The sequence below is a fragment of the Lentzea sp. NPDC058436 genome (assembly GCF_042721515.1).
GTDB lineage: Bacteria > Actinomycetota > Actinomycetes > Mycobacteriales > Pseudonocardiaceae > Lentzea.
In genome coordinates, this window is sequence record NZ_JBHXLF010000002.1 from 1341685 (window position 1) to 1397717 (window position 56033).

General features: G+C 70.6%; 55 protein-coding genes (1 of these 55 running past the window's edge). 24 read left to right on the plus strand and 31 right to left on the minus strand.

Annotated features, from left to right (window positions below):
- Positions 1-144: 144 nt before the first annotated feature.
- The 6 genes from ACFWN2_RS13360 to ACFWN2_RS13385 form a co-directional block, all read right to left on the minus strand.
- Positions 145-591, minus strand: coding sequence for a hypothetical protein (locus tag ACFWN2_RS13360; protein WP_382427308.1), 447 nt, complete (start codon positions 589-591; stop codon positions 145-147).
- Positions 588-1088, minus strand: coding sequence for a hypothetical protein (locus ACFWN2_RS13365; protein WP_382427310.1), 501 nt, complete (start codon positions 1086-1088; stop codon positions 588-590). Before ACFWN2_RS13365 ends, ACFWN2_RS13360 begins: the two co-directional genes overlap by 4 nt.
- Positions 1081-1581: a hypothetical protein gene (locus ACFWN2_RS13370; RefSeq protein ID WP_382427311.1), complete on the minus strand. Its 501-nt coding sequence runs from the start codon at positions 1579-1581 to the stop codon at positions 1081-1083. Before ACFWN2_RS13370 ends, ACFWN2_RS13365 begins: the two co-directional genes overlap by 8 nt.
- Entirely contained in the window at positions 1578-1901 is a 324-nt protein-coding gene (locus ACFWN2_RS13375; RefSeq protein WP_382427313.1) for a WXG100 family type VII secretion target, read from the minus strand. Before ACFWN2_RS13375 ends, ACFWN2_RS13370 begins: the two co-directional genes overlap by 4 nt.
- A gap of 12 nt (positions 1902-1913) precedes the next feature.
- A complete protein-coding gene (locus ACFWN2_RS13380) occupies positions 1914-2747 on the minus strand; it encodes a hypothetical protein (protein ID WP_382427314.1) in 834 nt (277 codons plus the stop codon).
- A gap of 137 nt (positions 2748-2884) precedes the next feature.
- Positions 2885-3805 carry a MerR family transcriptional regulator gene (locus tag ACFWN2_RS13385; protein WP_382427315.1) on the minus strand — a complete coding sequence of 307 codons (921 nt, stop codon included), beginning with the start codon at positions 3803-3805 and terminating at the stop codon, positions 2885-2887.
- An 89-nt stretch (positions 3806-3894) separates the two neighbouring features.
- Here ACFWN2_RS13385 and ACFWN2_RS13390 point away from each other — a divergent pair, with 89 nt between their 5' ends.
- The gene (locus ACFWN2_RS13390; protein WP_382427316.1) at positions 3895-4824 is read left to right on the plus strand and encodes an RNA polymerase sigma factor; all 930 of its coding nucleotides are present in this window, start codon (positions 3895-3897) and stop codon (positions 4822-4824) included.
- A 126-nt stretch (positions 4825-4950) separates the two neighbouring features.
- On the plus strand, positions 4951-5865 hold the full coding sequence (locus ACFWN2_RS13395) for an alpha/beta hydrolase (protein ID WP_382427317.1): 915 nt from the start codon (positions 4951-4953) through the stop codon (positions 5863-5865).
- Positions 5866-5890: 25 nt separating this feature from the next.
- Here ACFWN2_RS13395 and ACFWN2_RS13400 read toward each other — a convergent pair whose 3' ends face one another.
- Complete coding sequence (locus ACFWN2_RS13400; protein WP_382427319.1) at positions 5891-6577, minus strand: TetR/AcrR family transcriptional regulator; 687 nt, start codon at positions 6575-6577, stop codon at positions 5891-5893.
- A gap of 112 nt (positions 6578-6689) precedes the next feature.
- Here ACFWN2_RS13400 and ACFWN2_RS13405 point away from each other — a divergent pair, with 112 nt between their 5' ends.
- The 3 genes from ACFWN2_RS13405 to ACFWN2_RS13415 are packed head-to-tail and all read left to right on the plus strand — an operon-like array spanning position 6690 to position 10425.
- Complete coding sequence (locus tag ACFWN2_RS13405; RefSeq protein ID WP_382427321.1) at positions 6690-7280, plus strand: (2Fe-2S)-binding protein; 591 nt, start codon at positions 6690-6692, stop codon at positions 7278-7280.
- A complete protein-coding gene (locus ACFWN2_RS13410; protein WP_382427323.1) occupies positions 7277-8260 on the plus strand; it encodes an FAD binding domain-containing protein in 984 nt (327 codons plus the stop codon). The genes ACFWN2_RS13405 and ACFWN2_RS13410 overlap by 4 nt, the downstream gene beginning before the upstream one ends.
- Positions 8257-10425, plus strand: a complete 2169-nt coding sequence (locus tag ACFWN2_RS13415) for a xanthine dehydrogenase family protein molybdopterin-binding subunit (RefSeq protein ID WP_382427324.1) — start codon at positions 8257-8259, stop codon at positions 10423-10425. Before ACFWN2_RS13410 ends, ACFWN2_RS13415 begins: the two co-directional genes overlap by 4 nt.
- Before the next feature lie 7 nt (positions 10426-10432).
- Here ACFWN2_RS13415 and ACFWN2_RS13420 read toward each other — a convergent pair whose 3' ends face one another.
- The 4 genes from ACFWN2_RS13420 to ACFWN2_RS13435 form a co-directional block, all read right to left on the minus strand.
- A complete protein-coding gene (locus ACFWN2_RS13420) occupies positions 10433-11569 on the minus strand; it encodes a 4-hydroxybenzoate 3-monooxygenase (RefSeq protein WP_382427326.1) in 1137 nt (378 codons plus the stop codon).
- Positions 11570-11648: 79 nt separating this feature from the next.
- The gene (locus ACFWN2_RS13425) at positions 11649-12404 is read right to left on the minus strand and encodes a helix-turn-helix domain-containing protein (protein WP_382427327.1); all 756 of its coding nucleotides are present in this window, start codon (positions 12402-12404) and stop codon (positions 11649-11651) included.
- A gap of 11 nt (positions 12405-12415) precedes the next feature.
- A complete protein-coding gene (locus tag ACFWN2_RS13430) occupies positions 12416-13111 on the minus strand; it encodes a glutamine amidotransferase (RefSeq protein ID WP_382427329.1) in 696 nt (231 codons plus the stop codon).
- Positions 13108-13875, minus strand: coding sequence for an SDR family NAD(P)-dependent oxidoreductase (locus tag ACFWN2_RS13435; protein WP_382427330.1), 768 nt, complete (start codon positions 13873-13875; stop codon positions 13108-13110). The genes ACFWN2_RS13430 and ACFWN2_RS13435 overlap by 4 nt, the downstream gene beginning before the upstream one ends.
- 110 nt (positions 13876-13985) lie before the next feature.
- Here ACFWN2_RS13435 and ACFWN2_RS13440 point away from each other — a divergent pair, with 110 nt between their 5' ends.
- The gene (locus ACFWN2_RS13440; protein WP_382427332.1) at positions 13986-14522 is read left to right on the plus strand and encodes a helix-turn-helix domain-containing protein; all 537 of its coding nucleotides are present in this window, start codon (positions 13986-13988) and stop codon (positions 14520-14522) included.
- A 1-nt stretch (position 14523) separates the two neighbouring features.
- On the opposite strand, the gene ACFWN2_RS13445 is transcribed toward ACFWN2_RS13440, so the two are convergent.
- Entirely contained in the window at positions 14524-15684 is a 1161-nt protein-coding gene (locus ACFWN2_RS13445; RefSeq protein WP_382427334.1) for an MFS transporter, read from the minus strand.
- 122 nt (positions 15685-15806) lie between these two features.
- On the opposite strand from ACFWN2_RS13445, the gene ACFWN2_RS13450 reads away from it, so the two are divergent.
- The 3 genes from ACFWN2_RS13450 to ACFWN2_RS13460 are packed head-to-tail and all read left to right on the plus strand — an operon-like array spanning position 15807 to position 17076.
- Positions 15807-16112, plus strand: coding sequence for an ArsR/SmtB family transcription factor (locus ACFWN2_RS13450; RefSeq protein WP_382427336.1), 306 nt, complete (start codon positions 15807-15809; stop codon positions 16110-16112).
- Entirely contained in the window at positions 16109-16495 is a 387-nt protein-coding gene (locus ACFWN2_RS13455; RefSeq protein ID WP_382427338.1) for a VOC family protein, read from the plus strand. Before ACFWN2_RS13450 ends, ACFWN2_RS13455 begins: the two co-directional genes overlap by 4 nt.
- 41 nt (positions 16496-16536) lie before the next feature.
- Entirely contained in the window at positions 16537-17076 is a 540-nt protein-coding gene (locus ACFWN2_RS13460) for a hypothetical protein (RefSeq protein ID WP_382427339.1), read from the plus strand.
- Here ACFWN2_RS13460 and ACFWN2_RS13465 read toward each other — a convergent pair.
- On the minus strand, positions 17045-18064 hold the full coding sequence (locus ACFWN2_RS13465; protein WP_382427341.1) for a LacI family DNA-binding transcriptional regulator: 1020 nt from the start codon (positions 18062-18064) through the stop codon (positions 17045-17047). The two genes, ACFWN2_RS13460 and ACFWN2_RS13465, sit on opposite strands and share 32 nt — an antisense overlap.
- A gap of 146 nt (positions 18065-18210) precedes the next feature.
- Between ACFWN2_RS13465 and ACFWN2_RS13470 the strand changes: the two genes are divergently transcribed.
- From ACFWN2_RS13470 to ACFWN2_RS13490, 5 genes are read left to right on the plus strand one after another with little or no spacing between them, the layout of a single operon-like run.
- Positions 18211-19875 carry a glycoside hydrolase family 13 protein gene (locus ACFWN2_RS13470; protein WP_382427343.1) on the plus strand — a complete coding sequence of 555 codons (1665 nt, stop codon included), beginning with the start codon at positions 18211-18213 and terminating at the stop codon, positions 19873-19875.
- A 16-nt stretch (positions 19876-19891) separates the two neighbouring features.
- Positions 19892-21253 (plus strand): ABC transporter substrate-binding protein, encoded by a 1362-nt coding sequence (locus tag ACFWN2_RS13475; RefSeq protein WP_382427344.1) that lies wholly within the window; start codon positions 19892-19894, stop codon positions 21251-21253.
- 3 nt (positions 21254-21256) lie between these two features.
- Positions 21257-22219 (plus strand): carbohydrate ABC transporter permease, encoded by a 963-nt coding sequence (locus ACFWN2_RS13480; protein ID WP_382427346.1) that lies wholly within the window; start codon positions 21257-21259, stop codon positions 22217-22219.
- Complete coding sequence (locus ACFWN2_RS13485; protein WP_382427347.1) at positions 22216-23076, plus strand: carbohydrate ABC transporter permease; 861 nt, start codon at positions 22216-22218, stop codon at positions 23074-23076. The genes ACFWN2_RS13480 and ACFWN2_RS13485 overlap by 4 nt, the downstream gene beginning before the upstream one ends.
- A gap of 35 nt (positions 23077-23111) precedes the next feature.
- On the plus strand, positions 23112-26036 hold the full coding sequence (locus ACFWN2_RS13490) for a CBM35 domain-containing protein (protein ID WP_382427348.1): 2925 nt from the start codon (positions 23112-23114) through the stop codon (positions 26034-26036).
- A 151-nt stretch (positions 26037-26187) separates the two neighbouring features.
- Here ACFWN2_RS13490 and ACFWN2_RS13495 read toward each other — a convergent pair whose 3' ends face one another.
- A complete protein-coding gene (locus tag ACFWN2_RS13495) occupies positions 26188-26859 on the minus strand; it encodes a TetR/AcrR family transcriptional regulator (protein ID WP_382427349.1) in 672 nt (223 codons plus the stop codon).
- 71 nt (positions 26860-26930) lie between these two features.
- Here ACFWN2_RS13495 and ACFWN2_RS13500 point away from each other — a divergent pair, with 71 nt between their 5' ends.
- Positions 26931-27791 carry an SDR family oxidoreductase gene (locus ACFWN2_RS13500; protein ID WP_382427350.1) on the plus strand — a complete coding sequence of 287 codons (861 nt, stop codon included), beginning with the start codon at positions 26931-26933 and terminating at the stop codon, positions 27789-27791.
- Between the two features lie 40 nt (positions 27792-27831).
- Here the strand turns inward: ACFWN2_RS13500 and ACFWN2_RS13505 are convergent, their stop codons facing one another.
- The 4 genes from ACFWN2_RS13505 to ACFWN2_RS13520 all read right to left on the minus strand — a co-directional run bounded on the left by ACFWN2_RS13505 (position 27832) and on the right by ACFWN2_RS13520 (position 33571).
- Positions 27832-28350, minus strand: a complete 519-nt coding sequence (locus ACFWN2_RS13505; protein WP_382427351.1) for a DUF305 domain-containing protein — start codon at positions 28348-28350, stop codon at positions 27832-27834.
- Complete coding sequence (locus ACFWN2_RS13510) at positions 28350-29384, minus strand: DUF1996 domain-containing protein (protein ID WP_382427352.1); 1035 nt, start codon at positions 29382-29384, stop codon at positions 28350-28352. The genes ACFWN2_RS13505 and ACFWN2_RS13510 overlap by 1 nt, the downstream gene beginning before the upstream one ends.
- A 92-nt stretch (positions 29385-29476) precedes the next feature.
- Positions 29477-31678: a heavy metal translocating P-type ATPase gene (locus tag ACFWN2_RS13515; protein ID WP_382427353.1), complete on the minus strand. Its 2202-nt coding sequence runs from the start codon at positions 31676-31678 to the stop codon at positions 29477-29479.
- A 6-nt stretch (positions 31679-31684) separates the two neighbouring features.
- Positions 31685-33571 carry a cytochrome c oxidase assembly protein gene (locus ACFWN2_RS13520; RefSeq protein ID WP_382427355.1) on the minus strand — a complete coding sequence of 629 codons (1887 nt, stop codon included), beginning with the start codon at positions 33569-33571 and terminating at the stop codon, positions 31685-31687.
- A gap of 162 nt (positions 33572-33733) precedes the next feature.
- Between ACFWN2_RS13520 and ACFWN2_RS13525 the strand changes: the two genes are divergently transcribed.
- Genes ACFWN2_RS13525 through ACFWN2_RS13540 form a run of 4 tightly spaced genes read left to right on the plus strand, consistent with a single transcriptional unit; the run spans position 33734 to position 37068 of the window.
- A complete protein-coding gene (locus tag ACFWN2_RS13525) occupies positions 33734-34705 on the plus strand; it encodes an ABC transporter substrate-binding protein (RefSeq protein ID WP_382427356.1) in 972 nt (323 codons plus the stop codon).
- Positions 34702-35706, plus strand: a complete 1005-nt coding sequence (locus tag ACFWN2_RS13530; protein WP_382427358.1) for a FecCD family ABC transporter permease — start codon at positions 34702-34704, stop codon at positions 35704-35706. The genes ACFWN2_RS13525 and ACFWN2_RS13530 overlap by 4 nt, the downstream gene beginning before the upstream one ends.
- Positions 35703-36515 carry an ABC transporter ATP-binding protein gene (locus tag ACFWN2_RS13535; protein WP_382427359.1) on the plus strand — a complete coding sequence of 271 codons (813 nt, stop codon included), beginning with the start codon at positions 35703-35705 and terminating at the stop codon, positions 36513-36515. Before ACFWN2_RS13530 ends, ACFWN2_RS13535 begins: the two co-directional genes overlap by 4 nt.
- On the plus strand, positions 36481-37068 hold the full coding sequence (locus ACFWN2_RS13540) for a DJ-1/PfpI family protein (protein WP_382427361.1): 588 nt from the start codon (positions 36481-36483) through the stop codon (positions 37066-37068). The genes ACFWN2_RS13535 and ACFWN2_RS13540 overlap by 35 nt, the downstream gene beginning before the upstream one ends.
- Here the strand turns inward: ACFWN2_RS13540 and ACFWN2_RS13545 are convergent, their stop codons facing one another.
- Positions 37069-37473, minus strand: a complete 405-nt coding sequence (locus ACFWN2_RS13545; protein WP_382427363.1) for a RidA family protein — start codon at positions 37471-37473, stop codon at positions 37069-37071.
- Between the two features lie 91 nt (positions 37474-37564).
- Here ACFWN2_RS13545 and ACFWN2_RS13550 point away from each other — a divergent pair, with 91 nt between their 5' ends.
- Positions 37565-38059 carry a MarR family winged helix-turn-helix transcriptional regulator gene (locus ACFWN2_RS13550; protein ID WP_382427365.1) on the plus strand — a complete coding sequence of 165 codons (495 nt, stop codon included), beginning with the start codon at positions 37565-37567 and terminating at the stop codon, positions 38057-38059.
- Here ACFWN2_RS13550 and ACFWN2_RS13555 read toward each other — a convergent pair.
- From ACFWN2_RS13555 to dgoD, 10 genes are all read right to left on the minus strand, one after another.
- Positions 38056-39636: a hypothetical protein gene (locus tag ACFWN2_RS13555; RefSeq protein WP_382427366.1), complete on the minus strand. Its 1581-nt coding sequence runs from the start codon at positions 39634-39636 to the stop codon at positions 38056-38058. The two genes, ACFWN2_RS13550 and ACFWN2_RS13555, sit on opposite strands and share 4 nt — an antisense overlap.
- Before the next feature lie 22 nt (positions 39637-39658).
- Positions 39659-40249 carry a bifunctional 4-hydroxy-2-oxoglutarate aldolase/2-dehydro-3-deoxy-phosphogluconate aldolase gene (locus ACFWN2_RS13560; RefSeq protein WP_382427368.1) on the minus strand — a complete coding sequence of 197 codons (591 nt, stop codon included), beginning with the start codon at positions 40247-40249 and terminating at the stop codon, positions 39659-39661.
- Positions 40239-41009, minus strand: a complete 771-nt coding sequence (locus tag ACFWN2_RS13565) for an IclR family transcriptional regulator (RefSeq protein ID WP_382427369.1) — start codon at positions 41007-41009, stop codon at positions 40239-40241. The genes ACFWN2_RS13560 and ACFWN2_RS13565 overlap by 11 nt, the downstream gene beginning before the upstream one ends.
- Before the next feature lies 1 nt (position 41010).
- Positions 41011-42120 (minus strand): Gfo/Idh/MocA family protein, encoded by a 1110-nt coding sequence (locus ACFWN2_RS13570; RefSeq protein ID WP_382427371.1) that lies wholly within the window; start codon positions 42118-42120, stop codon positions 41011-41013.
- Positions 42117-42995 carry an SMP-30/gluconolactonase/LRE family protein gene (locus ACFWN2_RS13575; RefSeq protein WP_382427373.1) on the minus strand — a complete coding sequence of 293 codons (879 nt, stop codon included), beginning with the start codon at positions 42993-42995 and terminating at the stop codon, positions 42117-42119. Before ACFWN2_RS13575 ends, ACFWN2_RS13570 begins: the two co-directional genes overlap by 4 nt.
- A gap of 7 nt (positions 42996-43002) precedes the next feature.
- Positions 43003-45357, minus strand: coding sequence for an RICIN domain-containing protein (locus ACFWN2_RS13580; protein ID WP_382427374.1), 2355 nt, complete (start codon positions 45355-45357; stop codon positions 43003-43005).
- An 11-nt stretch (positions 45358-45368) separates the two neighbouring features.
- Positions 45369-46349: an ABC transporter permease gene (locus tag ACFWN2_RS13585; RefSeq protein ID WP_382427376.1), complete on the minus strand. Its 981-nt coding sequence runs from the start codon at positions 46347-46349 to the stop codon at positions 45369-45371.
- Positions 46346-47842 carry a sugar ABC transporter ATP-binding protein gene (locus tag ACFWN2_RS13590; protein WP_382427377.1) on the minus strand — a complete coding sequence of 499 codons (1497 nt, stop codon included), beginning with the start codon at positions 47840-47842 and terminating at the stop codon, positions 46346-46348. The genes ACFWN2_RS13585 and ACFWN2_RS13590 overlap by 4 nt, the downstream gene beginning before the upstream one ends.
- A complete protein-coding gene (locus tag ACFWN2_RS13595; RefSeq protein WP_382427378.1) occupies positions 47839-48963 on the minus strand; it encodes a substrate-binding domain-containing protein in 1125 nt (374 codons plus the stop codon). The genes ACFWN2_RS13590 and ACFWN2_RS13595 overlap by 4 nt, the downstream gene beginning before the upstream one ends.
- 134 nt (positions 48964-49097) lie before the next feature.
- Positions 49098-50246: a galactonate dehydratase gene (dgoD, locus tag ACFWN2_RS13600; RefSeq protein ID WP_382427380.1), complete on the minus strand. Its 1149-nt coding sequence runs from the start codon at positions 50244-50246 to the stop codon at positions 49098-49100.
- A gap of 51 nt (positions 50247-50297) precedes the next feature.
- On the opposite strand from dgoD, the gene ACFWN2_RS13605 reads away from it, so the two are divergent.
- Genes ACFWN2_RS13605 through ACFWN2_RS13615 form a run of 3 tightly spaced genes read left to right on the plus strand, consistent with a single transcriptional unit; the run spans position 50298 to position 52820 of the window.
- Positions 50298-51011, plus strand: a complete 714-nt coding sequence (locus ACFWN2_RS13605) for a FadR/GntR family transcriptional regulator (protein WP_382427381.1) — start codon at positions 50298-50300, stop codon at positions 51009-51011.
- 2 nt (positions 51012-51013) lie between these two features.
- Positions 51014-51766: a glucose 1-dehydrogenase gene (locus ACFWN2_RS13610; protein ID WP_382427382.1), complete on the plus strand. Its 753-nt coding sequence runs from the start codon at positions 51014-51016 to the stop codon at positions 51764-51766.
- A gap of 1 nt (position 51767) precedes the next feature.
- Positions 51768-52820 (plus strand): alcohol dehydrogenase catalytic domain-containing protein, encoded by a 1053-nt coding sequence (locus ACFWN2_RS13615; RefSeq protein WP_382427383.1) that lies wholly within the window; start codon positions 51768-51770, stop codon positions 52818-52820.
- 4 nt (positions 52821-52824) lie between these two features.
- Here ACFWN2_RS13615 and ACFWN2_RS13620 read toward each other — a convergent pair whose 3' ends face one another.
- Both ACFWN2_RS13620 and ACFWN2_RS13625 read right to left on the minus strand, forming a co-directional pair.
- Positions 52825-54465 (minus strand): CocE/NonD family hydrolase, encoded by a 1641-nt coding sequence (locus tag ACFWN2_RS13620; RefSeq protein WP_382427385.1) that lies wholly within the window; start codon positions 54463-54465, stop codon positions 52825-52827.
- A gap of 130 nt (positions 54466-54595) precedes the next feature.
- Positions 54596-55033 (minus strand): SRPBCC family protein, encoded by a 438-nt coding sequence (locus ACFWN2_RS13625; protein ID WP_382427387.1) that lies wholly within the window; start codon positions 55031-55033, stop codon positions 54596-54598.
- A gap of 251 nt (positions 55034-55284) precedes the next feature.
- On the opposite strand from ACFWN2_RS13625, the gene ACFWN2_RS13630 reads away from it, so the two are divergent.
- On the plus strand, positions 55285-56033 hold the start of the coding sequence (locus tag ACFWN2_RS13630) for a substrate-binding and VWA domain-containing protein (RefSeq protein WP_382427389.1). Its footprint extends 799 nt past the window's final position; the window shows 749 of its 1548 coding nt (coding positions 1-749); the start codon lies at positions 55285-55287; its stop codon lies off the right edge, out of view.

Consider the following 56033-nt stretch of genomic DNA (forward strand, 5'->3'; position numbering starts at 1 on the left):
GTGTTTTTTTTTGTGTTTTTTTTTCTTTTCTCTTCTCCTTGTACTGTGCTGGGGGGGGGGGGGGGGGCCTAACCGACTCTCATCCCCAGTTGGGGGGGGCCCCCCCGGGGGGGGGGGGGGGGCCCGCGTTCGTGAACCCAGTGCCTAGACCGGTTCGAGCAGCGCGGAGATCCGGGCGACCCGGCCGTTCGCGCCGAACTCGAAGTGCAGGTAGCGGTTGTTGACCTCGTAGCGGTCGAAGCTCGGGCCGCTGCGTTCCGGACTGCCCAGGAACGCCGTGACCTCGTCGCGGGTGGCGGTGGCGGAGAGCCCCTGCACCAGCTCGGCGGGACGCGGGTACTCGCCGTAGGTGTCGTCCTCGGGATCCGGCTGGGTCCGCACCATCGCCGAGGCCAGGACGTCGTCCTCGAAGAGCAGCTCCGTGCCGGCCTCCTTGAAGACGAAGTACGTGGACTTCTCGCCGTCGAAGTCGTACTCGCTGACCTCCATGGCGGGGCCGACCAGGACGATCGCGTCGAGGATGCGGCTGTCGCCCTGGCGGTGGCCCAGCACGTCCAGCAGCACGGTGATCTCTCCGGAAACCGTGGTCATATGCCCTTCTTCCGATTCTCGGCTTTGATCTTGTCCAGGGCCGCGTCGACGTCCTTGGCCGAGTAGCCGTGAGCGAGGAGGTTCTTGCGGGTCGTAGCGTAGTCCCTGTTCGCGGCCTTGCTGAGGTCCGCCGCGTCGTCCTCGATCTGCTTCTTCGTGTTCTTGCCGCGGAACGTGTCGCTCTTGGCGTGGACGTCCTTCGGGACCTCGATGGCGTTCGCCTTGTTGTGCAGGGCGTCGGCCTCCTGCTTCGTCAGCTTGCGGCCGAGCCGCTTCTCCTCCGCGCGCTTGAGCGCGGCCGACGACGGGATGTGGTCGTGCTCCAGGTTGTCGCCGACCTTCTCGCGCTTCTTGAGGTTGGCGTACGAGTCGACGTCGAGCGCCTTGACGTCGTTGCCGGCCGGGCGCTTCGCCGTGCGCAGCTTCGTGCCGATGGGGTTGAAGACCCCGGCGTTGGTGATGGTCCTGTTCGCCTTGGGCTTCTTGACCTTAGGCATTGAGCACCTGGCTGATGGCGAGGTTGATCGCCTGGTCGAGGAGGATCGAGGTGATCTCCTTGAAGATGGGGATCTCCAGCAGCGAGAGGCCGAACGTCGGCACCGCCGTGGCGATGGCCTGGGCGATCTGGACGGCCAGCATGGCCAGCTGCACGACGACGGCGATCTTGAGCGCGACCACGACGCCCGCGCAGACGTACAGGCCGGCGCCGATCAGCGACGAGGCGGTGGCACCGTCCTCGAGGTTCTTCTTCGGCGCCTCCTCGTCGGTCCAGAACGCCTTGAAGCCGTCGATGGCCTCGCCCCTGTTCCCGCTCAGCACCTGCTGAGCGTGACCCTCCGCGGCGGCCGCGGCGGGGCCGAGCCGGTCGGCGAAATCGGACCAGAGCCCGCCGAGGTCGAAGAGCTTGCCCTCGTCGCTCTCCGGCCAGTTGAAGCCCAGGGTGTTGAGCAGCCCGGACAGCTCCGGGGGCAGCATCATGCCGGTGGTCATGCCTGTTCTCCCAACAGCTGCTGGAACGTGCCCTGGTTGGCGGTCTCGACGGCCGAGTAGTCGTCGGCCATGCCCTGCAGGTTGTGGCCGATCTCCGCGAGACCGTCGGCGTTGTCCTCGAACGACTCGAACGCGGCCTCGGAGACGATCTGGTAGATCGTGCCCAGCGCCGAGCCGAGCTCGTCCCCGCCGAACGCGCCGGTCAGCGCCTCGACCTGGCTGCGGAACGCGGCGATGTCACTCGTCAGGGAATCGCCGGTCCCCAGGATCTCCTTCGCGGATCCGCCGATCATCTCGGCGGACACTTCCATCCCGGACATCGTTGTCACTCCCTAGTCGACGGTGCGCATGATCGAGGTGAGGTTCGTCGTGTAGGCGCGCAGGTGCTGCATGCTCTGCTCGCGGACCTTTTCGGCCTGTTCGCTGACCGCCTGCAACGCGGCGACGTCCAGCGCCGGCCTGTCCGCCGCGCCGGACAGGCGTTCCCACTCGTCGATCGCGGTGTTGACCGCCTGGATCACCGCCTGCGTGAGCTGCGCGAGCGGGTACTGCAACGCGACGACCGTCAGCGTCAGGGCGTGGACCTGGCCGCCGGAGACCGCGGCGGTGATCTCGTTGTCGTCGTCGCTGCCCTCGCCGACGACCAGCGGCGCCGGGTCCGCCGACAGCGCCGCCTGCGTGGAGGCCACCACTCCCATGGCGTCCTGGAACAGGTGGTCGACGTACTGGGACGTGCTGTCACCGCGGATGCCGGTCTTCGCCATCGACGCCTCCAGCAGGACCTGGATCCGGCGCAGCGCCTCGCCACCCTGCCGGGTGAAGTCCGCGAGCTGCTGACCCAGCGCGGCGAGGTCGGGTCCCGGATCACCGGCGCCGGGCGTGTCGATCAACGACTGCTCCAGCGCGGCGTTGATGGCGTCTCTCATCGGCTGCGCCACGGCACCGGGCGGCTGCGCGACCAGTTCCGGGTGGACGTCGAGCCAGATGACCCGGCGGTCCCGCACCACGACGCTCACGCCCGGTGCCGTGGCGACCGAGTCCTCCAGCTCGTACGGCTCCGGCGCCGGCGGCGTGTACCCCGCTCTGGCCAGCGCGAGCCGATGGTGCTGCTCAGCGAGCCGGGCCTCGTGGTCCTGGCCCCCGTCCAGCGTGTCACCCTCTGTCATGAAGTACCTCCCTGATGCGGAGAGTAGCAACATGATCGCAATGTGATAACTCGAACGGCTGAATGCGCTGCGCCGAATTTCGCCATTTGATACGGAGAGTGGATGTATTCGTGATTGATTAGTTTGAACGGGTAGCTCTAGTTCTCGTTCGCCTCAGCCGTGGCTATCTGCAGAGCAGTGGCCAGCCACCGCAGGTCTTCCGTGGCGTCGGGCGCGCCAGGTCGCCCCTGAACACGGCTCACCAGCCTCCGGTACCGCTCGGCGCCCGCGTCGATCCCCGCTCGCAGCGAGACGAGCACCGCGCTGAGGTCGGCATCCCCGAACATGCCGGAGACCAGCTCCGCGGCGGCGGGGTCGTCCGGGGCGAGGCCGTTCTCCCTGGCCCGCGCGACGGTGTTCACGACCTGCCGGGCCCACCAGATGGTCGCGCCGGGCGGTGCCTTCTGGCCGGGCGTGGGCGTGTTGAGCTCCATGAACGTTCCCAGGCGGGCGCGGAAGCCGGGGTCCTGCACGAGTTCCGCCAGCTCGATCCAGGCGTCCACCTGGTCGGGCGTGGGATCTTCCGGCAGGTCGATGCTGAGGTCGCGCACCCGCTCGCGCAACCCCGGCTCGATGTTGAGGCGGCCGAACACGTCCGCCTTGAAGTCGTCGATGATCTGCGCGCGTTCGGCGGCGGAGAGCCGGGCCAACCGGTTCATCAGTGCTGTCTCCTCAAGGGTCGACTGTCGTTTCGAGACGGTGGACAGGACGGCGCGACTCACCCTGAGGGCGCGGATCTTCGCGTCGATCGCGGCCACGTGCGTGTCGGCGATCTCGGCGACGGTCGCCCCGCGTTCGAGCACCAGGCGCACGTCGTCGAGCCCCAGGCCCAGCTCCCGCAGGGTGCGGGCGAGTTCGACGCGGGCCACGCACGCGGTGTCGTAGAGCCGGTAGCCGCCCGGTGAGCGGCCGGCGGGCGCGATGACGCCCTCGTTCGACCAGAACCGCAGGGTGCGCGCGGAGATGCCCGTGCTGCGTGCGAGCCGGCCGATGGTGAGCAGGTCCGTGCGTTCGTCCATGGAACGATCCTCAACGTTGCAGCCGCTGCAAAGTCAACCGTCGCTGCCGGGTCGACCCCGAAAGTGCGGAGGTAGCCTGACATCGGCCCATGTCGATCATCGGGGGAGTGGACGGGTTGCCTGCCGACGAGGAACTGACCCGTGCCGCCCAGGCCGGGGACGTCGCCGCGCTGGGCGTGCTGCTGGCGCGGCACGAGGCCGGCATGCGGGCGGTGGCGCTGAGCGTCGTCGGGCACGGTCCCGACGCCGAGGACGCCGTGCAGGACGCGATGCTCGTCGCGCTGAGCCGCATCGGGGACCTCAGGGATCCGGCGGCCGTCGGTGCGTGGCTGCGGATGATCGTGCGCAACGGATGCCGGACGAGGTTGCGTTCGGCCGCGGTGTCGCGGCCGGTGGCGGATCCCGAACTCGTCACCGACGAGAGTCCGGAACGGATCGTCGAGAAGCACGCCATGCGGGACTGGTTGTGGCACGCGATCGGTGAGCTCGCTCCCGCGTTGCGCATGACCGTTCTGTTGCGGCACTTCAGCAGTGCGAGCACCTATGAGCAGATCGCGACTCTCTGCGGCGTTCCGGTGGGGACGGTCCGCAGCCGTCTGAACCAGGCCCGCTCCCGGCTCGGCGCGGCGTTGGCGGAGACCGCCGCCACCGCGCACGGCGACGCGGCGGCGCTGGCCGCGGCCAGTCGCCGGGAGGGGTTGGAGACGCTGGAGGCGATGCACCGGGGACAGCTCGGCCGGCTGATGGCCGAGCGGTGGGCGCCCGAGGCCATGTTGTTCGACGGGCGCGAACCGGTGGGCGGGCGGGACTTCCTGGTCCGGGGTGCCGCCTGCGACCTGGAGGCCGGTGTGCGCCAGCGGTTCGTCGACACGGTCGTGGGGCCGGACATCACGATCTGGGAGATGGACATCCTCAACCCCGCCGACGACCCCGAGCACTGCCCGCCCGCCGTGACGTGGGTGATGACGTTGCAGGACCGTCGCGTGAGCCAGTTGCGCCTGTTCCACCCCGTCGCGTGAGCCGGTCGAGCCTGTTCCACCGCTCTGCGGCGAAGTAGTGGCGGCCGTCACATCGATCGGATCGAACTTTCGCCTCGTCTCCGCGCCTTGCCGGTGTCATCAACACCAGTTCGGACGGAGAGCACTGTGAACACCCGAGTACGCGGCCCGCTGGCCGCAGGCACCCACACCGTCGAGATCGGCGGTGTGGTGCAGAGCTACCACGTGCACGGCGCCGGGCCGGTCTGCCTGGCGCACCCCGGTGGTCCGGGCGTGTTCTGGGAGTACCTGCGCATGCCCGCGCTGGAGAGCCGCCTGACGATGGTCTACGTGGAGCCGCTGGGCACGGGCGGGTCCGGCCGTCTCGGCTCGCACCCCAACGGCTACACCCGCGACCGCTACTCCGAGGCTCTCGTCGGGCTCCTCGACCACCTCGGGGTGCGGTCGGCGTTCCTGATCGGGCACTCCCACGGCGGTTTCGTCGCGCAGCACTTCGCGTTGCGGCACCCGGAACGCGTGGCGGGCGTCGTCCTGTACGAGAGCGCGCCGCTGACCGGGCCGGACCACGTCGCCGAGGCGATGGCGCAGGTAGAGGTCTTCGCCGGCAGGAACGCGGACAACCCCGAGTTGCCGGCGGTGCTCGGCGCGCTGCAGGCGACCGGGTCCATCTCCACCGACGAGGAGATGGTCGACGCCCTGCGCGGCCTGCTTCCGGCCTACCTCGCGGACTACTGGGGCAGGCAGGAGGAGTTCGCCCCGCTGCGGGCGGCCATCAGCGGCACGCACCTCTCGGGCCTCGACGAGCACCTCGAACCCGACGTCATCAACGACCGCGAGGTGCTCGGCTCCCTGGCGGTGCCGGCGCTGGTGGTCGTCGGGCGGTACGACGTCGTGTGCGGCGTCCGGTGGGCGGAGGAGTTGCACGAGCTGATCCCGGACTCGCGGCTCGTCGTCCTGGAGCACAGCGGGCACCTCGGCCACGTCGAGGAGCCTGCCGCGTTCGCTGACGCCGTGCTCGACTTCGCCGAACTGAAGCAGGACTTCTCGTCCGATCGTTCCTGACAGGACCGACCCGCCTGACGTGACGTCACGTCAGGCGGGTCAGCAACTCCGTCAGCAGCAGGCGCTCGCCCGGTGACAGGTCCAGGTCGCTCCGGCCGGCCAGGGTCGCCAGCAACGTGCCCGCCTGGGTCGCCAGGACCTTCTCCGCATCGCTGTCGGCGTCCTGCCCGGTGATGATCGCGGCGAAGATGGCGTCGCGGACCCGGTCCGACAGGCCGCGGTGGGCGGGGTTCGCGGGGTCGGACAGGAGTGTCAACGTCGTGCCCACGCACGCGGAGTGGATGAACGGAACGGCTTCGTCCGGCGTCGTGGACAGGCGTCCCTCCTGCGCGAGCCGGACCAGCATCGCGTGGAGCACCTTCAAACCCTGCTGCGCCGACGCGTGGGTGCGGCTGCTGGTGGGGCCGTACATGAGCTGGTACGAGGCTGGGTTCGTCAGGCCGAACTCCACGTGCCGGTCCCAGCCCGCCCGCAGGTCGTCCAGTGCGTCCGCCGACGCCCCGAGACCCTGCTTCGTGGCGAGGTAGCGCTCGAACCCCTGTGCGGCAACGGCTTCGAGCAGGCCCTGCCTGTCCCCGAAGTGGTGGTACACGGTCGGCGCCGTGACCCCGGCGGCCTGGCACACGTCGCGGATCGACACCGCCGCGGCGCCGACCTCGCTCAGCAGCGTCGCCGTGACTTCCAGGATCTGCTCTCGCGTTGACGACGCCATATAACGAGGTTACAGCATCGACCTTGAAGGCGTTACAGACCCGCGCTACGCTATCGGTGTTAGCGGAAGTCATATAACGCTGATACACCCCGGTCGAACCTGAGGAGAAGCGGTGTCCGACTCATCTCCACCCGCGGTCCACACGCGCCGAACCGTGCTGAAGTCCACGGCCGCGGCTGCTGCCGGCAGCGCTCTCGTGTCGTCCAGAGCGCTCGCGGACCCGCCCGTGTCCGAGGCGGGCGAGATCACCCTGATGGTCAACGGGCGGCGGCACACGGTGGTGGTCGAGCCGAGAGTCACGCTGCTGGACGCACTGCGCGAGCGCTTGGACCTGACGGGCACGAAGAAGGGCTGCGATCGCGGGGAGTGCGGCGCGTGCACGGTTCTCATCGATGGTGAACGGATCAAGTCGTGCCTGACGCTGGCGGTCATGCGTCAGAACTGCGCCATCACGACGGTCGAGGGCCTTGCGGACGGCGACCGGCTGCACCCGGTGCAGGAGGCGTTCATCCGCCGTGACGCGTTCCAGTGCGGTGGCTGCACACCGGGGCAGGTCATGTCCGCGGTCGCCTGCATCCAGGAGGGCCACACCGGTTCGGAGGAGGAGATCCGGCAGTGGATGAGCGGCAACATCTGCCGGTGCGCCTGCTACCAGAACATCGTCGCCGCCGTGGCCGACGCGGCGAAGGAGGTGCGGAGGTGAGGTCCTTCAGCTACGTCGTCGCGCGGGATCCGGACGACGCCGTCCGCGAGGCCCGTCAGACGTCCGGGGCGTCCTTCATCGCGGGTGGTACCGACCTGTTGAACCTGATGAAGGACGGTGTGCAGCAGCCCCCGCGCCTGATCGACGTGAACGGGCTCGGGCTGGCCGGAATCACGGAGTCCTCGACCGGTCTGCGCATCGGCGGGCTGGCCAGGATGAGGCACGTCGCGGAACATCCGGCGGTCCGGAACCGGTTCCCGGTGCTCGCCGAGGCGCTGCTGGCGTCCGCGTCACCCCAGGTCCGCAACATGGCCGCGATCGGCGGAAACCTGTTGCAACGCAACAGGTGCGGCTACTTCCGCGACACCGTTGCCGTCTGCAACAAGCGCGTTCCCGGCAGCGGGTGCTCCGCGCTGGAAGGGTGGAACCGCGGCCACGCGGTGCTGGGAGGCAGCGAGAGCTGCATCGCCACGCACCCCTCCGACCTCGCGGTGGCGCTGACCGCGCTCGACGCCACCGTGCACGTGCTCGGGCCCGATGGCGTGCGACGGATTCCGATCGGTGAGTTCTACCGCCGTCCCGGAAGCACGCCCCACGTCGAGACGGCCCTGCGACCCGCCGAACTGATCACCGCCGTCGAGGTGCCCCGGCACCCGGTCGCGGCGAGGTCGCGGTACCTCAAGCTGCGCGACCGCGCCACGTTCGAGTTCGCCGTGGTCTCCGTCGCGGCCGCCGTGGACCTTCGCGGACGCTTCGTGCGGGACATCAGGCTGGCGTTCGGTGGGATCGCGACCACGCCGTGGCGTTCCGCCGAGGCGGAAGCGGAACTGCGGGGCAAGGAGCTGACGGTGGCGAGGATCGAGCAGGCGGGCCGTGCGCTCGTGCGCGACGCGAAACCCAGGCCTGACAACGAGTTCAAGGTCGAGCTGGTGCAGCGGGCGCTCGCCGAGCTGCTGAGTGATCTCGGGGGAGTGCGATGACGAGCCTGGTGGGACGTCCCGTCGCGCGGGTGGACGGCCGCGCGAAGGTCACGGGTGCCGCCCGGTACGCGGCGGACAACCCGGTTCCCGGTGCCCTGCACGGGTTCCTGGTCACCAGCGAGGTGGCCAAGGGTGAGCTCACGGGCATCGACACGGCCGCTGCCCTGGCGCATCCCGGTGTCGTCGCGGTGCTGACGCACCAGGACCTGCCGAGGCTGACCATGCCGGCGTTCCCCTACCTCAAGGGGTTCATCCCCATGCAGGGCACCACGATCCACCACGCCGGCCAGCCGGTGGCGGTCGTGGTCGCGGAGACCGTCGAGCAGGCGCACGAGGCGGCCCGGCTCGTCGCCGTCCGGTACCGCGCCGAACGGCCGCGGGCGGTGCTCGACGACGCGAGCGGTCCGCCCTACCTCCCACCACCCTTTCGCAACCGCCCCAACGAGATCGTGCGCGGCGACGCCCAAGCCGCGCTGGCGCAGGCCGAGGTTCGCGTGGAAGCGCGCTACTCCAGTGCCACCCGCCACCACAACCCGATCGAACCGCATGCGACCACGGCGCTCTGGGACGGCGACAGGTTGACGTTGCACGAGACGGCACAGGGCGTGAACGTCACGCAGGCGACGGTCGCCGCCGCGTTCGGCCTGCCTCCGGCGAACGTGCGCGTAGTGGCCCCGTACCTGGGCGGTGGCTTCGGGGCGAAGGGGCCCGTCTGGCCGCACACCCTCATCAACGCCGCGGCGGCCCGGGTCCTGGGCCGTCCGATCAGGCTGGTGCTCAGCCGGGCCCAGATGTACACGCTGACGGGCCACCGGTCGGAGTTCCGCCAGCACGTCCGGATCGGCGCGACCCGAGCGGGCAAGCTGACGGCGCTCCTCAACACCTCGACGGCGCAGCTGAGCGCCACGGAGGAGTCGATCTTCAACAGCAGCGAGTCGACGAGGTTCCTCTACGACTGCCCGAACGTGCTCGTGCGGCAGGAAGGTGTGCGTCTCGACGTCGCCACCTCCAGCTACATGCGCTCGCCCGAGACGACCGCCCACTTCGGACTGGAGACCGGCCTCGACGAGCTCAGCTGGGAGCTCGGCCTGGACCCGCTGGAACTGCGCAGGCGCAACCACACCGAGGTCAACCAGGAGACCGGTCAGCGGTACGGCAGCAAGCACCTCCTCCAGTGCTACGACATGGCTTCGAAGGAGTTCGGCTGGTCGCGGCGCAAACCGAAGCCGGGCATGACGAGGGACGGGTCCGAGTACGTCGGCTGGGGCATGGCGAGCGAGATGCACACGTTCGGCGCCATGCCGTCCACCGCCTCGGTGACGGTCGGTCTGGACGGCAAGGCCGTGCTGCGGATCGCCACGCAGGACATCGGCACGGGCACCTACACGATCATCAGCCAGATCGTCGCCGACGCCACGGGTCTTCCCCTCGACGACGTCCGGGCGACCATCGGTGACACCGTCCTGCCCGCCGCCGGCCTGTCCGCCGCGTCGGCCACGATCGCGAGCGTCAGCGGTCCCGTCGATCGAGCGGCCAGGGCCGCACGGGACGCGGTGGTCGCACTCGCCGTCGCCGACCGGCGGTCACCGTTGTTCGGGGTGCCGGCCGGCGAGGTCGAGACCAGGCACGGCCTGCTGGTCCACGGCCAGGAGCGCAGGGACAGCTACCGCGCCGTGGTGGGCAGGGCGGGCAAGCCGGTGGAGGGGACCGGCAGCGGCCCGAACCTCCCCGGCTTGTCCTACGGCGTCGTGTTCGCCGAGGTCCGCGTGCACGCGCGACTGGGTTCGGTCCGGGTGACGCGCGTCGTGACCGCCCACGACATCGGCAGGGTCATGAACCGCCGCACCGCACGTGGTCAGGTCCTCGGCGGCGTCACGTGGGGAATCGGCTACGCGTTGATGGAACACACCGTGTACGACCGCAACACCGGCCGGGTGGTCAACCCGAACCTGTCGACCTACCTCGTGCCGGTGTGCGCGGACGCGCCTCCCCGGCTGGAAGCGCTGTTCGTGGACGAACCGGACCCCGGCAGCACGGCGCTGGGCGCGCGTGGTTTCGGCGAAACGCCGATCACCGGTGTGCCGGCCGCCATCGGCAACGCGATCTACCACGCCACCGGACGGCGCGTCCGGGACCTGCCCATCACGCAGGACAAGCTGCTCTGAAACGGGGTCAGGTCGTGGCGGGCTTCAGGAGCGTCTCCAGGTTGACCCTGGCGATCTGCCTGAGGAACTCGCCGCGGTAGGAGGCGTCGCCGGAGTCGTGCATGGTCTCGGTCATCCAGATCGCGGACTGCTGGCGGTTCCAGATGTGGCTCAGGCAGGTGTCCGAGTACTCGTCGAGCAGTCGTGAGTCGCCCGTGTCGACGTGCTGGACGACGGCACGGGCGAGGGTTTCGGCGTCGTGCAGGGCGAGGCTCATGCCCTCGGCGCTCATCGGGGAGATGAGGTGCGCCGCGTCGCCGAGCAGGTAGAGGTCGCCGTGGCGCAGGGGACTGAACACGACGCCGCGCAGGGGGACGATCTGCTTGGTGGTGACGGGACCTGGCGTCACGGAGCGCCCGAACCGTGCAGCGAGCTCGCTCCAGATCCGTTCGTCCGGCCACTGCTCGACGGTGTCGGTGAGCGGGCACTGGAGGTAGACGCGGCTCTTGCCGGGGCCGCGGGTGATCTGGGCGGAGAAGCCGCGGGAGTGCACCGCCATGACGGCCGCGGGGTCGGCGTGGACCTCGGCGAGGACGCTGACCCAGGCGTAGCCGAACTCGTGGGTGTCGCAGGTGAGGACGTCGGCGGGGACGGACTTCCTGCTGACGCCGTGGAACCCGTCCGCTCCGGCGACGAACTCGCAGCTGATCGACCTGACGGCGCCGGACGGGTCGGTGTACGTGACGGTGGGCTTGTCGACGTTGATCGAGACGTCGGAGGCCTCGAAGCGGAGATCACCGCCTTCGCGGAGGAAGATCGCGGTGAGGTTGGTGACGAGGACCTGCTGGGGGCAGAAGATCGCGTCGTCCCCGGTGTCGTCCTCGTCGTGCTTCCAGTACCGGGTCTCGCCGTCGATCAGCATCGGCATGTCGGACGACTCCGCGGAGTACGTGGGGGAGTCGGCGAACGCCTCGTCCAGTCCCCACTGCCGGAACATGCGCACGCCGCTCGCGTCGAGGGAGCCCGCGCGTTGCCGCTGCTCGACGTGCGCGCGGGTGCGCTTCTCCAAGACGACGCAGCTGATTCCGCTGCGCTGCAGGAAGTTGCCGAGCGCGAGACCGGCGACTCCGCCGCCGACGATGACGACGCTGGTGTGTTCGTTCATGGTTTCCACAGTGGACGTTGTGGGCGCACCGCCCCACCGGGATGCCGACAGCGGATAGCGGAAACCCGCCAACTTCGGGCTACAGGCCGGCTTGGTAGCGCCCCGGCGTCTGGCCGGTCACCGCGCTGAACGCGTCGATGAAGCTGGACGGGTTCGACCACCCGCAGGCGATCGCGGTGTCGGTGACCGATACGCCGCCGGTGAGGTGGATGACGGCGTGGTGCACCCGCAGAACGGTGCGCCAGCGGTGGAAGCTCATGCCGAGCTCGGCGTCGAACAGGCGGCTGAGCGTGCGTTCGCTCGCGCCCACCAGCCGGCCCAGCTCGGTCAGCGTCGAGGTGCGACCCGGATCGGCGTGCAGGAGTTCGGTGACGGCGCGCAGCCTGGGGTCGCGCGGTTCCGGCAGGTGCAGGGACAGCGCCGGCGTCTCGACCAGCTCGTCGATCACGACCCCGAGCAGCCGGGCGTGCGCACCCGGCCGGGACTCCGGGCGGTCGATCAGCGCCAGGACCGCCTCCCGCAGCAACGGGCTCACCGCGAACACGCTCGGGTGGGGGACGAGTGGTGCGCACAGAGCCGCCGGAACGGCCACGATGCGCACGTCGGTCCGGCCGTAGAACCGGTGCGAGTGCTCGAATCCGGGCGGCGTCCACGTGACGCGGTTCGCCGGCGCCACCCACGTGCCCCGCTCGGTCGAGGTGGCGAGCGCTCCGGAGGCGGCGTAGACCAGCTGCCCGTCGGTGTGCGAGTGGACGTCGACGTGGAAGCCGTGGTCGAGCCAGCCGCCACCGCTGGGCGCGGCGGACGGCGTGACAGAGTGGCGGGTTTCCGGCATCGACGGGCAGTTTACTGATCGTTGCGTATCGTGTGCAGCCAGCCGCGGATCACCTCCGTCGCGGCGGCGACGAGGGCGGGGCCGAGTTCGGCGGCATCGCGACGGATGTCCGCCGGGTCGATGCCCGCCGCGGAAAGCGCCTCGGCGTGGCCGATCAGCCACCGTTCGACGTCGCTCGGAGGGGTCTCCAGGTGGAACTGGAGGGCGAGGACGTTGTCGCCGTAGGTGAAGGCCTGGTTGTCGCACGCCGCCGTCGAGGCGAGGTGGGTCGCGCCGGCCGGGATGGCGAACCGGTCGTTGTGCCAGTGCAGCACGGAGACCTCCGCGAGTGGCGTGAGCACGGACTCGCGGGTGAGGGTGAGCGGTCCGTAACCGATCTCGGTGGTGCCGGACGGCGCGACGGTGGCGCCGAGCGCGCGGGCGATCAGCTGGGCGCCGAGGCAGATCCCGAGAGTGGGCAGGCCGGCGGCGATCCGTCGCCGGAGGAGGGCGATCTCCTGGTCGACCACGGGATAGCGGTGCCCGTCGTTGGCGCCGATCGGGCCTCCCAGGACGATCAGCAGGTCTGCGGCGTCGTCGAGCTCGTCGACTCCGGCGTCCAGGTAGCGGATGGCGTAGCCCTGCTCGCGCAGCAGCGGTTCGATCAGGCCCAGGTCCTCGAAGGCCAGGTGGCGGATCGCGACGCACGTCTTCTGTGGTGATGTCATCGCAGGTACGAGGCTCCGTTGAGGTCGACGACCGCGCCGGAGGACCAGGCGGCCTCAGGCGAGGCGAGGTAGATGATGGCGGAGGCGATCTCCTCCGGTGTGCCGACCCGGCCGAACGGGCTCTGGTCGCGCACGGCGTCACCCTCGGTGCCGGCGAGCTTCGCGGTCTGGCGTTCGGTGGCGACGAACCCCGGCGCGACCGACGTGACCGAGATCCGGTATGGGGCGAGCGCGACCGCGGCGGACTGCCCGAACGCGTGCAGCGCCGCTTTCGTCGCGCCGTAGGCGGGGTAGTCGGGTTCACCGCGGAACGCGCCGCGCGAGCCGACGTTGACGATGCTGCCCGGCGCGCCCCTGTCGACGAGGTGCTGCGCCACGGCCCAGGTGACGTTCACCGCCCCGAGCAGGTTCACGTCGATCATCGACCTCCACGCGGCGGTCCACCCGTCCCACGAGGCCGTGTCCAGCGGGTGGAGGTTGCCCTGGCCCGGCGCGACGGCGGCGTTGTTGACCAGCACGTCCACCTGCCCCAGCTGGTCCACCGCGTCCGCCACGAGCCCGCGGGCGGCGTCGGGGTCGGCCAGGTCGCCGCCGAACACCGCGTGTCCTGTCCCCGGGAGCCGGGCGAGGGTCTCGTCGGCGTCCTCGCGCCGGCTGCCGTAGTGGACGGCGACCCGATACCCCTTCTCCGCGAAGGCCATGGCTGTGGCGCGGCCTATTCCGCGTGACGCCCCGGTGACGAGCACGCCCCTGCGATCCGACATCGACTTCCTCCTGTGGTCCGTCCGCAGCGTATGACACAAGGTTTCCTATCGGCAACCGCGTGTCTTATCCGGTATGGTCGTCGGCGTCACGCAACGGAGAGCGGGGGCCGATGAGCACGCTGCGCATGCTGCGGCAGGAGCGGGGGTGGAGCCTCGACACGCTGGCCGAGCGGTCGGGGGCCTCGAAGTCGTACCTGTCGAAGGTCGAACGCGGCCAGAGCACGCCGTCGATCGCCGTGGCCATCAGCCTCGCCACCGCGCTGGGCGTGGACGTGGCCGAGATCTTCGGCGAGGCGGCGAGCACCGCCCACATCGAGCTGACCCGCCGCGACGACTACAGCCGGGCTTCCGCGACGCCGGGTGACGGGTCGCCCTACGTCGGCCTGGCCACTCGCATCAGTGGCAAGCACATGCTGCCGTTCGTCATCCACCCGCCCACCGAGCGGGAGAGGTGCGTCTTCAAGGAGCACGCGGGGGACGAGTTCGTCGTGGTGCAGTCCGGCAGGGTCGAGCTCAGCTTTCCCGACCGCGTCGAGCAGCTCGACGCCGGCGACACCGCCTACTTCCGCGGTGGGATCCCGCACCACTTCCGCTCGCTCGACGGACAGCGGGCGCAGGTGCTGGTCGTGATCGCCGCGCCCGGCTGAGCTACTGGACGGCCGTGCGGCGGGCCAGTGCCGACACCGCGGCGAGGGCGGCGGCGGTGGCGCACAGGACGCCGGCCGCTCCCGCGGTGAGGGCGATGGCGCCGACCGCGCTGGGGAGCACGACCTGGCCGAGCCGGTTTCCGGTAAGACGCAGGGACATCGCGCGGCCGCGCAGGCCTGGTGGCGTGGAGGTCGCGAGCCAGGCCATCGTGAGCGGCTGGCCGACGCCGAGACCCAGCCCGAGGGCGACGCACAGGCAGGCCATGGCGGCGGGCGGGAGCGGCAGGGCGAGCGCGGCCATCGACAGCGCGGACAGGATCGTCGTGCCGACCATCAGACGTCGTCGGCCCAGGCGTGCCACCAACGTGCCGAGGAAGAACCGCGACGCCATCGACGCGGCCGCGCGCAGGGTCAGCAGCAAGCCGATGAACCCCGCCGTCAGGCCGCGGTCGGTGCCGAGCGCCGGCAGGTAGACGAGCGTGATGTCGACGGCGGCGAGCACGACGCAGCTGACCAGCAGGGCCTGGGGGAGGCCGGGAAGCCGGACCAGCGTCCGCATGCCGCCCGCCTCGTTCTCGCGCGCCGCGGACGGCCTGGCTGGCATGCGCAGGAGCAGGGCGCTGAGGGTGAGCACGAGGCCGATGGCGACGGAGGCGGCGAACAGCAGGCTCGTGTCGGGGACCGCCTGTCCGCCGCCGGCCAGGATGATCAGTCCCGGCCCGACGGCCTGCCCGAGCGAGGCGGCGAAGGTGTAGTGGCCGAACGCGGTGTCGAACCTGTCCGCCGGGGCGGCGTTGGCGACGGCGGCCTGCTGCCCGACCACGCAGAGCAGGTGTCCGGTGCCGAGGACGACGATCCCGGCGGCGAGCCCGGCCGCCGTCGAGCCGGCGAACAGCAGCACCACGGCGGACGCGGTCATCAGCAGCCCGCCGGCGATCATCACGCGGCGTTCGCCGAACCGGTCCGTCGCCTGTCCCGACGGGACGGCGAGGAGCAGCGGGACGACCGCGAACGACGCGGCCAGCGCGCCCAGCCAGCCGCCGGGGACGTTGAGCTCGATCGCCCGGTAGGTGACGGCCGGGCGGAGCACGAAGGTGACGACCTGGGCCAGGACCGAGTGGACGAGCAGCAGGGCGAGGAGGCGTCTCGGCGTGCTGCTCAAGGGTGTCCTTTCGTTCCGGTCGTCAGGTTCGCAATGCTAAGCGTTATTGCGGTATTTCTCAAGAAGAAAGTACCGTGGCCTGACGGGCAAGTCGTGGCTTGCATGCACGCCACGACTTGCCTATGGTTCGGGGTGTGGAAGAGGACCTGTTCAAGGCGCTGGCGGATCCGAACCGCCGGCGCATCCTCGACGAGCTGACCGAGCGCGACGGGCAGACGCTGTTCGAGATCTGCGCCCGGCTGGTGTCCAAGCACGACCTGAGCCTCACCCGGCAGGCGGTCAGCCAGCACCTGGCCGTGCTGGAGACGGCCGGACTCGTCCGGTCACGCCGCGAGGGTCGCTACAAGTTCCACGACCTGAACACCGAACCGCTTGAGCACATCGTCGTCCGGTGGCTCAGGCCGAAACCCGCGGAGGACTCACCGTGAAGATCCACCTGACCAGCGTCTTCGTCGACGACCAGGACAAGGCGCTCGCCTTCTACACCGACGTCCTCGGTTTCGTGAAGAAGAACGAGGTGCCGCTCGGCGCCGACCGGTGGCTGACCGTGGTGTCGCCCGAGAACCCCGACGGCACCGAGCTGCTGCTCGAACCGGACGGTCACCCCGCGGTGAAGCCGTACAAGTCGGCGCTGGTCGAGGACGGGATCCCGGCCGCCCAGTTCGCCGTCGACGACGTCCGGGCGGAGTTCGACCGGCTCAGCGCGCTCGGCGTGAAGTTCACCCAGGAGCCGCTCACGATGGGACCGGTCACGACCGCCGTGCTGGACGACACCTGCGGCAACCTGATCCAGATCGCCCAGTACGGCTGAGCGCTGCCGGACGCCGCTGACCTCCCGGTCACGCGACCGGCGTGACCTCGGAACTGTTGCTGGACAGGGCGTCGGCGGTCGTGTCGGGCTTCGGGGACGCACTCGTCGACCGGCGGGACGTCGAGGTCCTGTGCGAGGGGCTCGACGGGGTGCCGCTGGCCCTCGAACTGGCCGCGCTGCGGTTGGACGTGCTGTCGCTGCGCGACGCCGCCGAACGGGTCGGTGACCGGTTCGAGCTGCTGGACGACCGGTTGCGCCGCTCGGTCGGCCGGAGCTGGGACCTGTGCTCCGACGCCGAGAGGTCGCTGTGGGCACTGCTGGCGGGGATCGCCGGCGAGTTCGACCTCACTGAGGCCGAACGGGCGTGCGTCCTGCACGGCATCCCTCGCGGTGACGTCGTGGACCTGCTGGCCGGGCTGGTGCACAAGTCGGTCCTCGTCGCGGACACCGGCGGCCTGCGGACCCGCTACCGGATGCTGGGAATGCTGAAGGAGTACGGACGCCTTCGTTCGGCGGAGGTCGCGCCGCGAGTGCCGCACCTGCGCGCCGTCAGCGCGGTGGTGCCGTCGAGTTTCGGGTGACGAGCCGCACGTCCAGCACCAGGGGGTCGGCCGGGCGGTCGCCGCCGTCGATGAGCGCCAGCAGGCGGTCGACGGCGTGGGTCGCCTTGCCGACGATGTCCTGGGCGATGGTGGTCAGCTTCGGCGTGATGTAGGCGCTGATGTCGAGGTCGTCGAAGCCGACCACCGACACCTGGCCGGGGACGTCGACCCCGGCTTCGAGCATGCCCTCGATGATGCCGATCGCCAGGATGTCGGCGGTGGCGAACACGGCGGTCGCGTCCGGGTGGGTGTCGAGCCAGCGCCTTCCCAGCGCGACGCCGTGGTCGTGCGTGGTGTTCAGAGTCTCTATTGGACTGTCTTTAATGGACACTCCTGCTTCTTCGAACGCCTTCTGGAAGCCCAGGAAGCGTTCGTGCACGACACCGACGTCGGTGAACGACGGGCCGGCGAAGACGATCCTGCGGTGCCCCAGGGACAGCAGGTGCTCCGCGGCCAGGCGGGCGCCGGTGAAGTCGTCGGCGCGGACGCCCGTGGTCAGCGGGTTGCCGGAGTAGCTGTCGATCGCCAGCACCGGGGTGGCGCCGGTGACCTGGCGGCGCAGGTCGGCGATCTCCTCGTCCAGGAAGCCCAGCAGCACCGCGCCGTCGAGGCTCCACGAACGCAGCGCCTCGCCGATCTCCGAGGTGTCGGCGACACCGCGCAGCAGCAGGTGGTAGCCGCGTTTGCGGAGCCTGCGCTCTATCTGGCCGATGATCGCGATGTTGTGCGGGCTGATCGCCAGGCTGTCCTCGCTCGCCGCGGGCACCAGCAGCCCGACGAGTCGTGACTGGTTGGCCGCGAGGCTGCGGGCCGACGCGCTGGGCACGTAGCCGCGTTCGTCGATGATCCGGCGCACGCGCTCGATGGTCTCGGTCGAGACCCGCGCGCTCTTGCCGTTGATCACGTTCGACACGGTCATCACGCTGACGCCCGCCGCCTCCGCGATGTCCTTCAAGGTGACCCGCAAGAGCTGCCCCTCCGAATTCCGTCGTTGACACCTTCCGTGCCGGAGGCTAGCTTTCCACACCACGCAGATATAGCGCTACACCTAATCTGATCAGCGATGATCGGCAAGTTGTCGCGCGTCTGGACTCAAAAGAGGGGAGCAACGTCGTGACGACGGACCTGCCACCGCCCTGGTGGCGTGGCGCGGTGATCTACCAGATCTACCCGCGCAGCTTCGCCGACGCGGGCGGCGACGGGACCGGCGACCTCGCCGGCGTGCGCGCCCGGCTGGGCCACCTGCGCGACCTGGGCGTGGACGCCATCTGGTTCACGCCCTGGTACCTCTCGCCGATGGCCGACGGCGGCTACGACGTGGCCGACTACCGCGCCATCGACCCCGCCTTCGGCACACTGGCCGACGCCGAGGCGCTCATCGCCGACGCCGCCGCGCTGGGCATCCGCACGATCGTGGACGTGGTCCCGAACCACGTCTCCAGCGACCACGTGTGGTTCCAGGAGGCGCTGGCCGCCGGCCCGGGATCGCCCGAGCGCGAGCGGTTCTGGTTCCGCGAAGGGCTGGGGGAGAAGGGCGAGGTGCCGCCGACGAACTGGCGGTCGAGCTTCGCGGGCGGCACCTGGACCCGCGTCCCCGACGGCCAGTGGTACCTGCACCTGTTCGCGCCCGAGCAGCCCGACCTGAACTGGAACCACCCCGACGTGCGGCGCGAGCACGAGGACGTCCTGCGGTTCTGGTTCGACCGCGGCGTGGCGGGCATTCGCGTCGACTCGGCGTCCATGCCGGTCAAGGACCCCGCGCTGCCCGAGGTGCCGGAGACCTACGCCGCGGGTGAGCACCCGTTCATCGACCGCGACGAACTGCACGACATCTACCGCGGCTGGCGCGCGGTGGCCGACTCCTACGACGAGCCCCGCGTGCTGGTGGGCGAGGTGTGGCTGGACGACCAGAAGCGGTTCGCCCGCTACCTGCGCCCCGACGAGATGCACTCGGCGTTCAACTTCGACTTCATGGGCCGCCCCTGGGACGCCAAGGAACTCCGCGACTCGATCGCGTCCACTTTGGACGCCCACGCCCCGGTGGGTGCCCCCGCGACGTGGGTGCTGTCCAACCACGACGTGACCCGCCCGGTGACCCGCTACGGCCGTGCCTCGACGTCGTTCTCGTTCCTGGCCAAGCGGTTCGGCGAGCCGACCGACCTGGAGCTGGGGGAACGGCGGGCGCGGGCGGCGGCGTTGCTGACGGCCGCGTTGCCCGGTGCCCTGTACCTGTACCAGGGCGACGAGCTGGGGTTGCCCGAGGTCGAGGACCTGCCGCTGGAGGTGCTGCAGGACCCGATGCACTTCCGGTCCGAGGGCGTCGACCCCGGACGTGACGGGTGCCGCGTGCCGCTGCCGTGGACGCGGGGCGGGCGCTCGTACGGCTTCGGCCCCGAGGACGGGGAACCGACGTGGCTGCCGCAGCCCGCCGGGTGGGGTGAGCTGTCGGTGGAGGCGCAGCAGGAGGACGCGGGGTCGATGCTCGCGCTGTACCGGGCCGCGCTCGGGCTGCGCCGTGCCGAGGCCGGGCTGCGCGGAGAGTCGTTCGAATGGGTCGACCTGGGGCCCGACGCGATCGCGTTCCGCCGGGACGACGTGGTGTGCGTGGTGAACTTCGGGCCGGACCCGCTGTCGCTGCCGCCGCACCAGGAGGTGCTGTTGACCAGTGCCCCGCTCACACCGCCGGCGGAGGCGTCGTTGACCAGCGCCCAGCCTGCCGCCGACCCGCTCGCCGGGACCCGCCTGCCCACCGACGCCGCCGCGTGGCTGCGCGCGTAGTTCCCTTGGAGAGACAATGAAGTCTTACCGTCTGACAGCCGCCGCCCTGGTCCTGCCACTGGCGCTGACCGCGTGCGGCTCCAGCCCCGACGACGAGCTCAACGCCGAGGGCAAGGTCGTCCTCACCGTCGCCATGGACGCGGGCCTGGAGGCCAAGGCGATCGAGGCGTTCAACGCCCGCGTCGCCGACTTCGAGAAGGCCAACCCGGACGTCGACGTCAAGCCGCAGGAGTACACCTGGACGGCAGCGACGTTCACCGCGCAGCTCGCGGGCGGGACGGCGCCGGACGTGCTGACCGTGCCGTTCACCGACGGGCGCGGGCTCATCGAGCGCAAGCAGATCGCCGACATCAGCGGACGGGTCGCCGGGCTGCCGTACGCGTCGTCGTTGAACCCGGTGGTGGCCAAGGCCGGGCAGTCGGCCGACGGCAAGCAGTGGGCCGTGCCGATCGCCGCCTACGGGCAGGCGCTGCACTACAACCGCACGCTGTTCACGCAGGCCGGGCTCGACCCGGACAAGCCGCCGGCCACGTGGGCCGAGATCCGCGGTGCCGCCAAGCAGATCACCGAACGGACCGGGCAGGCCGGGTACGCGCAGATGACCCAGGGCAACACCGGTGGCTGGATCCTGACCACTTTGGACTACGCGTTCGGTGGCCGCACCGAGAAGCTCAACGGCGAGACGGCCGAGGCAACCGTCGACAGTCCGGAGATGACCGAGGTGCTGACCACGTTGCGCGCCATGCGGTGGGACGACAACTCGATGGGCGCGAACTTCCTCTACGACTGGGCGGGCATCAACCAGGACTTCGCCGCCGGACGCATCGGGATGTACGTCTCGGGCGGCGGCAACTACGGCAACCTGGTGACCCAGAACGGACTCAAGCCCGCCGACTACGGCGTCGCCGCGCTGCCTCTGGCGAACAAGCCCGACGCGGGTGTGCTCGGTGGCGGCACGCTCGCCGTCGTCAGCTCGAACACGGGGGAGCGGGGCAAGGACGCCGCCGTGAAGTGGATCGACTTCTACTACATGGGCAAGCTCACGAACCAGGACGCGGCGGTGGCCGACGCGAAGACGCTGGCCGACACCAAGCAGCCCGTCGGGGTGCCCGCGCTGCCGGTCGTGGACCGCGCGACCTACGACAAGCAGCAGGAGTGGGTCAAGCAGTACGTGAACGTGCCGCTGGGGCAGATGAAGCCCTACACGGACAAGATGTTCGACCAGCCGCTGGTCACCGAGCCCACCAAGTCCACCCAGGAGGTCTACAAGATCCTGGACACGACGGTGCAGACGCTGCTCACCGACCGGGGCGCCGACGTCGCCGCGTTGCTCACCAAGGCTGACGCCGACGCGCAGGCCACGATGGGCCGGGGCTGACCGGTGGCCGTCCAGTCCCCTGTCCGCGCGGTGGCGGCCGTCCCGCCGCCACCGCGCGCTCCCCGGCGCCGCCGTTCGCCGGTCACCTGGGTGCGGCGCGGCGGGCTGACCACCCTGCTGTTCCTGGTGCCGCTGCTGGTGGTGTTCGGGGTGTTCTCGTGGGCGCCGATCGTGCAGTCGGTGGTGATGAGCTTCCAGCGCACGAACCTCGTCGGGCCGGTCACGTTCGTCGGTCTTGACAACTTCGCACAGGTGCTCGGCGACCCTCTCTTGTGGACAGCCGTGCGCAACACGCTGTGGTTCGCCGCGCTGGCACTGGTGTTCGGCTACCCGATCCCGCTGGTCGCCGCCGTGCTGATCAGCGAGGTCCGGGAGCGCAAAGGCCTCTTCAGCGCGCTGGCCTACCTGCCCGTGGTCGTGCCGCCGGTGGTGGCGGTGCTGCTGTGGAAGTTCTTCTACGACGCCGGTCCGTCCGGCGTGTTCAACACCGTGCTCGGCTGGGTCGGGCTGGGGCCGTGGCAGTGGTTGCAGGACCCCGGCAGCGCCATGCCCGCGCTGGTGCTGGAGGCGACCTGGGCCGCGGCGGGCGGCACCGTGATCATCTACCTGGCCGCGCTGGCCGGCGTGTCCGCCGAGCAGTACGAGGCCGCCGAGATCGACGGCGCCGGGATCTGGCGCAAGATCTGGCACGTCACGCTGCCGCGGTTGCGCGGGGTGCTGCTGGTGACGTTCATCCTGCAGATCATCGGCACGGCGCAGGTGTTCCTCGAACCGTTCCTGTTCACCGGCGGTGGTCCCGCCAACTCGACGATGACGATCCTGTTGCTGATCTACGACTACGCCTTCGCCAGCAGCCTCGGCGGGGACTACGGAGCCGCGACCGCGCTGAGCATCATGCTCGCCGCCGTCCTGGCCGTGCTCTCGGCCGTCTACCTGCGGGTGACCAAGTCCTGGAGCGCCTCGTGAAACGCGGGCTGATCTCGCCGTCCGAGTGGGGCACGCCGTCGGTCCGCCGGACGGTTCGCCTGGTGCAGGCCCTGTTGCTGGGCGGCCTGCTGCTCACCGGTCTCGGGCCGATGCTGTGGCTCGCGAAGGCCGCGATCACGCCCACCCAGGACACGTTGCGCGCACCGTTGTCGCTCTTCCCGACCGGAGTCGACCTCGCCAACCTGCTCACGGCGTGGACGCGCGTGGAGATCGACAAGTACTTCCTCAACACGGTGGTGATCGCCGCCGGGTCGTGGCTGGTGCAGCTCGTCGTCGCGACCACGGCCGGCTACGCCCTCGCGATCCTGCGTCCCCGCTACGGCAAGCTCATCACCGCCGTCGTGCTGGGCACGCTGTTCGTCCCGTCGATCGTGCTGCTGGTGCCGCTCTACCTGACGGTCGTGCGCAGCGGAATGATCAACACCTTCTGGGCGGTGTGGCTGCCCGCGGGTGCCAGCGCGTTCAACGTCGTTCTGGTGCAACGGTTCTTCGCGAACCTGCCGCGCGAGGTGCTGGAGGCCGCACGGGTCGACGGCGCCGGTCCCGCGCGGGTGTTCTGGTCGGTGGTCCTGCCGCTGTCGCGCCCGATCCTCGGCGTGGTGTCGGTGTTCGCCGTCGTGGCCAGCTGGAAGGACTTCCTCTGGCCGCTGCTGGTGCTGCCCGACCCGGCGGTGCAGCCGCTGTCGGTGCGGTTGCCCGCGTTGCAGCGCTACGTCGAGCTCGACGTGTTCCTCGCCGCGCTCGCCATCTCGTCGGTCATCCCCGTGGCGCTCTTCCTGGTGTTCCAACGGCTGTTCCTGCAGAGCGGTGCGCTCGAAGGAGCCGTCAAAGGCTAGTCCCCTGTCCCGATTCGCCTTGGAGAACAACAACGATGTTGAAGAAACTCCCCGCGGCCGTGAAGGTCGCGGTACTCAGCGCTGCCCTCGTGGCGGGCGGAATCAGCGCGGTTTCCGCCGCCCCGACCGTCTACCAGGCCGAGTCCGCTGCGTTAACGGGCGGCGCTCGCACCGAGACCGAGCACGCCGGGTACACCGGCACCGGTTACGTCGGCGGGTTCACCGACGCCAACCGCGGCAACGCCGCCCTGACCGTCACCACGAGCGGGTCGACGGCCGGTGCGAACAGCCTGGTCCTGCGCTACGCCAACGGAACCGGCAGCACCCGCACCGTCACCCTCGCCGTCAACGGCACCACCCGGCAGCTCTCGCTGCCCGCCACCGCGGGCTGGGCGTCGTGGGGCACGGTGAGCCAGAACGTCACCCTGAACGCGGGCGCCAACACCCTCGCGGTGCGGTACGGCAGCGCGGACAACGGCAACGTCAACATCGACAGCCTGTCGGTGGACCCCGTGACCCCGGCGGCCGGGGTGGTGGAGGCCGAGTCCGGCACGCTCTCCGGTGGCGCGCGGGTCGAGTCCGAGCACGGCGGGCACACCGGCAGCGGGTACGTCGGCGGGTTCGTCGACGCGAACCGGGGCGCGGCGGCGACGTTCGCCGTCTCCAGCACCGCCACCAGGGCGACCCTGACCCTGCGCTACGCCAACGGCACCGGCTCGGCGCGCACGATGACCGCCACGGTCAACGGTGCGGCGCAACAGGTCTCGCTGCCCGCGACGGCGTCGTGGGGCGAGTGGGGCACTGTGAGCGTCCCGGTGACCACCGTCGTCGGCTCCAACTCTGTCGCGGTGTCCTTCGGCGCCAACGACAACGGCAACATCAACCTCGACAACGTCTCCCTCGCGCCGGACAACTCCACCCCGACTCCCGAGGGCACCACGGAGCTGGAGTCCGGCTTCCTCGGCGGCGGCGCCGTCACGGTGACCACGGCGGGCGCGACCGGAAGCGGCGCGGTGTCGCTGCCCGGAGCGAGCGCGCGGGTGATCAGGACGATCAACCAGACCAGTGCCGGCAACGCCACGATCACGTTGCGGTACACGGCATCCGCGAGCGGCACGGTGACCGCGTACGTCAACGGGGTCAAGGGCACGCAGCTGAACCTCACCGGCGGCAGCGGCTGGCGCACCGTCACGCACACCGCCGCGTTGCGGGCCGGTCTGAACATCATCGGCTACCAGGACGCGAACGGTGCCCAGCTCGACAACATCGCCGTGACCGGCTCGGCGGCACTGGCCGCGCGCGGCGCGACCGTCCCGTTCACCACGTACGAGGCCGAGGCCGGCACGACCACCGGCACCAAGCTCGCGGCGGGCCGCAAGTACACCACCGACGTCGCCGAGGCCTCCGGGCGCAGCGCCGTCAAGCTCACCGGCACCGGCCAGAACGTGCAGGTCACGCTGACCGCACCCGCCAACGCCCTGACCGTCCGCGCGAGCATCCCCGACGGCACCACCGCGCCGCTGGCCGTCTACGCGAACGGCACCAAGGCCGGCGACCTCCAGCTCACCTCCAAGTACAGCTGGATGTACGGCGGCTACCCGTTCGCCGAGGGCCCCGGCGGCGCTCGCCCGCACCGCTACTTCGACGACGCGCGGATCCTGCTCCCGCAGACCTACCCGGCGGGCACCGTGATCCGCCTGGCCAAGGACACGTCGGCGAGCGCGTACATCACCGTCGACCTCCTGGACGCCGAGGTCGCCACCGCGACGACCGCGCCCGCCGGTTACGTCGACGTCCGCACCCACGGCGCCAACCCCGGTGACGGAGCCGACGACAGCGCGGGCATCCGCGCGGCCGTCGCCGCCGCGCAGGGCAGCGCGGTCAAGGGCGTGTGGCTGCCCGCGGGCCAGTACAACCTGAACAGCATCGTGAACCTCAGCGGTGTGGACGTGCGCGGCGCCGGCATCTGGCACACCGCCCTGAACGGAGCGAACCGGCGCGGCGGGTTCGCGATCACCGGTGCCGGCACGACGATCGCCGACCTCACCTTCGACGGCGACGTCACCACCCGCGACCCGGACGAGGCACCGAACTCCGACTCGTTCGTCGAGGTGGAGTCCGGCTCGGGCGCGACGGTCTTCAACGTGGCCACCAACCACGCCAAGACCGGCCTGTGGCTCAAGCAGGCGGACGGCTTCTACGCGGCGGGCCTGCGCGTCCGCAACACGATGGCGGACGGCCTGAACATCAACGGCAACAACGGCCCCACCACCAACGTCCGCGTCGAGCAGAGCAGCTTCCGCAACACCGGCGACGACGGCATGGCCATGTGGTCGTGGAACCCGAAGAGCGAGGTGAGCCGCAGCGTCTTCGCGTTCAACACCATCTCGCTGCCGATCCTCGCCAACGGCGCCGCGATCTACGGCGGCACGGACAACCGGATCGAGGACTCGCTGATCAGCGACACGGTGTTCAACGGCGCCGGGGTCATGGTGTCGAGCTGGCACGACGCCAAGCCGTTCGCCGGCACGACCTCCTTGCAGCGAAACACCTTCACCCGCACCGGCACCCGCAACTGGGACTGGGACACTCACACCGGCGCGGTCTGGCTGTTCGCCGAGAAGTCCGACATCAGCGCGCCCCTGGTGGTCAAGGACCTGGAGATCAACGACTCCAGCTACCACGGCATGTTGTTCAGCTGGAACAAGACGATCGGCAACGTCATCGTCGACAACGTGAAGATCAACGGCACGGGTGGTGCGACCGAGGCCTTCACCGACGACAAGGGCGTGGCGGTGTCGAACGCCGGTTCGCACGGCATCCACTTCAACCTGGTGACCGGCACCGGGCGGTTCGACCGGGTGACCGTGACCGGGGTGAAGGGGACCGGCAGCCAGGGCATGGCGAACGACGAGAACCGGTTCACCGTGCAGCGCGGCACCGGCAACTCCGGCTGGTAGGCAGGCACGGCAAGGCGCCCCTGCTTGCGAACCCGCGGGTGGGGGCGCTGTCGTCGCACAGGTGCGGGCGGCGGCGCTGTCGCGTCATGGGCGGTGTCGGCGTCGCGTCACGGGAGCGAGAGGGCGTCATCGGCGCCTGCGAGCGCGCGAACTACCGGGCCAGCCACTCCGACAGCAGCGAACGCTCGGCCTCCGTCAGCTGCCGCAACGCGGGCAGTGCGCGCCGCACCACATCGGTCGCCGTGGACGTCTCACCCGACGGCTCGTCGGTGAGGATCGTCCGCGCGACCGTCTCGAACAGCACGTCGGCGAGGTCCGGATCCCGGTCCTGCGGTGGCGCCGACAGCAGGGTGAGCACCGCACCGGTCCCGGCCGCGTGCACCAGCTCGACCGCCCGGCGTTCGCTGACCCGCAACCGTCCGGCAGCGGCGACGCGGGCCACTCGGGCGCGCAGGATCTCCATGCCGCTGGTGGAAGCCGGTGACCGGGCCGCGCGCGCCGGGTCCAGCAGGAGGCCGACGAGTTCCGGGTTGGCAAGGCCGAACCCGAGGTGCGTGTTCCACCCCGCCCGCAGGTCGGCGACGGGGTCGTCGCCGTGTTCGGTCGCCGCCTTGTCCGCGACGTACACGGCGAAGACGTGCTCGGCGACGGCGTCGAGCAACGCGTCCTTGTCCTCGAAGAACCGGTAGATCGTCGGTGCCTGGGTGCCCGCGGCCTGGGCGACGGCGCGGATCGTGACCGCGACGGCTCCCTGCTCGCGCAACAGCTGGGCTGCGACCTCCACGACGTGTGCGCGTGCTTTGTCCCGGTTGCTCTCGACCACGGAGATCACTCTAGCGCGATGTTGCTAACGTCGATAGTGTCAGCGTTACTACCAACGTTAGCGAGGCAGTGATGATCATCGTCAGTGGTGCGACCGGGCAGCTCGGAGCCCAGGTCGTGGAGCGGTTGCTGGAACGGGTTCCGGCGAGTCGCGTGGGCGTCAGCGTGCGGGACGTCGGCAAGGCCGCGGCGCTGGCCGAGCGCGGTGTGCGGGTGCGGCGGGGCGACTTCGCCGATCCGGACTCGCTCGCCGAGACGTTCGAGGGCGCGGCGCAGGTGCTGCTCGTCTCGACGAACGACACCCGTTCGACGGCGGTCGAACGGCACGTCAACGCGATCGAGGCCGCCCGTGCGGCCGGAGTGGAACGGATCTTCTACACGAGCCACCAGGGCGCGGCGAGCGACTCGCTCTTCCGGCCGATGCCCGACCACGCCGCCACGGAGGAGGCCCTCGCGAAGTCCGGCGTGCCGTTCACGTCGCTGCGCAACGGCTACTACGCCTCGACGATCCCGTTGCTGTTCGGGCGGGCACTGGAAACGGGCGAACTGGTCGCGCCCGCGGACGGTCCGGTGTCGTGGACCGCGCACGCGGATCTCTCCGAGGTGGCAGCGATCCTGCTGGCGGGAGAGGAGAGCTTCGATGGGCCGACTCCGCCTCTCACCGCCCATGAGGCGCTCGATCTCGAAGACGTCGCGGTGCTGCTGAGCGAGATCACCGGCCGCACGTTCCGGCGGGTCGTCGTGGACGACGAGGAGTGGAGCGCGTCGCTGGTCCGCAACGGCGTCCCCGAGGACAGGGCCGATCTGCTGCTGGGCATGTTCCTCGCGTCGCGGCGCGGTGAGTTCACCACCACGGGGGACCAGTTGGAGAAGCTCCTGCGACGCCCCGTGACGCCGCTGCGAGCAGTGCTGGAGAAGGCTGTACAGCAGTGAAAGCGCGGCCGGGGGCAAGATCACCCCCGGCCGCGCTGCTCTACTGCCGGCCGCCTCCCAGCAGGGCCAGCAACTCCGCGCGCGAGCTGTCGATCCGCTCGGCTACCTCCAGCACCGGCTTGCTCGTGCCCGACGTCAGTTCCGCGCGGGCTACGGTGCGCGCCTCCTCGAACTGGTTGCGCAGCAACGACTTCAGCTGCAGGTCGAAGTCGGCGCCCTGCACGTGCTCGACCGCGGCCAGTTCGGCGGCCGTGATCATGCCGGGCATGTCGTGGCCCTCGTGCTGGTTGCTCTCGGCCTTTCCCGCGCGCGCCAGCACCTCCCGGACCTGCGCCAGTTCGGACCGGTAGCGGTCCTCGGCCTTGCGCACCACCGGACCCAGCGCGGAGCCGGGCCTGCCGGCGAGCGCGAGTGCGGCGAGCGCCGACTCGTTCTGGGGGATCACCAGGTCCACGAACGCCAGGTCCGTGGCGGACAGGTCGGTCGGGACAGGGGTGCCGACCGCCGGTGCGCCACAGCCCGTCGCCACGAGGACCACCGCGAGGAGGAGAGCACGCACTACGGACGGCCGTCCGGTCCGCACTTCACGATCCGGTTGATGCAGTCGCGCACGCGCTGCGCCATCTCGGCCTCTGGCCACACGTTGAAGAAGTCGCCGTGCATCGTGAACCCGGGCCCGGACGAGAGCTTGAACCTCGCCGGGTCGCCGCTCGCGGGGTAGCGCAGCACCTGGCGCAGCTTCGGCACCGGCACGGGGTGCGTCGAGGGGCAGTCGCCCGCGACCGGGTAGGACATGTGGCTCTTGTGGTCGGCGGAGTCGAGGTCCTTGCCGTTCCAGCACTGCGGGAAGTCCAGGTAGGACTCGATCATCGTGCCCGCCGGGCAGTTCACGAAGTCCTTGGACGCCCCGACGTGCCCGGCGTGCAGGCACGACCAGCGCGACATCGTGGTGTTGTCCGGCGCGGTGGCCTTGGCGTTGCCCGCGACGATGCGCAGCCCGTACGGCAACGGCTGGATGCGCGCGGTCACGTCGTCGCGCACGCCCTCACCGAGGTAGTAGAACGTCGTGCCAGTCGGCTCGACGGCCTGGCCGTCCACCAGCAGCGTCGGCACCCAGTACGACGAGAGGTCGACCTTCGGGCTGCACGTGCTGCCGGCCTTGCTCAGGCTGGTCACGTCCGAGTGGGCGTTGGTCGAGGTGTTGCCGAAGAAGCTGTGCATGTGCGAGGCGCCGGGCAGGTTCGGCAGCACGATCGGGTCGTCCGGGAGCTTGTGCGTGAACGGGCACTCGGCGACGAACTCCGCGACGCGCACGGCGTTCGGCGGGATGGGCTCCTGCGGCTTCGTCGGCGCGGCGGCGGCCTTCGTCGTCTCGGCCGGCGGCGTGGACGTGGCGGCGGGCGCGGGCGGCGGCGTCGTGGTGTCCGCGAGCGCGGGCGGCGCGACGGTCGTGGCCGACGAGGTCGGCGCGGCCTTGGGCGGCGCGGGAGGCATGAAGAACATCGCGTTCGCGGTCACAGCGGACGCCGCGACGCCCGCCACGGCGAGAGCGGCGATCCACACGCGCCGCCGCAATCGTGGGGTGAGGGGCACTGAAAGTTCCTTTCGGCAGGGTCCAGGGGTGTTCTGACCAGGAGATGTCCTGGACGCCCGCCGATAACGGAAAAATCTCTGAGATCTTCCGGCTACCCCTCGCCCGACGTCCCCAGGGCGTTGCGCAACCTCAGGCTGTTCGCGACGACCAGCACCGACGACAACGACATGGCGGCACCCGCGATCAGCGGGTTGAGCAGCCCGAACGCCGCCAACGGCAGCGCGGCCGCGTTGTAGCCGAACGCCCACACGAGGTTGCCGCGGATCGTGGCGAGCGTGCGACCGGCGAGCACGACCGTGTCCGCGATGGCGTCGAGGTCGTCACGCACCAGGACGACGTCGGCGGTCTGCGCGGCGATGTCACTGCCGTGCGCGATGGCCATGCCGAGGTCCGCGGCGGCGAGCGCCGGTCCGTCGTTGATGCCGTCACCGACCATCGCGACGTGCCTGCCCTGCGCGCGCAACCGTTCGATGGCGGCGACCTTGTCCGCCGGACGCACGTTGGCGATCACCTCACTGACACCGATCTCCTCCGCCACGGCCTGGGCAGCGGCCTCGTGGTCACCGGTGAGCAGCACGGTCCGCAGGCCGAGCGAGTGCAGGCGCGCGACAGCGTCCCGTGCGGACGGACGCACGGTGTCGCGCAAGGCGATGCCTCCGACGACCTCGCCGTGCCGGGCGACCAGCACCCCGGTCGCGGGCCCCAGCTCCGACAACCACTCGACGGCGGCGGCGGGCACCACGACGTCCAGCCGTGCCATCAGCTCGGCGGACCCCACTACGACCAGCGCGCCCTCGACCTCACCACGTGCACCGGCGCCGACCAACGCCTCGAACCCGGTCACGGCGGGCACGTCGGAACAGGCCGCAGCGATGGCGACGCCGATCGGATGCTCCGAGGCTGCTTCCACTGCAGCCGCCCACCGCAGCACGTCCTGCCCGGTGAACGACGTCGTCGCGGTGACCTCCATGCGGCCGGTGGTGACGGTGCCGGTCTTGTCCAGCACGACGGTGTCGACGGCCCGCGTCGCCTCCAGCACCTCGGGTCCCTTGACCAGGATGCCGAGCTGCGCGGCCCGCGCCACGCCCACCATCAGCGCGGTCGGCGTCGCGAGTCCGAGAGCGCACGGGCACGCGATGATCAGCACGGCGACGGCGGCCGTGAACGCCTCACGGGTGGAGTGGTCGGTGAGCAGCCATCCGGCGAGCGTCAGCGCTGACAACACCAGCACCACCGGGACGAAGACCGAGCACACCCGGTCGACCAGGCGCTGCACCGCAGCCTTGCGTTCGGCGGCCTGCTCGGCCAGCGCCCGCATCTGCGCGAGCTGGGTGTTCGCCCCGACGGCCGTGGCACGCACGAGGAGCCGTCCGGCGCTGTTGACCGTGCCGCCGGTGACGTGATCACCGGGACCGACCTCGACCGGAACGGACTCGCCCGTCATCGAGGCCGTGTCGACCGCGGAGTACCCCTCGGTCACGACGCCGTCCGCGGGCAGCGCCTCACCGGGCCGCACCACCAGCAGGTCGCCGACCAGCACCTGTGCGGCGGGCACCGTCGTCTCGACGCCGTCCCGCAGCACCCTGGCGTCCTTCGCCGCGATGCCCGCGAGCGCGGTGAGCAGCCCCACCGCGGACCGCCGCGACCGCAGCTCGAAGTACCGCCCTGCGAGCAGGAACGTGGTGACGCCCGCCGCCACGTCGAGGTAGACCGCGTCCGCGCCCTCCGCCGTCACGCCGAAGCCGAGCCAGTAACCGGGACCCGACGACCCCGCCACCAGCGACCACAGCGCCCACCCGAACGAGGCGAGGACTCCCAGCGACACCAGGGTGTCCATGCTGGACGCTCCGTGCCGCAGGTTGCGCAGCGCCGCCCGGTGGAACGGCCACGCCGAGTACGTGACCACCGGCAGCGCGAGGAGCACGCACAACGCCTCCCAGCCGGGGAACCGCAGTGCGGGTACGAGAGCGAGACTGATCGACAGGTTGCCGAGGGGGATCGCGAGCACCGCCGCGACCACGAGCCTGCGCCGCAGTCCCGTGACGGTGTCGTGCCACTGCTCGCGGTCGTGCCCGGACACCGCGGCGTCGTAGCCCGCGTCGCGGACGACCTGCACGGCGTCGTCGGTGCGCATGCCTTGGGGCAGATGCACTATCGCGCGTTCGGTGGCGTAGTTGACCGTGGCGCGCACGCCCTCGACCTTGTTCAGCTTGCGCTCGATCCGCGTGGCGCAGGCCGCACAGGTCATGCCGGACACCGTCAGTTCGACGGCGCCGTCCGTGGTGGTGGTCATGGCAGGTCAGTTCTTCCTTCCGGAAAGCTCCGCGAGCATCGCGTTGTAGGCGGCGAGCTTGTCGTCGTGCCCGGTGTCGGTGGCGCGGTCGAACCGCACGGCCTCGCGGCGGTCGGCCACCGCCCACTGCCGCAGCAGCGCGAGCACCACGACGAGCATGGGGATCTCCCCGGTGGCCCAGGCGATGCCGCCGCCGAGGCGCTGGTCGGTGAGGAGGTCGGGCACCCAGGTGAGCCCGAGGGTGCGGTAGAAGTACTCGGCGATCACGGTCTGCTTGTTCATCAGGATCACGCCGAAGAACGCGTGGAACGGCATCACGGAGAACAGCAGACCGAGCCGCGCCAGGTGGGGGAGCGCGCGCGGTGCGCGATCGACCCCGATCACCAGCCAGAAGAACACGTAGCCGCTGATCAGGAAGTGGATGTTCATCAGCTGGTGCGCCCAGTGGAAGGGCATCGCGGCACCGAAGAGGTCGGAGAAGTACAGCACGTAGAACGACCCGACGAACGTCGTCGCGGCGACGGCGGGGTGCGCCACCAGTCGCGTCGCCCGGCAGTGCGTCAGCGCCGTCACCCACTGCCTCGGCCCGTGCGGCAGCACCCGCAGCGCCAGCGTGATCGGGCCGCCGAGCACCAGCAGCACGGGCGCGAGCATGTTGAGCGACATGTGCGCGACCATGTGCGTGCTGAACATGCCCGCCGCGTACCTGCCGACGCCGGACGACGTCGCGACCAGCACGACCGCACACCCGAGCAGCCACGCGACGGTCTTGCCGGCCGGCCAGGCGTCTCCCCGCCGCCGCAGCTTCCGGACCGCCACCAGGTAGGCCACCGCGAGCAGGACCGCGCCCAGCCCCAGCAGCAGGTCGAACCGCCAGCCCAGCACGATCTCCGTGAAGGAGGGCGGGTCCGGCAGTTCGTAGCCGAGCACCGTTTCCTGCGGTGACGGCCTGGTCCGCGACCACGCGGGCGGCACGAGTTGCGTCAGACCGGTCGACGCGCCGAGCGCCAGTCCCACCGCGACCAGTTCCGCGGCGAGAGGCCTGCGCAGGCGAGCACGCAGCACCAGGATCGCCACGCACACGAAGACTTTGAGCAGCAACAGAAGCACGTAACCGCTGTGCAGCCCGGCGGGCCCGACCAGCACCGCACCCGCCACCGCTCCACTGAGGACGAGCACGACGAGACACCACCCCGTCAGCCGGCGGTAGCGCTTCAGCACGACCTCGGCACTGCTTCCCGGCCGGCGCAGGTAGGCGCGCAACGCCACGAGCGAGCCGATCCACAGCGCGGCCGCCGGGACGTGCCAGACCATCGCGTTGGTGGCGACGTCGTGCCACGCGCCGTTGGCCACGTGACCGGCGATGACCGGTGCCAGCACGCCGACCAGCGCGGGGACGAGCCACAGCACCGAGGTGGTCCACGTCAACGTTGCCCGCGCGCCCACCGCGACTATTGCGGCGGCCACCGCCGAGAAGATCCACGCCTTGGGCTCCTCGGTGGCGGCCACGAGCCCGCCCAGGTGCTCCAGCGCGACCCCGAACGTCTGCCCCGACGCGTCCGCCGCGGACAGCACGATCGCCGAAGTCGCCGCGCAGCACCACACCGTCGCCGCGGTCGCCGCCGTGCGCACCGCCGCGTACGCGTGTGCCGTCAGCTGGGCGCGCTTCGGCGGCGCGGGCACCACGAACGCGCCGAATGCGAGCGCTCCCACGGTGACGGTCGCGGCGGCGTTCGCGAGCGTCCGCACGACGCCGAACGCCAGTGACGTGAGCCTGCCGGGATCGCTGTCTCCGAGCGCGGTGTACACGTCACCTCCCGCCCAGAGCAGGACGATCACGACGCACACCACCGAGCCGACCGCCGCGAGCACGGCGGTCCTGTCCACCCTCATGGCATGGCGGTCGGGCAGAACCCCGTTCCGGTTCCCGGAAAACCGGATCGGCCGCGATTGTGTGACCAAGCAGACTCCGTCCACTCGGGATCGTGGCGCGACGGAAAGTCGCGGGAACCAACCCGGCCGCCGCCGCGACCTGTAGGCGTGAGAAGCGTCAAGTTGAAGCACGGTGTGGCCGCGTTGCTGGTGTCGCTGACCGTGGGCTGTTCCGCCGCACCCGCGCAACCGGTCGCGCAGGACCAGGGCGCCGTCACCGTCCGGGACTGCCAGGGCAAGGACATCACGTTCACCGAGGCGCCGAAGCGCGCTGTGACCCTGGACGGGTGGGCGGCCCAGGCGATGGCGCGGCTCGGGCTGACGGACAGGATCGTCGGCACCGGCTTCACCGGGCCGTTGAAGGTCGAGAAGGAGCCGTACCTCGGCGCGCTGGCGAAGGTGCCGGTGATCAGCGACAAGGTGCCCGGCACGGAAAGCGTTGCCGCGCTGCGGCCCGACGTCGTGCTGACCAGCTTCGCGACGTTCGGCGGGGGCTCCGGCCCCAAGGACGCCGACCTCGTCACGATGGGAGCGCCGGGGATCGCGGGCTGCATCGCCGACCGGTCCAAGCCCATGACCGACCTCTCGGTCACCTACGACTACCTCGAACGGCTCGGCAAGGTGTTCCGCGTCGAGGACAAGGCGTCCGCGCTGGTCACCGAGCTGAAGGGCCGCGAGGCCGCGGTCCAGCAGAAGGCCTCGTCGGGCGCACGGCCGCGCGTCATGGCACTGGCCGACAACCCGGTCGCAGGCCAGCCGGTGAAGGCGCTCGGCGGGTCCACGCCCGTCAACGCGCTGATCGAACTGGCCGGCGGGACCAACGTGTTCTCCGAGGTGGACGGGATGCACGCGGACGTCTCGCCGGAGAAGATCGCGGAGCTCGACCCGCAGGTGATCTGGGTCGTGACAGACTTCAGCTTCGCGAAGGCCAAGGGGCAGGAACTGGTCGACCAGATCAAGGCCAACCCGTTCCTGGCCACGACGAGCGGCGCCCGCGACGGCAGGATCGTCAGCAGCTCCCAGTACGTCGTCGGCTTCCCGTCCGCGCTCAACCTCGACGGCCTCGAACAGCTCGCGCGGGAGCTCCACCCGTGAGAACGGGGCTCGTGCTCGCCGTCCTCGTGTCCGTTGTGGTCGCCGTGGGCATCGGGCCGGTGAGCGTGCCGGTCGACGACGTGGCGAGGGTCCTGTTCGAACGGCTGACCGGCGGCATCGCGCATCCGGGCACCGACCTGATCGTGTGGCGGCTGCGGCTGCCGCGCGTCCTGCTCGGCGCCGTCGTCGGTGCGGGACTGGCGGTCGCGGGCGCGGTCGTGCAGTCCGTGGTGCGCAACCCCGTGGCCGATCCGCACCTGCTCGGCCTGTCGTCCGGCGCCTCTGTCGGTGCGGTTCTCGTGCTGACCACGGGCACCACGTTGCTCGGGCTGGTGACCGTTCCGCTGGCCGCCTTCACCGGGGCGACGTTAGCGATCGTCGTCGTGCTCGCGATGGCCCAGCAACGAGGCCGCGTTCAGCCGTTGCGCCTGGTGCTGGTCGGGGTGGCGTGCGCGCACCTGTTCAGCGGCGTCACGTCGTTCATGCTCGCCAGCACCAACGACACGGCGGCCCAGCAGCAGATCATCTTCTGGATGCTGGGCGGGCTCTCCGGCACGCAGTGGGACACGCTGCTGATCCCGGTGCTGGTGCTGGCGTTCGTCATGCTCGTCCTGCTGACGCGGTCGCGACGCATGAACGCTCTCGTGCTCGGCGACGACGCCGCGGCCGGTCTCGGCGTGGACGCGGCACGGCTGCGCTGGCAGCTGCTGGTGCTGACCACCCTGCTGACCGGGACTTTGGTCGCGGTGTCGGGCGGCATCGGGTTCGTCGGCCTGATCATCGGGCACCTGGCGCGGATGCTGGTCGGCGCCGACCACCGGCGGATGCTGCCGGTCACCGCCGCGCTCGGCGCCTGCTTCCTCGTGTGGGCGGACGTGCTGGCGCGCATCGTGATCGCGCCCGCCGAACTTCCCGTCGGCGTCGTCACCGCGTTCCTCGGCGTGCCGCTGTTCCTGCTCGTCATGCGCCGCGCCGGCCACAAACTGGAGACGGCCTCGTGAGCCTCGTCGTGGAGAACGTCAGCGCGTCGCTCGGCGGCAAGCAGGTGCTGCACGACGTCTCGTTCACCGTGCCCGACGGCCACTTCGGCGTGCTCGTCGGACCGAACGGCAGCGGGAAGTCGACGTTGCTGCGCACGGTGTTCCGCGCCGCCCGGCCGTCGGGCGGGCGGGTGCTGGTCGACGGCGAGGACGTGTGGCTCTCCACCGCCCGCGACGCCGGCCGCCGCACCGGGGTCCTGTTGCAGGAACAGCACTCCGGGTTCGAGTTCACCGTCGAGGAGACCGTCGCCCAGGGACGCACCGCGCACCTCGGCAGGTTCGACCGGCTGTCGAGGCAGGACGACGAGATCGTCGCCGAGGTCTGCGAGCGCACCGGGCTGACGCCGTTCGCGGACCGACGGCTCGCTGAGCTGTCCGGTGGTGAACGGCAGCGCGTGTTCCTGGCCCGTGCGCTGGCTCAGCGCCCGAGCCTGCTCGTCCTCGACGAACCCACGAACCACCTCGACATCCGCCACCAGCTCGACCTTTTGGAACTCATCCGCGACCTCGGCATCACGGTGATCTCCGCGCTGCACAGCCTCGACCTCGCCGCGACGTACGCGGATGCCGTGGTGGTGCTGGACGCGGGCCGGGTCGCCGCCTCGGGGCCTCCGGCGGAGGTGCTCACCGGTGAGCTGGTGAGCGAGGTGTTCGAGGTCGAGTGCACAGTGGACGCGGTGGCAGGTCAGCCCAGGTTCGGCTTCAGGCCGAGGAGAACGACAGGAGGGACGTCCGGTGCGAGTGCAGGTCGTGGTGTTCGAGGGCGTTGAGGAACAGGACTTCATCGCACCGGTCGAGGTGCTGGGAATGGCGGGCAGGGCGTCCGACGTCCGGACGACCCTGGTGACCACGGGGGAGCCCGGCAGGGTCACGTGCGCGTACGGCACGAGGCTGGACGTCGAGCACGGCTGGTCGCCCGAGGACGCCGACGTCATCGTCGTGCCCGGCGGCGGCTACAACCGCAACGACGGCTCCGGCGTGCGGAAGGTCATGCGGGACGAGGACTTCCTGCGCCGTCTCACCGAGTCGGCGGCGCTCAAGGTCGGCATCTGCACCGGCGCGATGGTGCTCTCCGCCGCAGGGATCACGAAGGGGCGCAACGCGACCACGCACCACGCCGCGAAGGCCGATCTCGCCGCCTCCGGTGCCACCGTGATCAACGCCCGCGTGGTCGACGACGGCGACCTGATCACCGGCGGCGGCGTCACGTCGGGCCTGGACGTCGCGCTGTGGCTGGTGGAACGGTTCCTCGGCGCCGGTACCGCCTGCCAGGTCGAGACGGTGCTGGAGTACGAACGCCGGGGAACCGTCTGGCGCCGGTGATCAGAGGACGGCGGTGACCTCGGCCTCGACCAGGATGCCCGGCTCGAACAGGACCTCGACGCCGATCAGCGACGCAGGCGGGGTCGCCGTGATGCCGAGCTCCTTCGCGGCCTGCTCGACGCCGGCGGCGAACGCGTCGTACATCTCGCGCTTCCACCCGGCCGCGTACCAGGTGATCCGCACGACGTCGTCGAACGTCGCGCCCGCCGCGGCCAGCGACGTCGCCACGTTGCGGTAGACCTGCACGACCTGGCCGGTGAGGTCGCCGGGCGCGACCAGTTCGCCGTCGCCGTTCCACGAGACCTGACCTGCCACGTGGACCTGCCGGGTGCCGGTGGCCACGGCGACGTGGTGGTAGTCGGGCACCTGGACGTGGCCGTCGGGGTTGATCAGGGAAACCGTCATCGCTCACTCCTCGAATAACTTCACGCTTGAAGTGACTCCAGTGTGCAGTCACTTCAAGCGTGAAGTCAAATGGGCCCGGTAGGGTGTGCGGGTGGCCGCAGACCCCGAACCCGACCGAGACGCTCCGCGCTGGCTCGACGCCGACGAGAAGGAGGCCTGGACGGGTCTCATCTCGCTGGCGCTGCTGATGCCGGGCCGCCTGGAGGCGCCGCTGCACCAGCAGTCCGGCCTCACGCTGTTCGAGTACATGACGCTGAGCCAGATCTCCGAGGCGCCGGGCCGCGTGATCCGCATGAGCGAGCTCGCGTACCTGACCAACGGCTCGCTTTCGCGGCTGTCCAACGTCGTCAAGCGGCTCGAACAGCGCGGCTGGGTGACGCGCTCACCCGACCCGGCGGACGGCCGCTACACCCTCGCCGCGCTCACCGACGCCGGTCACGAGCTCGTCGTCTCCACGGCGCCGGTGCACGTGCGGGCGGTGCGGGAGCTCGTGCTCGACCCGTTGAACAAGGCCGACCGCCAGGCGCTGGCGCGCATCGCGGCCAAACTCCGCACCCGCCCGTCGGACTACGGCCAGGCTCACTAGAGCGCGCGCACCGACACGTTCGCGAACGACGTCCTGCCCGTGCCCGTGGAACTCTGCAGCCCGACGTAGCTCTCCTGCGGGATCAGCGTCGGGTCCACCACGGACAGCACCTCGCGGCCGTTGTCGAACAGCGTGAGCGTCGAGCCGCGCACCGCGAACCTCAGCGAGTGCTTCTCGCCGGGAACGATGTCGGCCGCCGAGCCCACGCCCACGAGCTTCGCGTTGGCACCGCCGTCGACCACGCCGATCGCGTACTTGTTGCCCCACGAGGCGATTCCCGCGTAGTAGTACGAGTCGCGCTGCGTGTAGCGGGTCATGAGCACCGCATCCCGGTCGGCCACGGTGGTGCTGTGCGGGGTCACGTCGGCTGACAGCTCGTAGTTCAGCGTGCGGATGGGCACGTTGCCCTGCAACGTCTGCGTGGGTGCGCCGGCCGCGTTGCCGAGCGTCGTGGCGCGGTTGTCCTTCACCTCGAACGAGGCGCCGCTGGGGATCGCGACGCCCTGCGTGACCGTCCACTTCGCTGGGTCGACGATCTGCAACCGGTCGCGCCAGACCGCGAGCTGGATGGTCTCGTTCCAGCCGGGGCGGTGGTTCTTGACGTTGTAGAAGACGTGGTCGGCGCCGTTGTGGTTCACGACGAACGTGCGGTAGACCATCGAGTCCTCTGGTCCGCCGACCACTCCCAGATCGAGGTCGAGGTTCGCGCGGGTGAGCTCCCACGTGACGCCGTCGCGGGACAGCAGCTTGCCGCCGCGCGACGGGTAGTCGGCCTGCCAGCCGACGACGCGCATCTCGTAGCCACCGTCTCGGGTGCGGCGGACGTTCGGGCCGCCGATGCCGAGCGACGCCCAGCCGCCGTCCTTCATCGGGCGCAGGATCGGGTTGCCCGAGTACTTCGTCCACGGGCCCGCGGGGTTGCGGGCGGTGGCGTAGCAGATGTACTCCGGCTCGCCGCCCGCCGACGCGATCTTGCCTGCGGTGTACCAGATCTTCCACGTGCGTTCGCGGTCGTCGTAGTACAGCGCGGAGTTGTAGATGTAGTCGTCCTCCCACGGTGCGGTGGACTCCAGGATGACCCCGTGCTTGGTCCACGGGCCTTCGGGCTTGGACGCGGTGGCGTAGAGGACGCGGCCCTTGCCGGAGGCGTCGATGCCGAAGTACGTCATGTGCCAGGTGCCGTCGCGGTAGACGACGCTGGGCTGGTTGAGGTTGTTGTGGTCGGCGTCGATCGAGCGGACCAGCACCGGGTCGGGCTTCTTCGTCCAGGTCACGCCGTCCTCGCTGGTGGCGTAGCCGACGTAGTACAGCGAGCCGTACCAGAGCTTGAACTTCGGGCCGCCGCCCTGGTTGTAGACGAGACACGGGTCCTGCAACAGCGAGGTCTCCCACGGCAGGTCCTGCCTCATCACGACGCCACGGCGTTCCCAGCCGGCGACGGGACCGAACGTGTCGCGCAGGAGCTCCTGCCCGGCCCGGCCGGACGGCTTCGCCGCGGCGACCGCGGGCGGGACCAGGGGAGCGGCGGCCAGAGCGGCACCGGCGCCTAAGAAGACACGACGGGAGTGCTGGGACATCGTTGTACTCCGTTCTCGCACGTCAGTTTCGTAGAGCGGACAGGGCTTCCGGGGTGAAGGAGCTGCCGAACGAGACCGCACGGGCTCCCGCGTCGAGGAACGACCGCGCGTTGCCGGCGTTGATCCCGCCGGTGGCCACGAACCGCACGCCGGGGAACGGTCCGTGCAACGCGGTCACCCACGCGGGCGTGAGCACGCTCGCGGGAAACGCCTTCTGCCAACGGAATCCGGCGGCCAGAGCGGTGCCGACCTCGGTGCCGGTGGCGACGCCGGGCAGGTGCGGCAGGCCTCGTTCGACGCTGGCCGCCGCCACCTCGGCGTTGAATCCGGGCGCGACGGTGAAGGTGGCGCCGACCTCCGCGACGGAGTCGAGGACCTGGTGGGAGATCACCGTTCCCGCACCGACCGTCACGCCGGCCAGCGGGCGTGCCCAGTCGACTGCCGCGATCAGCGACTGCCGGGACTCTTCGCCGTGCCAGGGAACTTCGATGAGCGCGACGCCCTGGGAGTAGGCAGCGCGGCACAACCGGAGCGTCGTCTTCACGTCGTGCCCGCGCAGGATCACCATCGCGGGCAGGACCACCAGGTGGCGTTCGAAGAAGTCAGACGGCATGGCGGCGCACCCCCGCCGTCCCGTCCCAGCCCAGGTGCTGGGAGATCTCGGTCGCGAGCTGCCAGAGCAGCGGCAGGTGCCGCTTGAGGCGCTCAAGCGGTTCGAGCGCGCACAACGCCGTGATCGAGACCCCGGCGTGGACGCTGCCGGTGTGGTCGCGCACCGGCACCGCGATGCAGGCCAGCACGCTCTCGAACTCGCCGTCGTCCACGGCGTAGCCCTGCCTGCGCACGCGCGCCAGTTCGACGGCGAAGTCCGACGGGCTGGTGATCGTGGACGCGGTGAACCGCTCGAACCGCGTGGCCGCGAGGATCGCGTCACGCCGTTCCGGTGCCAGGCCCGCGAGAATCGTCTTCGCGACGGCCGCGGTGTGCACCTGGACCGGTGCGCCGATCCGCGACGCCATCCGCACCGCGCCGTGGCCCTCGACCTTGTCCACGTAGACGATGTCGTTGCCGACGAGCTCGGCGAGGTGGGCGGTGTGGCCGACCTCGCGCGCCAGCCGTTCCAGCCGGGGCCGCGCGGCCGTGCGCAGGTCCATCCGGTCGAGGCTCTCCAGCGCCATGCCGATCAGGCCGAACCCGATGGCCCACGTGCTGTCGTCGAGCCGCCGGACCAGCCGGTGCCGTTCCATCGTCTGCAGCAGGCGCAACGCGGTGGAGCGGTGGACGTCGAGCAATCGGGAGAGGTCGGACAGCCGCAACGGGCCGCGGGCGCACGCGTCGAGGATGACCGCCGCCCTGTCGACGGACTGGGACATGTCAGCTCCCCGCCCCGGAGTCGACCTCCACGAAGACCCCGCCCTTCTCCAGCGACTCGGCCGCCGCGAGCACGACGGCCAGGTCCTCCAGCCCTTCCCGGCCCGGCACAACGGGTTCCGCCGAGTCCGAAATGGACCGCAGCCAGTCCTCGACGATCAACCGGTGGCTGTCGTAGTAGTTCTCGTTGCGCAGGCGCTCAGCCCTGCCCGGAGTCCAGATGTCACAACCGCCCTCGTGGGCCTCGTAGTCGACGACGACGTCGAGCCGGCCGCCGCTGCCCAGCACGGTCGCCTCGGCCTGCGCCGCCGGACCGGGGGAGGACCACGTCAGCACGGACTGCGCGACGACACCGCTCGCCATCCGCAGGGTGAGCGAGACCGTGTCGGCACCACCGGCCGCGGCCACCGCCTCGACCGGCCCGCCGAGGTGGCGCAGCAGGCTCACCTGGTGCGTGCCCTGGTCGAGCAGGATCCCGCCGGACGGCCCGCCGCCGTGCCGCCAGCCGTCGCGCACCCAGACCCCGCCGACCTGGTAGGCGCGGGTGGACCGCAGGGCGACGATCTCCCCGATGACACCCGCGTCCAACGCTGTGCGGGCGTCTCGGACTGCCCGCAGGTGCGGGTAGTTCTCCGCGACTGCCAGCACGAGGTCGGCCTTTTCCGCCGCGGCGACCATCGTGCGGGCGTCGTGAAGAGTGGTGGCGAAGGGCTTTTCGACGAGCACGTGACAGCCGGCCGCGAGCGCCTCCAGCACCACCGGGGCGTGCAGGTGGTGGGGGACGCGCACGTCGACCGCGCTGATGTCGAGTTCGTTCCTGGCTTGCGCGAGCGAGGTGAAGGGCCGCGCGCCGGTCAGGTCGGCTACCGCGGCGGCACGGGTGGGGTTGGGGTCGATCGCGGCGGCGAGGACGGTGCGGCCTTCGTGGAACGCGGTGGGGCGGGTGGTGCTGCCTTGCTGGGTCGCGGAGGCGCGGGCGGTGCCGCCTTCCCGGACCGCGCCAGTGCGGACAGCGCCGCCCTCGACCGAGGCAGCAAGCCCGAGCGCCGGGTAAACGGTGCGGGCGACGATCTCCCCCATCGCGCCGCACCCGACCAGTGCGATGCCGGTCATGAACCTTCTCCTTCCGGCCGGTAGCGATCCGCCGCCAGCCCGGCGACACCCGTCTCGACGGCGAAGAGCTTGCCCGCAAAGGGTTCGGCCGCCGACTGCTCGGGCGTGAACCCCTCCTGCGAGGTGGTGACGAACAACGTGGTGAGGCCAGGGCCGCCGAAGCAGCAACTGCTGACCTGGGTGGCCGCGACCTCGACGCGGGCGAGCACCTCGCCGTCCTGGCTGAACCGCACCACGGCGGACCCGCCCCACATCGCCACCCACAGCGCGCCCTCGGCGTCGATGGTCATGCCGTCCGGGGCGCCGAGGGCGGGGTCGATCGCGAAGGCACGCTCCCGGTTGCCGTCCCGGTCGACCAGGTCGACGCGCTGGGTCGGCGTGTCGACGTAGAAGAACTCGTCCGGGGAGCGCCAGGCGAGACCGTTCGAGATCGTCACGTCGGTGAGGACCGGCACCGCCTCGTAGCCCTCCAGGCGGTACAACGTGCCCGCGCCCGGCGTGCGGTCGTGGGCCATGCTGCCCGCCCAGAACCGGCCTCGCGGGTCGGCGGCGCCGTCGTTCATCCGGGTGCCGCGCCCGCGTTCGGGCTCAGCGAGCGTGCGCACCGACCCGTCGGTGCCCAGCCGGGCGAAGCCGAGTTCGCTCGCCACGACCCAGCCGTCCTCGGGGTCGGCGCACGGCACGACCGCGCCGACCGCCTCACCGAGCGAGTACGTCCGCACGGGCACGAGCCGTGGTGCGTCCCACCGCGCCCGCCGGACCAGCCCGGCGTAGACGTCGACCCACAGCAGTTCCTCGCGGACGTCGTCCCACAGCGGTCCCTCGGCGTGCTCCGCGCGTTCGTCGAGGCACGGCTGAGCCTGGTAGGTGCGCACGGTCCTCCTATCCGATCCGGAACGACGTGTACGAGCGGGCGGGGAACGTGTACGTCACCGAACCGGACGATAGGTCCACAGTGGACTGCTCGGGAACCGTGTTGCGCGGGTTCCCGGCCGTGTTCACCGCATTGGGTCGTCCCTGCAGAACGCTGACCGCCGCACGGCCCTTCACGCCGTCGAGCTTCAGCGTGTAAATCAACGGCGCGTCGGTGCCGTTGACGACGTCGATGGTCAGCTTCCTGCCGTCGGTCAGCGCGGTGACGTCGAACAGCTCGTCGCCGCCGGTGACCTCGGTGCGCAGCACCCCGGGCTGTGCGGACGCCCTCTTCATCTGGTGCACGTAGTACGGCGGCTGGCCCCAGACCTGCAGCTGGTTGAAGAACACCAGGCCCTGGTTCCAGCCGTTGTCGTTCTGACCGTCGACCTGCAGGGCGTTGGCCGACGCGATCACGTCGATCTTCGGCCGTCGTTGCAACGCGTTGATCGTGTAGGCGTTGCCGATGGCGCGGGCGAGGTCGTGGCTGTCGGCGTTGAGCTCGAACACCACGACCTTGTAGTTCGCGCCGGGTGAGATCCTGCCGAGTTGGTCGACGTAGCTGTCGAGCGCGCGGATCTGGGACGGCACGTCGCGCACGTTCTGCGTCCAGAGGTGGATGTCGAACTGGACCTCGGTGCCGCGTTCCTTCGCGAAGTTCAGGATCTTCTGGTGCGCGGCGAGGGTGTTCACCTTGCCGCCACCGGTGAAGTTGAACGGATCCGTGATCACGTCGCTGTAGGTGAAGTCGCCCACGACGAGCTTGATCTTCGGGTCGTGCGCCCAGATCACGTCGGCGAGTGCCCTGAACTTCTGCCAGTACGTCTCGTCGACGGCGTTCTCGTTGCCGAGCTGGATGCGGTTCACGGTGTAGGGCTCGCGGTGTCCGTCGGCGACCCGCTTCGCGCCCCACGTCGAGGAAGCCGGGCCGTAGAGGTACTGCATGAGGTCGGCGACGTCCTGCGGGGTCTCGTCGACGTTCAGCGACGGCACCGCCTCGATGCCCATCGCCTCACCGAGCCGCAGGAACTCGAAGATGCCCCAGCCGTTGGACTCGTACGGGTACCAGAAGCCCTTGGTGACCGGCCGCGTGACCGGGTCGCCGATCATGGTCTTCCACTTGTACTCGGACACGTCGCCGCACCCGCTGTTGGCGCAGCCGCCGAACCGGATCGCCTGCAAACCCTGCCGCACCATCATGTCGGCGACGTCCTTGCGCACCGGCAGGCCCTGGTACCTGCCCCAACTGCCCGGCTGCAGGAACGCGTAGCCGAGGTCGATCGTGCCGGGGGAGGTGAGCTCGACGACGAACCGTGCGTGCGCGTCGGTGCGGGACGAGGTGAACGAGAAGTCGTAGGTGCGCCAGCCGCTTCCCTGCGTGCGCACCGACGTCCTGGCGTAGGTCTGGCTGCCGTCCTCGTTCTGCAGAGCCAGGTTCACCGTCTGCCGGGCGTCGCCGCGCAACGTGATCTTGCCTTCGTACGGCCTGCCGCCGACCACGCCGATGCCCTGGCGGTTCAGGCCGCGGTTCTCGACACCGACGCTGCCGCGGCCGGACACGAACGTGACGCGCTGGTCCTGCTTGCCCTTGAACGGCGCGGTCGTGTCGAGCGCGTGGGAACCCTTCGCGGTGCCGGTGGTGACCGGACGCCACATCCCGCTGACGCCGGCGTCGTGCGCTGGCTCCTGGAACGCCTCCCCGAAGATCAGCTGGCTGTAGATGCCGCCGTAGATCTCGTGGTTGACGTCCTCCATGCCGGTCGCGACCGACGTGCGCGGTGCCTGGCTGACGACGTCCTTGCGCACGGTGATGGCGCGTTCGAGCGCGGTGGGCACGAGCTTCCAGGTCTGCCCGGCGCGGCCGTCGGTCCGGCTCCACAGCTGGGTCTCGGTCCCGGCGGCGGTCTGACCGTCCTTCGTGGACAGCAGCCGGTTTCCGGTGCCGCGGTTGGCGATCGTGACGGCGCCGCCGGTGTCGGTGACGCGCCAGTGCTGGTCGGGGAACGTGCCGAGGAAGTCCCAGAGGTGCACGACAGCGCCGTCGCCGGACTGGCCGTTCACCGTGGACAGGGACTTCCCGGTGCCGTCGTTGACGATCCGGGAGTAGCCCTCGCCGATGTCGACCAGCCGCCACAGTTGCCGGCGATCGTTCGCGTACGGGTCGACGGTGACGACCGGATCGGCACCGGACCGGGTGAGGCCCAGGACGTTGCCGCTGGCGGGTTCGACGATGGTGAACGTCGGGTCCGCGGCCTCGGCGCGGACGGCGGTGGCGACGGTGGCGGTCAGGACGAGGGACAGCGCTGCGAGCAGGATGCGTTTCACGGGTGGTGTCCTCAACTCTGGAGGCGCTCGGACCTGCGAGCGCGCAGCCGGTCGGTGACGATGGCGACGGCGAGGACCGCGCCGAGCACGATCTGCTGGTAGTAGGGCGAGACGTGCAGGATCACGAGGCCGCTGTTGATGCAGACCAGCAGGATCGCGCCGAACGCGACCCCGAGGACGCGGCCGACACCGCCGCTGAGGCTGATCCCGCCGATCACGGCGGCCGCGATCGCGTTGAGCTCCCAGCCGACGGCCACGCCGGGCTGGCCCACGGTGAGGCGGGCGGTGACGAGGATGCCGACGGCCGCCGCGCAGGTGCTGCTGACGACGTAGGTGAGGATGATCCGCCGGCGGGTGCGGATGCCCGCGAGCCTGGCCGCCTCGGCGTTGCCGCCTACCGCGTACACCTGACGCCCGACGTGGGTGCGTTCGAGGAAGAAGAACGCGACCACGCACGCGCCGACGAACAGCAGTGCGGGCACCGGGACGCCCGCGAGGCGGTACTGGGCGATGCTGCCGAACGTCTCGCCGATGCCGTCGATCGGGAAGCCCTGGGTCAGCGCGAGAGCCGCACCGCGAGCGGCCACGAGCGTGACCAGCGTCGTGACGAACGGCGGCAGTCCCAGGAACGTGACCGCGAAGCCGTGCACCAACCCGATGGCGACACCGGTCAGCAGCGTGACGACGATGGCCACGAGGTCGGGCAGTCCGGCGTGGACGTTCAGCCACGCCGACCAGACGCCCGAGAGCGCGACGACCGAGCCGACGGACAGGTCGATGCCGCCCGTGATGATCACGAAGCTGACGCCGAGCGCGAGCAGCCCGTACTGGGCGAGGTCGACGCCCATGGTCTGCAGGTTCGAGGCGCTCGCGAAGTTCGGGTTGGCGAAGGCGAAGGCGGCGAAGACGACCACCACCGCCCCGACCACGCCGAGTTCCTTGGTCTGCAGGAACGAGCCGGCGACCCCGCGTTCTGTCAGGGTGGCGGTCACGCCTTCACCTCCTCGTAGACGTTGTTGGCGGCGGTCATCAGCGCGTTCTTGCTGTACTCGTGGCGCTCCAGCGACGCGGTCACCCGGCCTCCCGCGAGCACGACCGTCCGGTGCGTCAGCCGCATCAGCTCTTCGAGCTCGGACGAGGCGATGACGACGGCCATGCCCTGTGCCGCGAAGGTCTCGATGAGGTGGTAGATCTCGGCCTTGGCGCCGACGTCGACGCCGCGGGTCGGTTCGTCGAGCAGGAGCAGCTTCGGGCGGGTGGCGAACCAGCGGCCGAAGATCGCGCGCTGCTGGTTGCCGCCGGACAACGTGCCGATCGGCTGTTCCTGCGTCGCGCACCGCACCCGCACCGACTTCCGGACCTCGTCGGTGAACGCCTTCTCCGCGCGCGGCCGCAGATAACCGCGTCGCGCGATGCGGGGGAGTGAGGCGAGCGAGATGTTCCAGCGCACCGACGCGTCGAGCAGCAGGCCCTGGTGCTTGCGGTCCTCGGGGATCAGCCCGACACCGGCCTGGACGGCGTCGGCGGGATGCTGTGGTGCGTAAGGCTTTCCGTCGAGGTGCATCACACCGGCCGTGGTCGGCAGGGCGCCCATCAGCGCGTGGATCAGGCGGCTGCGGCCGGACCCCATGAGACCCGCGACGCCGAGGATCTCGCCTTGGCGGACCTCGAAGTCGACCGGGCCGATCCCTGCGGCTTCAAGGGCCCGCACGGTGAGCACGGTGTCGTCGCCCGCCGGGGGAGGGTCGCCGTCGACGAGGACCTCGGCCTCGTCGCCCGCCATCGCGCTGATCATCGCCTGGTTCGTGGCCTGCTCCGGTGTCAGGTCGGCGACCATCCGGCCGTTGCGCAGGACGACCACGCGGTCGGCGATCTCGCGCACCTCGTCGAGCCGGTGGCCGATGAAGATCACCACCTTGCCCTGCGCGGCCAGGTCGCGGGCGCACCGCAGAACGCGGCGCGACTCGACCGGCCCGAGCGCGGACGTCGGTTCGTCGAGCACCAGCACCGACGGGTCGCGCCCGAGCGCCTTCGCGATCTCGACGAGCTGCCGTTGCGCCACCGACAGGCGGGCGACGGACCGTCGCACCGGGATGTCCACGTCGATCCTGGCGAGCATGTCGCGCGCCGCCTGCTCGGTCGCCCTCCGGTCGAACAGGAGGCCGCCGACGTGCCTGCCCAGCAACAGGTTCTCCGCCGCGGACAGCTCGGGCACCAGCGGGAACTCCTGCGACACCATCGCGACGCCGAGTTCCTGGGCGTGCGCCGGGTCGCCGTTGCGCAGGAGCGCGCCACCGATCGTGACGTGGCCTTCGTCGGCGGCCGTGGCGCCGGTCAGCACCTTGATCAGCGTCGACTTGCCGGCGCCGTTCTCCCCGAGCAGCGCGACGACCTCGCCGCCGCGCAGCTCCAGCCGGTCGACGTTGAGCACCTCGACGGTGCCGTACCGCTTGCGCAGCCCGGTCGCCTCGACACGTGCCGTCATGAGGTGACGCCGAGCTTCTTCAGGTCGTCCAGGTAGGTCTGCAGGTTGTCGCCGGTGACGAGACCGATGCCGGAGCTGAGCGTGCTCGCGCCGTCCTTCTGCTCCAGGTACGGCTTGAGCAGCTCGTTCGTGGCGTCCTTGCCGAGCACCTTGAGCGCGGTCAGCACGTACACGCCGAGGTAGCCCTGCTGGTACGGCCGCTGCAGGATCATCGCCTGGACCGTGCCGTCCTTCACGAACTCGACGGTCTTCGGCTCGGCGTCGTCGGCGACGATCAGCACCTTGCCGGACTTGCCCGCAGCCTTGACCGCCTGACCGGCCGCCGGGCCGTCGTAGGACCACACCGTGTAGAAGGCGTTCAGGTCGGGATTGGCCTGCAGTGCCGCCTGCGCATTCGACAACGCCTTGGACGGATCGGCGTCGTCGTTGAGCGTGTCGACGATCTGGACGTTCGTTCCTTCGAGCGCCTTCTTGAATCCGGCGATGCGCTGGACCGCATTCTCGGCGGTCAGCGAACCGGTCAGGATCGCGACTTTTCCGGTGCCGTTCAGAAGCGTTTTCATCGCTTCTCCCGCCTGCTGACCGGCATCGGTGTTCGGCGTGCCGAGATAGACGGTCGGCTCGGCCGTTCCGGACAGCGGCGAGTCGATCGCGACGACGCCGATCCCGGCCTTCTGGGCGGTGCCGACCGGTCCGGCGACGGCCTTCGGGTCCACGGCGGACACGGTGTAGCCGTCGATCTTGTCGGCGCGCAGGGTGTCCAGGATGGACAGCTGGGTGTTCAGGTCGCCACCGGCGGGAGCCTGGAAGTTCGCCTGCACGCCAAGCTCTTTCGCGGCGTTCTCCATGCCGGTGCGGCCCTCGGTCCAGTAGGCGGACGGGCTGTTGATCACCATCGCCACGCGGACCGAGGCGAGGTCCTTGCCCTGCACGGCCGCCTTGATCTTGCCGGCGAGCTCACCGAGCTTCGCGTCGTTGAACGCCGTCGAGCCGGTCAGCTTCGCGATGTTCTGGTTCGATTCCTGCTGCGCGCCGTCGGATGCTTTCGTGCAGCCGGTGAGAACGAGCAAGGCCGCGGCGGCGAGCGCGGTCATGGTCGTCCGGGTGCGGCGAACGTTCATGGCGAACTCCTTTGTTGCGCGATGTGCACACCCTGGTGCGAAATAAGCACGTCTTGCGGCGAAGACTGCGGTGGGGCCCCTTTGCTGTCAAGATTTCCGGCACTAAATGCGCGCGTTGTTGCGCCCTGCGCACATCACCATTCGGCGAACGACCCGTCGGGGTGGTTCCAGATCGGCGTGCGCCACCGCATGCCGCGTTCGTGGGCCTTCCGGACGGCGCCCTCGTCGATCTCGACACCGAGCCCGGGACCCGTGGGACGGGCGACGTGCCCGTCGGCGAACGTGAACACCTCCGGGTTGAGGAGGTAGTCCAGCAACTCGCCGGTGCGGTTGTAGTGGATGCCCAGCGACTGCTCCTGGATCAGGAAGTTGGGCGTGGCGAAGTCGACCTGGAGGCACGCGGCCAGCGCGAGCGGCCCGAGTGGACAGTGCGGGGCGAGCAGCGCGCCGAACGTGTCGGCGAGCGTGGCGATCCGGCGGACCTCGGAGATCCCGCTCGCGTGCGAGAGGTCGGGCTGCACCACCCGCACCCCTGCCTGGAGGACGGGCAGGAAGTCGGCTCGGGAGAAGAGCCGTTCCCCGGTGGCGATCGGGCGGCTGGTGCTCTCGACGAGCCGCCGGAGGTTCGTGTGGTTCTGCTCCGGGACCACCGGTTCCTCGATGAACAACGGGTCGAACGGCTCGACCGCCTCGATCAGGCGCGGTGCCGCGGCGGCGCTGACCCGGCCGTGGAAGTCGACGGCGAAGTCCCGTTCGTCGCCCAGCGCCGCCCTGACCTGCCGGGCGCGGTCGGCGACCTCCGCGACGTCCCTAGCGCTCGGCAGCGGCGGGAACTGCGCAGTGGCGTTCATCTTCACGGCCGTCATGCCGGCTTCGCGCTGGGCCGCGGCCGCCGCGGCCACGTCGCTGGGGGAGTCGCCGCCGATCCAGCCGTAGACGCGGACGCGTTCGCGCACAGGACCACCGAGCAGTTCGTGCACCGGTACGCCGAGGCGTCGTCCTGCGATGTCCCACAGGGCCTGGTCGAGCGCCGCGACCGCCGAAGAGCGCTCGGGTCCGCCGCGGTAGAAGCCGCCTTTGGTAAGACGTTGCCAGTGATCTTCGATGCGGGTCGGGTCCTCGCCCACGAGCTGTTCGGCCAGCGCGGTGACGGCCGCCGCGGTGACGTCGGCCGATCCTTCGAGCCCACCCTCGCCCCAGCCGTCGATGCCGGCGTCCGTCGAGACCTTGACGAACATCCAGCGCGGCGCGACGAGGAACGTCTCCACGTTGATCACTCGCATACCTACCCCGTTCGTTAAAGTATGATTTATCATACGCAAGCAGGAGGCGATGTGAACCCGCTGAGTGGACCCGGCGGCCTGCACGCGCAGGTGGTCGACGTGATCGGTCGCCGCATCGCGACCGGTGAGCTGGTGACCGGTGCGGTGCTGTCCACCGAGGGGATCGAGACCGAGCTCGGGGTGTCCCGGTCGGTCGTGCGGGAGGTGTTGCGGACCCTGACCGGGCTCGGCATGGTGCAGCCGCGGCAACGCGTCGGCACCGTCGTCCGGCCCGTCCACGCCTGGAACCTGCTCGACCCCCAGGTGATCGCCTGGCGCTCGGAGGGCCCTGACTCGCGCCGCCAGCTCGGCGAGCTGCTCACCCTGCGCGAAGCCCTCGAACCCGTGGCGGCCCAGCGCGCGGCCGCCGAACGCGACGACGAGGCCGTGCGGACGTTGCGCGACTCGCTGGCCCGGATGGAAGCCGCCTTCCAGGACGGGAAACCGCACGAGTTCGCCAGCGCCGACACCGCGTTCCACGAGGCGTTGCTGCGGGCCGCGCACAACGACGTGCTCAGCCAGCTGGTGCAGACCGTGCTCGCCACCCTGCACGCCCGGTACACGGGACACCGTTCGTTCGGCGACGCCACCGCTCTGTCCCTCGTCCGCCACGCCGAGCTCGTCGACGCCGTCGCGGCGGGCGACGAGGCCGCGGCGGAGGCGGCGTCCCGCACTCTCGTGCGCGAAGCCCGCGCCGAGGTGCTCGGCCCATCCGAAGGGAACTGACTTTGCCGACTTTCGACCTGGCAGGCCGGTTGGCGCTGGTCACCGGCTCGCGGCGCGGCATCGGCCGTGCGATCGCCGAGGCCTACCTCGCCGCGGGAGCGCGTGTGGTGCTCAACAGTCCCGACGCGTCCGCTCTGGAGGTGGCGGCCGCTGAGCTCGGCGACGACGTCCTGACGTGCGCGTTCGACGTCTCCGACACCGAGGCCGCCGAAGCCGCGCTGGCCAGGCTCTTCGACGAGCACGGCCACCCGGACGTGCTGGTCAACAACGCGGGGATCCAGGTGCGCGGGCCGCTCACCGACCTGCCGGTCGAGGACTGGCGGCGGGTCGTGGACGTCAACCTCACCAGCGCGTTCGTCGTCGGCCGGACCGTCGCCCGAGGCATGATCGCCCGAGGCAGCGGCAAGATCATCAACATCTGCTCGGTCCAGAACCACCTGGTGCGCCCGACGACCGCGCCCTACGCCGCCGCCAAGAGCGGACTCGGCGGCCTGACCCGGTCGATGTGCGCGGAGTGGGCGCGGCACGGCATCCAGGTCAACGGGCTCGCACCCGGATATATCGACACCGAGTTGAACGCCAGCCTGGTCGCCGACCCGGAGTTCACCGGGTGGATCACCGGCCGCACCCCGGCTGGTCGCTGGGGCACCCCCGACGACATCGCGGGCCCGGCCGTGTGGCTCGCGTCGTCCGCGTCGGACTTCGTGAACGGACAGGTCATCTACGTCGACGGCGGCCTGACGGCGGTGATCTGACATGACCGTGACACCGGTGGGACGAGCGGTGACGGTGCTGGGCGCTCGTCGGCTGGACGTGCGCTCACTGCCTCCTGTCCCGGCTGGGACGAGTGACGCCGTCGTGGACGTCGCGTACGGCGGGATCTGCGGTTCCGACCTGCACTACTGGCAGAGCGGCGAGGTCGGCGAGTCCGTGCTCGTGGACCCGATGGTGCTCGGGCACGAGGTCGTCGGCATCGTTCGGGTCGCTGCTTCGGACGGCTCGGGTCCACCCGCCGGAACGCCCGTCGCGGTGCACCCGGCCGACACGTGCGGGCGGTGCGACTTCTGCCTGGCCGGACGCGACAACCTCTGCCCGCACCTGCGTTACCTGGGCAGCGCGGCACGCCGTCCGCACACCGACGGAGGGTTCGCCGACCGCCTGCTCGTGCCCGGCCACCGGCTGGTCCCGGTACCCGAGGGACTCGACCTGCGCACGGCGGCACTGGCCGAACCGGCGTCGGTGGCCGCCCACGCGCTCGCCCGTGCCGAGGCGTTGGCGGATGGTGTTCGTGGCCGGCACGTCCTGGTCACCGGAGCAGGGCCGATCGGGCTGCTGGTGGTGGCGCTGGCCGGCATCGCGGGCGCGGCGTCGGTCACCGCGACCGACCTGCACGACCGTCCACTGAGGACGGCGCTCCGCGTCGGCGCCACGGCGGTCGTCAAGGCGGGGGAGCAGCTTCCTGCTGCCGACGTGGCCTTCGAGTCGTCAGGGGCGGCGCAGGCGTTGGCCGTCGCTTTGGGTGCGTTGAGGCCAGGCGGAACGCTGATCCAGGTCGGGCAACTGCCCGGAGCCGGGGTCACCGCTCCAGTCCACCTCGCGGTCGGACGCGAGCTCGTGCTGTCCGGGTCGAGCCGGTTCGCGGGCGGGATGGCACCTGTTCTCGACGTGATCGCGCGCCACCGCGACCTGTTCACGCCGATCGTGACCGCCGAGTACCCCGTGGAACAGGTGGAGGAGGCCATGAAGGCCGCACGCGAGCCGGCGGAGTCGAGCAAGGTGCTGCTGCGCTTCGACTCCACCATCCACTGAGGACCTACTTCTGCGGCAGGAGTACCGCCGACGGGTACTCGGCGTCGTGGAAGATCTCCACCGAGGTCTTCCACGGCTTGGTCGCCGTGCGAGTCGGTTCACCGTCACCGAGGTTGCGGGCGAAGCGCGGGAACGCCCCCGCTGACACCTGCACCCGGATCCGGTGCCCGCGCCGGAACACGTGCGCGGTCGGCGACAGCTCGACGGTCACCTTCGTGACGCCGTCCGGCCGCACCTTCACCAGGTCGTCGCAGACGTTCAGCGACCTGCCCCGCCCGTCCACGTCGCACAGCCGGACGAACAGGTCGCACGACGGCCGGTCCGCGCGCAGCCACACCTCGGCCGTGACCTCGCCGATCACCTCGACGTCGGACTCCAGCACGTCCGAGGTGAAGACCAGGACGTCGTCGCGCGCCTCATGTTTGCGGTTGTCGACGGGCCCGGCGCCGCGGTTCTCCAGCTTCGGCCCGCCGACCGACGGCGTCGGGTCGGCGGGGTCGTAGGTGAACGACGTCGGCGGCGCCGGAAAACCCGGCTCGGCCCGCAGCGCGCCTCCGGGAGCGAGGTGCCAGCGCTGAGGGCTGTACCCGGTGGGCGGCCACTCCTCGAAGTCGCGCCACTCGTCCACACCCATCACGAACAGGCGGACCGGCGGCTTGCGCGGCGGCTCGGTCCCGCGGCCGTGGGCGGCCGCCCAGCCGACCGTGTCGCCGAGCACCGCGGCCATCCCGCCGGTGTGCCCGTGCCACCACGGCCCGACCGTCAGGTGCGCGTCACGTCCGGCGGCCCTGAGCACCTGGAAGTCGCGGAGCTGGTCGGCGAGGAAGATGTCGTACCAGCCCGCGATCGAGCTGACCGGAACGGTCACGTCGCCGACGGTCGGGGAGTGGTCCTCGTTCTTCCAGTACGGGTCGTTCTGGTCGTGGTGCAGGCACTTCTGGTAGAACGGCCAGGCGTGGCCGAGCGCGGCGGTGTCGGCGTCGACCAGCGGCAACGTGCTCATGGCCTTCCGCACCCGCCCGCGCCCAACGCCGAGCAGTGCTCGCCACAGCCCACCCGGCCGTTCCTGCGTGGCCGTGCTCACCGACCAGCCCAGCAGCGTCTCCAACTCGGGCCGGTCGGGCCGCAGGAACGCCAGCGCCAGCCGCGACGACGTCACGTGCGGCACCATCGCCTTGACCCGCACGGGAGCCTCCACCGCGATGGCCCACTGCGTGTACCCGAGATAACTGCTCCCGGTCAGTACCACGTCGTTCGCCCAAGGCCGCTCCGCGAGCCACCGCAACGTCGACAGCCCGTCCTCGCGCTCGTGCCGCATGGCCCGGAAGTCGCCGTCCGACCCGAACGTGCCCCGGCAGCTGACCGTCAGCACGTGCAGCCCCCGCTCGGCGAGTGCCCGTCCGTACAACCAGTCGAGCGGCCCGGTGCGCCCGTACGGCGTCCTGACCACGGCCGTGGGCGCGTTCGGCGCCGGATTGGCCGGCGCCCAGTGGTTCGCCATCAGGGTCTGGCCGTCGTGGGTGGGGATCCGCAGATCTCGCTCCACGGTCACGTCGCGATCGGTGGCGGGAGGGAGTTTCAGCAGCCGCTGGACGAGCAGCCCGATGGTCCTGCCGGCGAGGTCGAAGCGAGGTCGTGTGCCCACCTGATCTTTCCTATCAGGGTGGAGGGCGGACGGCGACCAGGAGGCGACCCGTGTCGGTGTCTCAGGTGGTGCGGGTGCCGGGGCTGGTGTCTCGGGCGGTGGCGTGAAGGGCTGGTGCCCGCCTTCCTCCTCACTCAGCGAAGTGCGCCGCCAGCAACTCCAGCGACTTCTCCATCGCCGCCTTGTTCCGCCGCGGGAACGACGACAGGTCGAGCAGCAGCGGGATCCGCGCGGTCGACCAGTCGAACGTCTCCGTCACCTCCGTGACGCCGCCGTCGAGAGGGGCGAGCTGCCACCTCCACCGGTGGCCGTTGAAGTGGCGCCACGCGATCAGGCGGTTCTCGTCGAACTCGACGACGGTGTTCTCGATCCGGTAGGCGAGTCCCAGCTTCATGTCCATGCCGAACGTGTCCCCGAGCGCGAGCCTGTCCGGTCCGCCGGGCCTGGCCGCGCGCACCGAACCCGAGCCGTCGATCAGCTGGTGGCCGGCGGGCCGGGCGAGGAGGTCGAAGATCCGTTCGGCGGGCGCCGGGATCGTCCTGGTGACGGAGATGGCTCTCTTGCGCATGGTGCAACCCAAGCACCGCGCCGAGCAGGCCGCACAACGGCAGAAGCTCAGCACCCTCGATTGCTTCAGTGTTAACCGAAAGAAACCTCCGCGGACTACCCGTGGCGCGTCGTGAAGAACCGTTCAAAACGACGCCTCGAAGTCGTCCCGCTGTGGACGGTTCAGCCTTCCCGGCCGGTCGAACGCGACGGCCTGAAACCGGAACCGCTGAGTTCTGGTGGTGCCAGGGCGGGTTGTCTAAGGTGTCCGCCATGGTGCGACCACGGCGGGTGACGGCGCCCGTCGTCGGACTTTCGGTGCTGCTCGTGTTGTCCGTCGTCGCCTGGATCGGCGGGGACGCCGTCATCGACCGGCTCAACGCGACCCGCTGCACGGATCCGGCGACGGTCCTGGTCACCGCCGCGCCCGCGGTGGCACCCGCTCTCAGTGAGATCGCGGACCAGCTCGGCACCGGTGAGGACTGCTACCGCGTCGAGGTCAAAGCGGAACCCGCGCGCGAGACCATGACCAGGCTCGTCGACGGCACGGGGTCCCCCTCGGTGTGGGTGCCCGAGTCGACGATGTGGTTGCGGCAGGCGCGGGACTCCGGCGCCTGGCGCGTGCCCGAGTCGGGCATCTCGGTGGCGCTGTCACCGGTCGTGCTCGCCGTGAAGGATCCGGCGAAGGGCAAGAACTGGCGCGAGCTGATCGGGCCCGGCGCCAAGGCGGTCGGTGGCATCGCCGACCCGGCCAAGGACCCGGCCAGCCTGTCCGCGCTGCTGGCGATGCGCGGGTTCGCGTCGGGGGAGAAGGACCCGGCTGCCGCGACGGTCGCGTCCATCCGGCCCGTGTCCGCCGACTACGCCGAACGCGCGGAGGACCTGTTCACGCGGCCGCTGGACGTGTTCCCGACCTCCGAACAGGCCCTCGAACGGCACAACTCCACACCCGGTGCCGCCAGGCTGACGGCGGTCGCGCCGGAGAACCCCGTGCCATCGCTGGACTTCCCGTACGTCGTGCT

Coding starts and splice junctions, on each gene's coding strand:
- ACFWN2_RS13545 (WP_382427363.1), bottom strand. CDS start 37,473: ATGACGGTTTCCCTGATCAACCCCGACGGCCACGTCCAGGTGCCCGAC.
- ACFWN2_RS13555 (WP_382427366.1), bottom strand. CDS start 39,636: ATGTCCCAGCACTCCCGTCGTGTCTTCTTAGGCGCCGGTGCCGCTCTG.
- ACFWN2_RS13490 (WP_382427348.1), top strand. CDS start 23,112: ATGTTGAAGAAACTCCCCGCGGCCGTGAAGGTCGCGGTACTCAGCGCT.
- ACFWN2_RS13565 (WP_382427369.1), bottom strand. CDS start 41,009: ATGTCCCAGTCCGTCGACAGGGCGGCGGTCATCCTCGACGCGTGCGCC.
- ACFWN2_RS13430 (WP_382427329.1), bottom strand. CDS start 13,111: ATGACATCACCACAGAAGACGTGCGTCGCGATCCGCCACCTGGCCTTC.
- ACFWN2_RS13375 (WP_382427313.1), bottom strand. CDS start 1,901: ATGTCCGGGATGGAAGTGTCCGCCGAGATGATCGGCGGATCCGCGAAG.
- dgoD (WP_382427380.1), bottom strand. CDS start 50,246: ATGCGAGTGATCAACGTGGAGACGTTCCTCGTCGCGCCGCGCTGGATG.
- ACFWN2_RS13390 (WP_382427316.1), top strand. CDS start 3,895: ATGTCGATCATCGGGGGAGTGGACGGGTTGCCTGCCGACGAGGAACTG.
- ACFWN2_RS13440 (WP_382427332.1), top strand. CDS start 13,986: ATGAGCACGCTGCGCATGCTGCGGCAGGAGCGGGGGTGGAGCCTCGAC.
- ACFWN2_RS13590 (WP_382427377.1), bottom strand. CDS start 47,842: ATGACGGCACGTGTCGAGGCGACCGGGCTGCGCAAGCGGTACGGCACC.
- ACFWN2_RS13570 (WP_382427371.1), bottom strand. CDS start 42,120: ATGACCGGCATCGCACTGGTCGGGTGCGGCGCGATGGGGGAGATCGTC.
- ACFWN2_RS13595 (WP_382427378.1), bottom strand. CDS start 48,963: ATGAACGTTCGCCGCACCCGGACGACCATGACCGCGCTCGCCGCCGCG.
- ACFWN2_RS13370 (WP_382427311.1), bottom strand. CDS start 1,581: ATGACCACCGGCATGATGCTGCCCCCGGAGCTGTCCGGGCTGCTCAAC.
- ACFWN2_RS13420 (WP_382427326.1), bottom strand. CDS start 11,569: ATGAACGAACACACCAGCGTCGTCATCGTCGGCGGCGGAGTCGCCGGT.
- ACFWN2_RS13560 (WP_382427368.1), bottom strand. CDS start 40,249: ATGCCGTCTGACTTCTTCGAACGCCACCTGGTGGTCCTGCCCGCGATG.
- ACFWN2_RS13520 (WP_382427355.1), bottom strand. CDS start 33,571: ATGAGGGTGGACAGGACCGCCGTGCTCGCGGCGGTCGGCTCGGTGGTG.
- ACFWN2_RS13400 (WP_382427319.1), bottom strand. CDS start 6,577: ATGGCGTCGTCAACGCGAGAGCAGATCCTGGAAGTCACGGCGACGCTG.
- ACFWN2_RS13360 (WP_382427308.1), bottom strand. CDS start 591: ATGACCACGGTTTCCGGAGAGATCACCGTGCTGCTGGACGTGCTGGGC.
- ACFWN2_RS13425 (WP_382427327.1), bottom strand. CDS start 12,404: ATGCCGGAAACCCGCCACTCTGTCACGCCGTCCGCCGCGCCCAGCGGT.
- ACFWN2_RS13365 (WP_382427310.1), bottom strand. CDS start 1,088: ATGCCTAAGGTCAAGAAGCCCAAGGCGAACAGGACCATCACCAACGCC.
- ACFWN2_RS13475 (WP_382427344.1), top strand. CDS start 19,892: ATGAAGTCTTACCGTCTGACAGCCGCCGCCCTGGTCCTGCCACTGGCG.
- ACFWN2_RS13380 (WP_382427314.1), bottom strand. CDS start 2,747: ATGACAGAGGGTGACACGCTGGACGGGGGCCAGGACCACGAGGCCCGG.
- ACFWN2_RS13500 (WP_382427350.1), top strand. CDS start 26,931: ATGATCATCGTCAGTGGTGCGACCGGGCAGCTCGGAGCCCAGGTCGTG.
- ACFWN2_RS13435 (WP_382427330.1), bottom strand. CDS start 13,875: ATGTCGGATCGCAGGGGCGTGCTCGTCACCGGGGCGTCACGCGGAATA.
- ACFWN2_RS13615 (WP_382427383.1), top strand. CDS start 51,768: ATGACCGTGACACCGGTGGGACGAGCGGTGACGGTGCTGGGCGCTCGT.
- ACFWN2_RS13515 (WP_382427353.1), bottom strand. CDS start 31,678: ATGACCACCACCACGGACGGCGCCGTCGAACTGACGGTGTCCGGCATG.
- ACFWN2_RS13625 (WP_382427387.1), bottom strand. CDS start 55,033: ATGCGCAAGAGAGCCATCTCCGTCACCAGGACGATCCCGGCGCCCGCC.
- ACFWN2_RS13415 (WP_382427324.1), top strand. CDS start 8,257: ATGACGAGCCTGGTGGGACGTCCCGTCGCGCGGGTGGACGGCCGCGCG.
- ACFWN2_RS13385 (WP_382427315.1), bottom strand. CDS start 3,805: ATGGACGAACGCACGGACCTGCTCACCATCGGCCGGCTCGCACGCAGC.
- ACFWN2_RS13450 (WP_382427336.1), top strand. CDS start 15,807: ATGGTTCGGGGTGTGGAAGAGGACCTGTTCAAGGCGCTGGCGGATCCG.